The sequence below is a fragment of the Bacillus sp. RHFS10 genome (assembly GCF_016757475.1).
Classification (GTDB): Bacteria; Bacillota; Bacilli; order Bacillales; family Bacillaceae; genus Bacillus; species Bacillus subtilis_G.
In genome coordinates, this window is the sequence record NZ_JAESPO010000008.1 from 1 (window position 1) to 57671 (window position 57671).

Genomic DNA, 57671 nt, shown 5'->3' on the forward strand with positions numbered 1-57671 from the left:
TACCTAGCCAAGCAGGGCTAGGTATGTGGGAGCTCTTTTTCTGCTTTTGAAATCAGCTGAATATCTAAAGAAACATTACAAAACAAAAAAGCTTGTAGAAAAAACATCGTTTTCTCTACAAGCTGAACCTGCCTCAGAGCAGGTTCTTTTTCGATCTTTAGACTTCCACTGTCCAGTTGCACGGCCCTTTCACTTTGCCAAGCTGAATATCTGTTATCGTTTCATACAATTTTTTCGAGATGTCCCCGATTTGTCCGTCGCCTACAATCACCGTTTTCCCACGAATATTGAGTTCACCGACAGGCGTTACGACGGCTGCCGTGCCCGTGCCGAAGACCTCTGTCAATTCCCCGCGCGCAGAGGCCGCATAAATCTCATCAATCGAAATTCTCTCTTCACGAACCGGAATGCCCCAGCTGCGAATCAGTTCAATCGCAGACGAACGTGTAATCCCGCTTAAAATACTCCCGTTTAAAGCCGGTGTGACAGCTTCCCCGTTCATGACAAAAAAGATGTTCATGCTCCCTACTTCTTCCACATATTTCTTTTCAATGGCGTCCAGCCACAGCACCTGGTCATAGCCCCGCTCATTCGCTTTTCGCTGCGCTTCAAGGCTGGCGGCGTAGTTTCCCGACGTTTTTGCACATCCGACTCCGCCATTTACCGCCCGCACGTACTCATCTTCGACGTAGATTTTCACCGGCTTCAGCTGATCGCCATAGTATGAGCCGACAGGCGAAAGCACGATCATAAATGTATAGGTTTTGGATGCCTTCACCCCGAGACTCGGTTCTGTGGCGATGATAAAGGGCCGAATATACAGTGACGTCCCCTTTTCCTTTGGAACCCAATCTTTCTCCAGCTCAATTAATTGCGTCAATGCCTCAAGCACAAGCTCTTCGTCTAAAGGAGGCATACTCATGCGCTCACATGATCTGTTCAGCCGTTTGATATTTTGGTCCGGCCGGAACAGAAGCACTCTGCCATCTTCTGTTCTGTACGCTTTTAATCCTTCAAAAACAGCCTGGCCGTAATGAAAGACAGATGAAGAAGGATCAAGCGTAAGCGGCGCGTACGGCGTTATTCTAGGATGGCACCAGCCTATTCCCTCTTCATAATCCATCACAAACATATAATCTGTAAAATATTTCCCGAATTCCAAGAATGACGGGTCAGGCTTCGCCTTATGAAATGCAATTTTTTCTCGTTCGATAAGCTTATTCAATCTGATCAGCACACCTTTCACATCGTAGTTGTTTAAATATTCAGTCTTTTTAAAGCTGCAAAAACTTCAGCCGCTTCTTTGATTATACGCCGCTTTTAATCTATAAATTTCAGAATATTCTTTATGATCATCAGCTATTATACACCACATCCATTGTCAAATGAAGAAAAAATAAAAGAAAAACAGCCAGATTCATTCCGGCTGTCTGATTTTAGACTGCTAAATAAAGGACGGCAATATGGCAAATCAGCAAAATATACACCGCGATCACAAATTGCCAATTGATCTTCTGCGCCCATGCGAACACCAACATCATGACAGGCAGTATCACTGTCCCCGCCAACTTGTTCACTGTCAAATCCGGGCTGTTTGTACCATCATAATGAATCGGCATCTCCGCCGGAAGAAACGGATAAAACACCATTGAAAGGACGAAAGCAGCAATCACAGACCCCCACAGCGCTTTTCCATTCGTCAATAGAAACATAGAACCACCATTCCTTTCTTCATAACCATCAGGCGTTTTCTTTCATACGCATTGCTTTATGAATGATATGACTGTTCTACGGTGAATTTCGTTCGGTCTCCCCGCGTAATAATTTGCGCATATTCCACGACTTCTTCATTTTTATCATAGGTGAGGGATTCTGCTAAAAACGCCGGTGCTCCCACATTGGTTAATAAGTGGCCGCTGATCGTTTCATCGGTTAAAATCGGTTCGATCGATTCCGTGCCCCTGCTGATTTCAATATTGTATTTTGTCCTTAACAGTTCAAAAAGCGAGCCGGTGCACTCTTCCGGAGCCAGACCAGGTGCCGCTTTCCATGGAATATATGAGGTGTGGTACTGCAAAGGTTCCCCCTCGGCATATCTGACTCTGACAAGCTTATTGACAGGTTCATTCTCTTTCATTTTCAAAAGCTCGGCAATGGAGTGATCAGCAGGGATCACCACGAGTTCAAGCACTTTTGATTCAGAACGCAGGCCTCTCATTTGTTCTGCAAAGCTCGTAATCTGATGCGGAATCGGCGTTTGTATTTTTGCCGCCGATACAAATGTTCCTTTTCCTTGAATCCGTTTAATATATCCCTCAAGCTCAAGCTGCTGCAGAGCCAATCTCACAGTTGTTCTGCTGACATCATATTGTTCGCAAAACTCGCTCTCCGTCGGCAGCTGATCATTCGCCTTATATTTGCCCGACTTAATTAATTCAATGATTTTAAACTTGATAACAGAATATAAAGCTGTCATTTCATTCTCCCCATCCTGTATGCAAACCGTTCTTTTTGATTGAGACCATCATACCACTTAATCTCATAATGATGAAAGATTTGTATCTTTCTTTTATAACAAATTTTCAGAAATTTATATTGACACTTTAATGATTATGGTGCTAAATTCGTAATGACAACTATCATAAATTGATTGTAACAAATGTGGTGCTTGTCTATCTCTTTGGGGGGTGTCGCATGAAAATTATTGTCGCCGAGCATTATGAAGAACTCTGTAAGTTAAGCGCTAACATAATCAAGGAACATGTACAGGCAAAGAAAGATGCCGTTCTCGGCCTGGCAACAGGAAGCACGCCGGTCGGCTTGTACAAGCAGCTGATTTCAGACTATCAGTCAGGCGAAATTGATTTTTCAAAGGTTACTACATTTAATTTGGATGAATATGCAGGCCTCTCTCCATCTCATCCGCAAAGTTATAACAATTTTATGCATGAGCACCTTTTTCAGCATATCAATATGCAGCCTGACCATATCCATATCCCGCAAGGAGACAATCCGCAGCTTGAGGCTGAATGTATGATCTACGAGGATCTCATCCGTCAGTCGGGAGGCATTGATGTTCAAATTCTCGGCATCGGCGCCAACGGCCACATCGGTTTTAATGAACCGGGTTCTGATGTTGAGGGTCGAACACGAGTTGTTAAGCTGTCAGAAAGCACGATACAGGCAAATGCCAGATTCTTCGGCGGTGATCCTGTGCTGGTGCCGAGACTCGCAATTTCAATGGGCATTAAAACCATCATGAAATTCAGCAAACATATTGTGCTTTTAGCGAGCGGCGAGGAAAAAGCAGATGCCATTCAAAAGATGGCTGAAGGCCCTGTCACGACAGATGTACCGGCCTCCATTCTTCAAAAACACAATCATGTAACCGTTATCACAGATCAAAAAGCAGCCAGCAAATTAAAGAATACATCCTACTCATAAAACAATAAAAGGAGATTGTCATGTTTAAAAAGGCATTTCAAATTCTGCAGCAGCTTGGCCGTGCATTGATGACCCCGGTTGCCGTCCTGCCGGCAGCCGGTCTTTTGCTCCGTTTCGGTGACAAGGATTTACTGAATATCCCTATTATAAAGGATGCGGGCGGTGTTGTATTCGATAATCTGCCGCTGATTTTCGCCGTGGGGGTCGCGATCGGTTTAGCCGCCGGCGAAGGTGTAGCCGGACTTGCCGCTGTCATCGGATATTTAATTTTAACCGTTACCCTCGACAACATGGGGAAATTACTTGGCCTTCAGCCTCCGTATGAAGGAGCCGAGCACCTGATTGATATGGGCGTATTCGGAGGAATCATCATCGGGCTTCTTGCCGCCTATTTATATAAACGTTTTTCAACAATTGAACTGCATCCTGTCCTTGGATTTTTTTCAGGAAAACGGTTTGTCCCAATTATCACTTCCATCAGTTCATTGGTGATCGGCGTCATTTTCTCATTGGTATGGCCGCTGATCCAAAACGGGATTAACGCTGCCAGCAGTTTAATTGCCGATTCAACGGTCGGCCTGTTCTTTTATGCAACGATCTATCGTTTGCTGATTCCTTTTGGCCTGCATCATATTTTTTATACACCTTTCTATTTTATGATGGGAGAATACACAGACCCGTCAACAGGAAATACCATAACCGGCGATCTGACAAGGTTTTTCGCGGGAGATCCGACAGCCGGGCGCTTTATGATGGGAGATTTCCCTTACATGATTTTCTGTCTGCCGGCAGTTGCACTTGCCATTATCCATACCGCACGTCCGGAAAAGAAGAAAATGATCTCCGGCGTGATGATTTCTGCCGCGCTCACATCTATGCTGACAGGCATTACAGAGCCAGTTGAATTTTCTTTCTTGTTCGTTGCGCCCGTGCTCTATTTGATTAACTCTATTCTCGCCGGCGTCATCTTTGTCGTTTGTGATTTATTCCATGTCCGCCATGGCTATACGTTCTCAGGCGGCGGAATTGACTACGTCTTAAACTACGGACTGTCGACAAACGGCTGGGTTGTCATTCCTGTCGGGATCGTATTTGCTTTCATATATTATTATTTGTTCCGATTTGCGATTTTGAAATGGAATTTAAAAACGCCGGGCCGTGAAACAGATGAAGCCGATCAGAATGAGGCAAAAGCGCCTGTTGCAAAAGACCAGCTTGCCTTTCATGTGCTGCAAGCCTTAGGCGGACAGCAAAATATCGCCAACCTGGATGCGTGTATTACAAGGCTCCGTGTGACCGTTCATCAGCCAAACCAAGTCAGCAAGGATGAATTAAAACGGCTTGGCGCAGTAGGTGTGCTGGAAGTCAACAACAACTTCCAGGCGATATTCGGAACAAAATCCGACGCCTTAAAAGACGACATCAAAACGATCATGGCCGGAGGCGTGCCTGATACAGCCGCCGCGCTGGATGCGGAAACTGACATACAGCAGATTCCCGCTTCTGACGAATCCTTTATTTATCCGCTCAAAGGAGAAACAGTCTCTTTAACGGACGTGCCGGATCCAGTTTTTTCAGAAAAAATGATGGGCGAGGGGTTTGCGATTGATCCATCGGAAGGAAAAGTCATTGCCCCAGCAGACGGCGAAATCGTCTCCATTTTTCCGACAAAGCACGCCATCGGCTTTATGAGCGCCGGCGGCATTGAAATCCTGATTCATGTCGGCATTGATACTGTCAAATTAAACGGGGAAAGCTTCGAAGCACATGTCACGAGCGGACAAGCCGTCACACAAGGTGAACTGCTTCTCTCATTTGATCTCGATACCATCAAACAGCATGCCGCTTCAGCTGTAACACCGATCATTTTCACCAATGCATCTGAAGAAGATATGAAGCACATTCAAATAAAGTAAAAAATCCCTCCTGCTGGTGATGTTTTCGTTGGCACATGAAAACATCACCACCAAAATAAAAAAGGACAAAATCCCGAAACGAAATGTTTTAGGATTTTGTCAACATCTGAGAATACCTTGAATACAAGGTGTTCTTTCTACTATTCAGCAGCAGCGTGATCTTCTTTTTCAATCGCTGCCAGTCTTGCGATGACTTCTTCTTCTGTCATATTGTGCTCTTTGACATACAGGTTTCTTGAGTTCGTGCGGCATTCGTGGCTGCAGCTGCGCATATACTTATACTCATTTTCCGGTGTGCATATCATTTTTTTGTTGCAAGATGGATTTGCGCAGTTCACATAACGCTCACACGGTTCACCTGTAAAGCAGTCTTTTCCGACAACCACATGCTCGACACGGTTGACAGGCACGCTGATTCTTTCATCAAAGACGTAGCACTGGCCGTCCCAAAGCTTGCCTTGCACCTCAGGATCTTTTCCGTATGTCACGATTCCGCCGTCAAGCTGTGATACATCTTCAAAACCTTGCTTCATCAGCCATCCTGAGAATTTTTCACAGCGCACGCCGCCCGTGCAGTACGTTAAAATCTGTTTGCCTTCAAGCAGCTCTTTGTTTTCTTCAATCCACTCAGGCAATTCACGGAAGGCTTCGATGTCAGGACGGACAGCACCTCTGAAATGGCCAAGATCATACTCGTAATCGTTACGCGCGTCGAGCACAATTGTGTTTGGGTCCTGCATTTTCTCGTAAAATTCCGCAGGCTTCAAATGCTGTCCCGTTGTTTCATTCGGATCCACATCATCCTCAAGACGTAGCGTTACAAGCTCTTCCTTATGGCGGACGAAGATTTTTTTGAACGCATGGCCTTCTTCCTCATCAATTTTAAATACCATATCCGCAAAACGAGGATCAGCTTTCATTGTTTGCATATATTTTTCAGTCTGTTCAACCGTACCTGATACCGTACCGTTAATTCCTTCAGAAGAAACAAGAATACGGCCTAACAAACCAAGCTCCTTACAAAAAGCCAAATGCTGCTCTCTAAACGCCTCTGGATCTTCAATCGGTACATATTTATAGTAAAGTAACACTCTGTATTGTTTTTCCATGATTTAAACACCCTGTTCAATTATAGTTAGTTGCTATGCACACTCTTACTATATCATACAGGAAAATGCCGCAAAGATGAACATATCCGCACAGACTGATAAAAATATCCAAGCTCTTGCAAACCCACGCGGCACCAGGGTTTATTAATAACGAATAGTATTTTCCACTAACTTACTAATAAAAGTAGTTGTCTGAAAACTATTTTTGTAGTTCCTCTTCAAAAGATAAATTTATCGGCTCATCTAAAAGTTCTCCCGGCATTTCAAGATTTGTTGAAGGAATACTCTCATCTACCTCTTCAAAAACAACATGATCCATCCACATCTGACCCGGCCCAGATAATAGGACACCAAAGGAAATCACAGCACTCTTTTCAGGGACATCTAAAACAATAGCATAATGATTCCAATTGGTTGTCCCGGTAATAGGCCTGTTGCTCATATTGTCAAATTGGAGAACATCGTCAGCAGCACTGTCAACCCGCATCCAAAGTGAGGCAAAATGCTGCACTCCTTTTGTTTTGATAAAACTTGATAGCCGAAGCCTTTTTCCTAGATAGCGATCTGCCTTAAATTGCTGCATCATCGTCGCAAATTCACCGTTGCCCTGCACCATCGTTGATTTTAAATACCCTGAAGCTTTTCCCTGATGTACATTTTCCCGGTCAACCCCCATTTCGAATTGGAACGGATGGCTCCCGCTCAAAACCCAGCCCTTCATTTTTTTCTCCATGTAAGATTCCTCCTTTTTTGAAGTAAAACGCTTCATAAATGTTCGATATGCGCCAGGCGGCATGTGATACAGCTTTTTGAACGTCCTCGTAAATGCTTCTTGAGATTCAAACTGATAATACAAAGCAATATCAATAATGCGAAGATCTGTATAAAGCAAAGCTGCCGCTGCATTCGCAAGACGCCTTAACCGAATATAAGAAGCAACCGACATGCCGACTTCTTTTTGAAAAATCCGATGAAAATGGAATTTTGAAAAGCCTGAAACGTTTACAATATCCTCACTTGATATTTGCTCATGTAAATGTGATTCAATCCAATCGATTGTTTTCTGGACAGCTTTTTCATAATACATTGCACGTTTTAATCTCCTTTCTTTTTTAGAATAATGGATCTCGGCTTATATGTTTTGATGATTTTTGCGATATGTAAAAATCCCCTGTTATATCACAGGGGACACCGCTCACTTGATAATGACAGATGGCGTGATATGCTCCAGCCAAATGACACCGTCATATTGTTCCTTCAGGATCATCTGCTCTTCCATGAATCCCCAATAAAGTGCTGTCCGCGGGGTATACATCCACGAAGTGCCTTTCTTGTTTTTTGTATGGAGAAAATCAACAAACACAGCTGGATGGTCCGCAGCCTTCAGCAAAGCTTCGAGACTTCCAGTCGGCGGCGGGCTTGTGACCGGCGTAACGGTCTTATTGTCTGAGCTATCAAGACTGGCGCCTGAATATGCATAAATACCAATCGTATATGTTTGTTTTTTCAGCCGCTCCGGCAAATAATCACCCATATTAGGAGTGTTTGCCTGTGTCATATCCTTAATCATTTTCGTATTCTGTTTGCGGAGATGGTAATTGTGGCCCCAGACAATGATTTTCTTTTTTGGATAAAGGGTGTCGGCAATCCACTGAAATTGATCAGCCATCATTCGGTCTCTTAAAACGAAAGGTAAATCCTCTAATTTCTCCGGATAATCCTCTAGCTTTTGTTTCATTTCTTGAGGCATATACGTTTCCATTACGTCAATTCGCAGCTGGAGAGAATGCATAAACATCTCATAAGCTTTCGGCTCTTTCGGTAGTTGTGCTTTTAACTTCGATGCATGTGTTTCTGCGAATTGAATAAGCTCACCGTAGTTTTTCACCAGCACTTCCTTCTTTTGCGTAAATTCCTCAAAGGTGCTGCTGCCAGTCACCAATTCTGAAAAATCGTTTTCTGATTGGGAAAGCAGCTCAGCTTTTTCGGGGTTCACCGCCTTCACCCATTGATTCGCATTATCATTAAATGAAGCTTTAAGGCTTTGAATATCAAAACCGGTCAAGATAAGCGGATCGCCTTTCTCTTTTTGCTCTTTCATGTAATCAAACAGTTCAACGACATCTTCTGTGTGCCAAACGGCGTAAATGGAGTTTTTCATCGTGCTCTTAGAGGTGGATTGGCCCATATTGAGGTAGGATGTATTTGTATCCGAAAATCCGGACTCGAATGCCAAAACATCATATCCTAATTCTTCATGGAGGTATTTGATCATGCGGATCTTTGTTGCATTGATTTCGCCAGCGCCGTGTGTGGTTTCTCCTAACTGAACGATTCGTTTTCCCTTCAGCACCTTCTTCAAAAAGCGAAGGTCTTTGTTTGAAGCATCGGAAGCATCCAGTGGACGCGCATGTCGTTCAATCCAGCGCTCCCAATGTTTTTCTTCAGAAACAGCCCGGGCTGAGGCTGAAAAAGAAGAAAACACCAGACAGACGATCAGCAGCGGCAGAGCCATTTTCACTATCATTCGTTTCAATTCTATCTCTCCTTTTCTGCAAGGTTCTCTAGTAGTTACGAGATAGATATAGAAAAAGTTTCCTTTTTCCACAGCGAAAAAAGCCTCTCTTATTAAAAGAAGCTTTCACTGGATTCTCTCATCACCTGCTGAAAGTAAAACCGATACGTATTTCGTAAAAATGTTTCTACTGGAAGCTGCACATCCGCTCGGTATTTGCTGATGATAAACGGAAACCGCTCGATTCCTTTCTTGTGCAGGTCGCTCGCTAGTGCCTCATCCGTTGCCATTTCTTGCAGAATCGCTTCAACGATCGGCCAGCACGCCTCTCGCACTTGCCTCAGGACAGCTTCATCTCCGGTTTTCTGATAATCTGTGATCCAGCTGGCGATTTGTTTCTCCATGAGTCTCACTTCCTTCCAAAAAAAGAGGCGCTTCGTTTAGACGAGCCCCTCTTTTTACTCTTCGTAACCTATCAATTCTCCGACTTGGACTTCCTGGCCTTCTGTTAAATTGGCGGCCGGCTTGAACGCGTCTTTTTCAAAAATCAAAATGACGGTTGAGCCGAATGAAAAGTATCCCAGCTCCTCGCCAATCTCCAGCTCGTCCCGGGTACTTGTCTGCACGATAGAGTTAATATTCAACGCGCCGACAGGAATCATCAGGACACTTCGACTGCCGCCATTCAGCTCGTATACAAAGCGATAATTTTTCGACAGCACATCTTTTCCGTATTTTAACCCTAATTGATTTACCGGGTATGAACGATTTCCGAGCTCGGCCAGCTTTTGATACCTGCAGCTGATTGGGGAATGGAAACGGTGATAATGCCGCGGGCTTAGATACAGCACGACGAAGTAACCGCCGTTGTATTGATGGTCCGCGCGTTTACAGCCGGTCAGCTCAGCGAATGAATAATCTTTTCCCTTTACCGTAAAGGTTTGATTCGGGTTGATTTTTCCCACCGTCTGAACCACACCGTCAACAGGGCTGACCACCGCCTGCAACTCTTTTGAAACAGGGCGCCGCTCCAGATCAATATGTCGAATGAACAATTCGGACAGCGAACCATAATCAGCGGCCGTACCGTCAACATCATCCCAATTTAGCCGAAAATGTTTTGAGAAAAGCGGAATGACCGGTTTGCTGATTTTAGACTCGCAAAATCCTTTAATCAGATAGGATGACAGACGATGATTCGTCAGCTCTATCAATGAACGATACAGAATCTTTACAGCTGTGTTAAACATGAATAATCCCTATAACCCTTCCGATTGTAATAAAAATAAAGCACCATAAAAAGGCGCCGATTGCCGCAAACGCAATATACGTTTTCAGTTCCATTTTGCCTATTCCCGAAAAGTAGCACGTCATATGTCTGACGCCGGGTATGAAATAACCTAAAATAAGCGAATATGGACCGTATTTCTTCATCCATTTTTCAACTTTCATCATTCTCTTTTCTTTTAATCCGACCCACTTGCCGTACTTGTCGATAAATGGGCGGCCGGCTTTTCTGCCGATCATGTAGCTGATCAGCATACCTGACAAAGCCCCGACAAAACTGATGAATATCGAAAGCTCATAATTCAGCACGTCCGTATGCGTAAAGTAGCCGACGACAGTCATCATCACTTCATCCGGTATCGGCAATCCAACAATCCCTAATACGAGCATCAAAAAAATAGCGAGATAACCGTAATCCGCTATGAGCTGCTGAACTAATTCCATCTCCCGGACTCCAGGTTTTCTGCCGCGTGTTTTTTAAAATGAGGAAATTTAATTTTGCTCACCATTAAATATGAAAGTCCGCAAGTGCCGATCGCCAGCAGGATCGGATTATAGGTAAAGCTGAGAATCACAAGACACATGCCCGCAAATGGAATCGGCATTCCGATAAATGTCGGAAGCTTACTTTGTTCAATGTTAAATTTAGAGAGGCGAAGCATTCCGCAAATGCTGTACGTCAATGCGCATAAAATCCCGATAAATGGAAGAGAGTATAATGCGACACTGTAAGCAAGCATTGAAGGAGCCACACCAAACGTCACTAGGTCGGCAAACGAATCCAGTTCTTTTCCCATATCAGAAACGGCATTCAGCTTACGTGCAGCCATCCCGTCAAAAAAATCGAGAAGCATGCCGGTAAAAATGAAGAGCACTGCTGAATGAATGTTGTGATATAACAAGGAATGAATCGCCAGCAGTCCGCAAATAAAATTTCCTATCGTAATCATACAGGGGATATAATTCACAGTGTAACCAAACCTCCAATTGTAAAACCATCTATCATTATTCGACGTTATGGATCGAATAGCGTTACAGGAAAAATTTTCTCTATTAAGCATGATAACATAAAATGCCCTGCAAAAAGCAGCATTCAAATTCTATTATTATACAACATTTGTTACCTTTTGAACAATGAATGCCATTCTTTTCATGTTTCTGACAATTTTATTCTTCGCTCAAAAAGGACAAGACTCGTTGATTGACGTACTCTGGCTGCTCCAGAGATAACAAATGCCCGGCGTTCTTCACGATTTCAGCCTGAATTCCCGGCACCAATATTGAAGCCCGCTCTAAAGCCATTTGCTGATGGCACATGACCTCGTGCTCACCGAACATCAGCAGCATCGGGACCGCAATCGATTTCAATTCCCGGTCTGTGAACACGTACGGAAAGCCGTTTTCTGTCGGTTTCAGGCTTCTTTGTTCATCCTGCCATTCCACACCCGCCACAATTTGTCTTTGCAGCGCAGGATGCAGATCATAACGGCTAGCCGTGACCCACTTGATATATGCCTCAGCTCCTCTTGACCCTGTAAGGCCCGCAGCAAATTTATAGACATCTGGATAATATGATATAAATGCTTCAGCAGGACTCATCACAACCGCCCGCTCTACTCTTTCAGGCGATTGGAGCAAAAAATTCACGATATGGGAACCCCCCAGCGAGAGGCCTGCCAAGTGTGCGGTCTCAAGTTCAAGCGAATCTAAGACGTCTTTCAGCCATTCTGCGCAATCTGCTCTCGTATCCAGAGCAGCTGATGGTATACTTTTGTTTTTGTCTCCTATTATATCGACCGCATATGTACGATATTGACTGCTCCACGCCGCGATATTCGGATACCACATAAGAGAGCTGAAGAGCCCCCTGTGAAGCAAAACGAGCGAAGGTGCGTCCTTTGGCCCACTTGCCATGATATGCGTTTTTCCAAAACGAGTAGAAACATAGAATGCTTCCGACTCAATCGGCCACAAAGAAAGGCTTTGATCATATGCCTGGTAAAAGCGAAGACCGCTTTCAGCCGCGGCAGGCTGCATCGAATATTGTGTCATTTTCTTCTTTTTCCTCCGGGTTGATTGATATAAAAATCAAGGATAATGCCCCTTTTGTCTCGTAAGAAAAAATACCTATGTATGATTATCTCATATTATAAATTTCCAGTATATATATATAGTTTGGCTTTCTGTGATAAAAAAAGGCGGTTTCCTCGAAATCAAGGAAACCGCCTATTCTTTGAAAACTAATGGAATGACCTTATCTTTTTTATCCTCTGTTAATGAGATGTGATGGGTTACTGATTTTTCATCCTTCGTCAATGCGACTGAGTAGTTACCTTTTTTGCCGGTATCCCATTTGATGTCTCCATTTTTGTCTGTTTTGCCGAGTATCTCGCCAATCTCTATACTCGGCTCTTGATCTGAGACCGGTGCTGCGACAATCGTCACTTGCACTCCTTCAACCGGCACCCCCTCAGCATCCTCCACATGAAAAGTGACAGGAATCGTTGTTTCTTTCTGAGCAGATTGGGTCGGTGAACTGCACCCGCATAAAAACAAAATAAACATGAAAATGGCTAATTTGCTGTATTTATTGATTTGCCCAATATTGAATATTGTTGAATACATCGTTCGTCACCCTTGTTCCCAAGTTGTATGACGATCCCCCGTTCGTGTGAATCGCAATAGCTGTCTGTCCTGTATCACTGTAGTTTCGATAAACAGGTGAGCCGCTTTGGCAGCCGTACGTATCTGTTGTATAGGTCAGCTTATATGTTTCAGCGGATCGAATCGGCTTTGTATCAGACCACATTGTGCCAAATGTTTTGTCACACGGGAATCCTGTCACTGACGAGGAAAGTCCCGCGGGACTGCTGCTGTTTGTTGTCCGATAGCCGTACCAGCCAACCGTGTTTCCGGGAGAACCGTTTAATTTAATAGCTCCGTAATCATAATTGGTGTTATTGCTTTCCGTCCATCCTTTAACGGAGTAAAACATCGTGCCTGAATAAGTTCCATAAGGATATGACGAACCGTTGCGGCCCGGCGCGGCTGTAATCGTTGAAGCCCATCCATGATCCTGGCTGTACACACAATGTCCAGCCGTTACGACTGTATTGGCATTGACTAAAAACCCGGTGCATCCATATGTGCTTGAGGTGTTGGGATACTTGATTGAAAGTTGGACAGTTGCTCTGTAAGGAAAAGATGTAGTGCTGGAGATTCTGGTGCGTTCATCGGTTCCGATGATACTCGAAGGCTGTAAGGCTTGAATGTTTTTTTCCAGTCCCTTTTGGCCGTAAAGCGATTTACTTGTTTTCCCGGTTCCCTCATAAGGATCGGAAACCTGTTCTTCTTTTGACGTTTGGTTTTTCGTAGCATCGGCTTCTTTACCGTTATTCGATACAGACATTTGCGGGTTCTCTGCCGCTTTTGCCGGTGCGCCGAAAGATACCGCCGCTGCCAATGCCAAACATAAAACCGTTAAACCAGTGAACCATCTTTTTCTGAATGTTGAAACTAATTTCATTCTAGCCATCTCCCTCCCTTTGTGTCAACCACCCTTATACATGGAAGACTTTTACATTATAATCAAATTTCTGATTCTTATGATAAAACTTTTATGGAGGATGAAAAAAACAGGCCTTGTACATGACAAAGGCCCGCTTAAACTCTACTTTATAGATAGCTGATCCAACGCTTTCTTTGCGTTCTCTCTCGCTGTTTCGACTGTATCTGCCCCAGAAAGCGCAACCGCCATACGGCGTCCGGCTTTCGTTATCGGCTTGCCAAAGACGCGAACTTGTGTCTTCGGTACTGCCAGCGCGTTTTCCAGGCCTTCAACAGTGTAGTCCGCTGATTCTTCCGGTGCTTTGAGGGGCCGGCTGGCGCCAGGAGAAAGCTGGGTGATTTCTGTAATCGGAAAACCGAGAATCGCCCGGACATGCAGCGCGAATTCTGACAAATTTTGCGTCACCAGCGTGACAAGACCCGTATCATGTGGACGAGGAGATACCTCACTGAAATACACTTTATCTTTCGCAAGGAACAGCTCAACGCCAAACAGACCGTATCCGCCAAGCTCATCCGTAATGGCTTTCGCAATATGCTTCGCTTCTACCTTTTGCTGCTCTGTCATATGATGCGGCTGCCATGATTCGATATAGTCTCCGTCCTTTTGCACATGGCCGATTGGCTCGCAAAATGTCGTCCCGTTGACCGCACGTACGGTTAAGAGCGTAATTTCTGATTCGAATGGAATAAACTCCTCAACAATCACGCGCCCGTTTTTCACCCGTCCGCCTTCCATCGCCGTCTCCCAGCAGCTTGCTAAATCCGTTTCAGAGCGGCATACACTTTGGCCTTTTCCAGAAGAACTCATCAATGGTTTAACGACACAAGGGAAGCCGATCTGAGCTGCCGCTTGTACAAATTCGTCATATGTATTCGCAAATTCATAGCCAGCCGTCGCAAGTCCGAGCGTTTCCGCCGCAAGCCGCCTGATGCCTTCCCGATCCATCGTCAGCTTCGCCGCACGCGCATTAGGGATGACGTAAAATCCTTCCTCTTCAAGCTTCAGCAATTCATCCGTCGCGATCGCCTCAACCTCAGGCACAATCAAATCCGGCTTTTCTTTCTCAATGATAGTTCTGATCTGCTCGCGATCCAGCATATCAACGACATAGCTGTTATGCGCGACCTGCATCGCCGGAGCATGCTCATAACTGTCAACCGCCACCGTCTGTACCCCAAGACGTTGGGCTTCAATCACTACCTCTTTACCTAACTCACCTGAACCTAACAACAAAACCTTCTTCGATTGGTACATCTCTGCCCCTCCTATCTGTTTCCCAACCATTATAACTGAAATATTCGAAAAATAAATTTTTATTAAAAAAGATAAAATAAGAAGATCTTATTTTGCCTCATTAGAAAATATCCACAAGTATTGTGAAAATAAAGCTATTATCGAGGAATAAAAATCTTTAAATTCTTATACGAAAGCAGACCAATCACGGTCTGCTTTCTCTATTCCAAACAGCAACATCATACAAGAAATCCCCAAAAATCATGCTACACTTAATCCAAGACCATCACACCGACAGGAGGCATCCCATGCAAAACGAAACACGCACACTGCAGCTTGACCCGCACCTTCATATAGAAGCCTACCGCTTTAAGGGAATTATGCAAAAATTCCCGAACCACTTTCACGATTATTATGTGATTGGCTTCATTGAAAAAGGACAGCGGTATCTGGCCTGTCAAGGTCAAGAATACGTCATCAATCCAGGTGATCTTCTCCTCTTTAACCCCCGTGACACGCATAGCTGTGAGCAGATTGACGGGCGGACGCTTGATTATCGGTGTATCAATGTGATGCCGGATGTCATGGAGAAGGCGGTGGAAGAAATTACTGGCACAGGACATCTCCCGTATTTCTCCCAGCATGTGTTATTCCGCCACGAGCTGACAGCCAGCCTGCAGGAATTGCATATGTTGATATCCAGAGAAAAGCAGGCTTTGCGCAAGGAGGAGCTGTTTCTTCACCTGCTGGAAGAGCTGATCCGCCGTTATTCTGACGTCACGTTCCTCAGCAGCATTCCCGAACCGTCCGACGAGGTCAAAATGGTTTGTGAATTTTTAGAAGAGCATTATACCGAGAACGTCATGCTCAATGATTTGAGTGAATTAACAGGCTGGAGCAAATATCATTTATTGCGTTCATTTACAAAACAAAAAGGAATTACGCCTAATAGTTACCTGGAGACAATCCGGATTAACCAAGCGAAAAAACTCCTTGAACAAGGGGTCAGACCGATTGATGCGGCTTTTCAGACAGGATTCAGCGATCAAAGCCATATGACGAAGTTTTTCAAACGGCAGGTGGGCCTGACGCCGAAGCAATACATGAAGATTTTTGAAAAGGAGCTGCAAAGATGAGCACACAAAGAGAAACGACCGGGCATATCGCAGCCATTGCGACCATTCTGGTTTGGGGAACGACCTTTATTTCAACAAAGGTTCTGCTGACTGACTTTACGCCAATGGACATATTATTTTACCGGTTTTTGATGGGCTTTATTACTCTTATTCTCGTACGTCCCAAAATGATACCGTTCAAAAACTGGCGGCAGGAGCTGTTATTTGCCGGGGCAGGTTTATTTGGCGTAACACTTTACTTTTTATTAGAAAATATAGCCCTTACGTATACATACGCTTCAAATGTCGGCATGATCGTGTCCATTATCCCGATGATCACGGCTGTACTGGCTCACTTTCTGCTTGAAGGCGAAAAACTGCGGCTGACTTTTTTCATTGGTTTTGGGGCGGCACTGATCGGGCTTTTATTGATTACGTTCAATGGCAATGTCGTACTGCGGCTGAATCCGTTCGGTGACATCATGGCAGTCGGAGCCGCTATCGTGTTTGGAGGCTATTCGATATTCATGAAAAAATTAAGCGCTTACGATTTTCATATCATCGAGCTGACACAGAGAGTGTTTTTGTACGGTTTGTTGTTTATGGTTCCCGCTTTATTTTTGTTCGATTTTCATTTTGACCTGAGCCGATTTTCATCTGCTTCAAATGTACTCAACATGCTCTTCCTCGGCATCGGCGCTTCCGCCCTGTGCTTTGCCACATGGAATTACTCAGTCGGCGTGCTCGGCGCCGTCAAATCCAGCGCGTATATTTACATGGTCCCAGTCATCACAATCGCCGCCTCGATCCTGATCCTGCACGAAAACATGACCTGGATCGCTCTCGCAGGAGGTGCGCTTACACTTTTAGGCCTCTACATTTCAGAGCTGAAACCGAAAGCGAAGCTGGTGGAGAACGGATGTCATATGGATGCTTAACGGCATCCATTTTTTATTCTACCGAACTATCTGCTATTTTACTGGCTATTTTTGCTTATTATACTAGTTAACATCAAATTGTTTCACCTTGAAATAAGAAAATAAAATGCGCAATTTCTATACTTAGGAGATGTATGTATTGAATAAAGACCTACACACATATAAAGAAACCGAAACAGCAGCGAAGTTTATTTTAGAACATGCAAAAGATGATAAAGAACTTTTGATTTTCCTAAACAAACATGACTCCATCATGCTGAATCAATTAAAAATATTCTTTAGCGAACCGCAGCTCACATTCAAACACACTATCAAAATCGTTTGTTTCGTGACATTCGTAACGTTATATATTTATTTTTTCAGCACTCGTTTTAATGAATTAATAGAATTAACTGTACAAATGTTTTTTGCCTTGATTGGCCTTTTTTGGGTTTTTGTTGTTTTCCCATTTTCAAGAAAAGTTCAAATCTCTGACCGCTTCAAACAAAAAGTCGAAAACACCCGCATTGTCGGAATGATTGACTTCGTATTAGAACAGAAATACAAAAAAAAGCATCTCTGAATAAAAGAAGAGATGCTTTTCTCTTACAGCTTCTCCACCACAGCCGCACTGTCACGCGTGACCGCCCCGGGCTCTCTCAGCAACACGTTCATCACACTGGCCAGCACGAGCATCCCGATCGACAAATAAAAAGCCAGTGTATATTCACCCGTTACCGTATAGATGACACCAGGTATATACGCGCCGAGTGCCGAGCCGATTTGATGGGCGAGCGACAGCCAGCCGATCATGAGGCCGATCGAGTAGTTTTGAAAGTACTGGGTGGCGAGCATTTGAGTCGGCGCTACGGTAGCGAAGTCCACTAATCCAAACAGAATCGCAAAGCCTAGAAGCAAGTAGGGTTCGTGGCTGTAAATCAGAATCACGATCGAAAGCGCGCGTACCGCATATAAAAAGCACAGGATTTTTCGGCTGCTCCACCGGTCCGCTACAATTCCGGACAGTAAGATGCCAGCGATATTAAAGCCGGCAAGCAGACTGACAGCGGCACTGGTGACTGTCGTTGAAAAGCCGTGATCGTGAGAAAAGGGAATCAAATGAGTATCCATCAGCCCCACGGTCGTAAATCCGCAGATCAAAAACGGCAACATCAAAAACCAGAATTGCCTCATCCGAAACATCCCGGTCACTGAAAGAGCAGTTGTTTTGGGCGCTGTTTCTTTTTCCGCAGCCGCAAGCCCGCCTATCGGCTCTGCATTCTTTTCTGAAGGATTGTTTCGCAGCATCAGCATTGCAGCCGGAAAGACAATCACGATTAACAGCAGCCCTAACACCACAACCGTCAACTTCCAGCTAAACCAATGGATCAGCATGAGTGAGCCGGGAACGAGAAGCATTTGCCCAGCGCCAAAGCCTGCTTCCATGATCCCAAAAGCTAGTCCGCGCTTTTTGCTGAACCAATTGACGACCAACACACTTGCTGCCACATTCGATGCCCCGCCAACTCCAAGCGAGACACCTAATCCATAAAGCAAAAACAGCTGCCAAGGCGAAGTGACAAAGTATGTTAAGAAAATACTGACTCCTGTCAGCAGCGCACTCCATGACAAAACAGCCCGAGCACCCCATTTATCCACAAGCCGCCCGATCACAGGCTGAGATATGCCATAGACAATAAAGCTTATCGTAGAAATCAGCGAGATGGTGCCTCTATCCATTGAAAATTGCCGTTCCCACGGCTCCACAAACGCACCAAACGACAAGCGCACCCCCTGAACGGCCAATAAGATCAAAAAGGTGACGGAAACGATGATCCAAGCATAATGCAGCCTTTTCATGATAGCTCCAAATCCCACCGTTCTTCTGTCAGACGCTGCCCCCATAATGGCGCTTCTTCTTTCACTTCACTTATCCTGAATCCAAATTTTTCGTAGAGCGGACGGGCCTCAGCCATGGTGCTCACCGTCCAAAGGAAAATGCGTTCAAACCTCATTTCCCTGCAGTATGCAACCAGATGCTCAAGCAATTGAGTGCCGAGCCGTCTGCCCCGAAAATCGTCATCAACCAGGAACCATCTGAGCTGCACAGTCTTTTCCTCATGTTTGACCAAACCCACACAGCCGGCAAATTTCCCGCCGCTTTCCGCGATCCATATGTTTTCGATTTCCGCATCAAATGTCTCATGAAGATAAGCTAAAAACGTGTCGTCCCAGCCATGCGCCTCCGCATAAAATTGTCTATGTTTTTCAATGAGGATTTGAAGATCATCCGAAAGAAAATAATCTCTAATCGATATGTCTGACGTTCTGGAAGTTAGTGACTGTGAAAGGATCGCTTCAATTTCCGCCATCGCCTCCGCAAGCTTGTGCTGGTCCTTTTGGTCAATTTCCTTCAGCATCAGTTCTACTTGTTCGTTCGCTTTCTCCTCCAGCTTTTTATAAATCGTTTTTCCTGATTCCGTGACATAAATATAATGGTGGCGCGCATCAGCTTTGCTCTTCTGTTTATAGATCAAATCTTCTTTTTCAAACAGTTTCAACATCCTGCTGACATATCCCCGGTCAAGCCCAAGCTTATCCTGAAGGGCTTTTGCCGTACAGTTAGGCGTATTATAAATTTCAAATAAAATCCGTGTTTCTGTTAAGGAAAACGGGCTGTCGTAAATGTGCTCATTAAGGAAGCCAAGAACATTTGTGTAGAATCGATTGAACTTTCTGAATTTTAAACCGACAGATGATCCACTGGTTTTCAAATCTATCCCCACTTTCTTATATCGTTGATTAAGGCAATTATAATCATAGTTAGTTGCCATAGTCAACGATATATTGAAAAGTGGAGCATTTTCATTTTCCTGATGCTTTCCTTTTCCTGATCACAATCATTGTGATATAGGATATAGCCAGTGAAACCAAGGTATAGACAACAACCCATCCCAAAAATGATAGATTAAAAACGGTAAAGGTGAGCACTAGCGAAATCATCAAACTAAACACCGGCATCAAATACGCATTTTGACAAACACAAGTCCCGACAACCGATAACACGATAATCCCTAACGGCAAAATACCGAATGCGATATCTAATTCATCCACCTGCAACAGCCTCCCTCCAGATTTTTATGCTGCTTGTAAAAAAACATACCCGCAATTAGTAAAAGGATAATTTTCACTCCCTAGATCCACATTTGAAAATTACCCGTTTACATTCACTCCGGACTATGATAATTTAAGAAAGCGCTATCATGATAAGTTAATAGCTTGGATGGAGATGAGGAGAGCCAGGAATCCAACCCCTTTTAAACAAGGGGTGTTTTCTGGCTCTTTTTGTTTTTCGGAAAGGAGGCACGCCACACATCCAGCACAAACAGCAAAGGGGATGATTTTGATGTTTCACATGTTTAAACCGGCTCCTCACATTGAGAGACTCGATGATTCAAAGACGGATGCGGCTTATAAAAGGCTTAGGCTCCAAGTATTCATTGGTATTTTTATCGGCTACGCAGGCTACTACCTGCTGCGGAAAAACTTCGCCTTTGCCATTCCTTATCTGCAGGAACAGGGATTTTCAAAAACGGAACTGGGATTGGTGCTGGCCGCTGTGTCCATTGCGTACGGCTTCAGTAAATTCATCATGGGCATGGTGTCTGACCGCTGCAATCCGAGATATTTTCTCGCGACAGGCCTATTTTTATCAGCAATCGTTAATATTCTTTTCGTTTCAATGCCTTGGGTGACTTCGAGCGTCACCATCATGTTCATTTTTATGTTTATCAACGGATGGTTTCAGGGAATGGGCTGGCCGCCATGCGGCAGGACAATGGCCCACTGGTTTTCCATTAGTGAACGCGGGACAAAAATGTCGATCTGGAATGTCGCCCATAACATAGGCGGCGGTATTCTTGCTCCGCTTGTCACTCTTGGCATTGCGATGTTCGCGACTTGGAAAAGCGTGTTTTTCTTCCCAGCCATCATCGCCATTATCATTTCATTTTTGATTGTTTTATTGGTTCGCGATACGCCTCAATCTTGCGGACTCCCACCAATTGAAGAGTATCGTAATGACTATCCCAAACACGCTTTTAAAAATCAGGAAAAAGAATTAACAACAAAAGAAATTCTTTTTCAATACGTGCTGAACAACAAATTTCTTTGGTACATCGCGTTTGCGAATGTATTTGTCTATTTTGTGCGGTACGGCGTTGTTGACTGGGCGCCTACTTACCTAACGGAAGCCAAAGGCTTTTCTCCTGAGGACTCGCGCTGGTCGTATTTTCTTTACGAATACGCCGGCATACCGGGAACGATCCTGTGCGGCTGGATCAGCGACCGATTTTTCAGAAGCCGACGGGCACCGGCAGGGGTTTTGTTTATGGCGGGCGTTTTCATTGCCGTATTGGTGTACTGGCTGAATCCCGCCGGTCATCCGCTCGTAGACAACATCGCCCTGATCAGCATTGGCTTCTTAATCTACGGACCTGTTATGCTGATCGGCCTGCAAGCGATTGATCTTGCGCCGAAAAAAGCAGCCGGAACTGCGGCTGGTTTGACCGGATTTTTCGGATACATCGGCGGATCCGCTTTCGCCAACGCCATTATGGGCTTTGTCGTTGATCGATATGATTGGAACGGCGGCTTTATCATGCTGGTCTCTTCCTGCATTCTTGCCATCGTCTTCTTAGCTTTGACGTGGAATACAGGAAAACGGGCGGAGCACGTTTAAGAAAGAAAAACAAAAGATTAATCGTTTTCCAACACGCTGTTTACATCTGTTTTTTAATATGAAAAGCAGATGTACGGCTTATCTATAAGGAGGAGAAATCATGCGGAAAAATAGAATACTAGCCTTGGTTCTTCTGTCGCTGGGCTTACTCTCATTTATGGTAACACCAGTGTCGGCAGCGTCAAAAGGAAACCTGCTGTCACCTGACCGTATCCTGACGGTCGCGCACAGAGGGGCTTCCGGATATGTGCCTGAACACACGATCCTGTCTTACGAAACCGCTCAGAAAATGAAAACAGATTATATTGAACTGGATCTGCAAATGACAAAAGACGGCAAATTGATTGTCATGCACGATGAAAAACTGGACCGCACCACAAACGGAACAGGCTGGGTGAAAGACCATACACTCGCAGACATTAAGAAACTTGACGCCGGTTCTTGGTTTAATGAAGCCTATCCGAAAAAAGCAAAGCCGCAGTACGCCGGCCTTAAAGTTCCTACATTAGACGAAGTATTAGACCGTTTCGGAAAACACGCGAACTACTACATCGAAACAAAATCGCCTGACACCTACCCAGGTATGGAAGAAAAACTGATCGCTTCTTTGCAGAAGCATAAATTACTGGGCAAACGTTCTAAGCCCGGCCAAGTGATCATTCAATCGTTCAGCAAAGAAAGCCTGGTAAAAGTCAAGCAATTACAGCCAAACCTGCCAACTGTTCAATTGCTGGAAGCCAAACAAATGGCGTCAATGACAGATGCTGACCTAGAAGAAATCAAAACATACGCTGTCGGTGCGGGTCCGGATTATAAAGCCTTGAATCAAGAAAACGTCCGCATGATCCGCAGCCACGGTCTCCTGCTTCATCCTTACACAGTCAATACGGAAGCAGATATGCGCCGCCTGCTTGACTGGGGAGTGACAGGAGTGTTCACAAATTACCCTGATGTCTTTCAGCATGTGAAAAAAGACTACAAAAAAAGCTTAGAATCCTAGGATTCTAAGCTTTTTCTCATTGATTTTCACCAATAACAGCTTCTGCAACATTGACCGCATGATCGCCGATACGCTCCAGGTTGCTGATCATATCGACAAAGACAATGCCCGCTTGTCCAGTGCACAGCCCTTCATTCAGACGGATAATATGCTTTTTGCGAAGCTTCCGTTCCATTTTATCAATTTCATCTTCTTTTTCAATGACTTGATCAGCGATCTTCACATCATTCTGGTGCAGAGCATCCATAGACGCCTTCACAGTAGAAATCGTCAAATCCATCATTTTCGTTAAATCCGCCATGGCAGATTCAGTAAGAACCACACGATGCGCCTGCTGATATTCAATCAGTTCAATCACATTTTCGAAGTGATCTCCGATTCTTTCAATGTCTCTGACTGTATCCATCAGCATATGATGCTCCTCAGACTCGTGCTCTGAGAGAGAGCTTGAAGAAAGCTCAATCAAATAATCAGTAATTTTTCGATCAAGATTGTTAACCGCATCCTCTAACTGGTAAGCATTTGCCGCGTATTTCGGCTGTTTTGTGACCAAGAACTGTTTTGTAACCTCCAGCCCCTGCACCGCAAAGTTCCCCATTTGCAGAACTTCTTCTTTTGCTTGCCCGAGAGCAATAGATGGAGATTGCTCAATAAAAATCGGATCAAGATGCGACTTGTATTCCACCATTGAGTCCTTGCCTGGAATCAGTTTTGTTACGATCAAAGCCAATATCCCGACAAAAGGAAGCTGTATGAGTGTATTGGACGTATTAAAGATTCCGTGCGCAAAGGCAATCGTCATTTTGGGATCAAGCCCCATTGAAGCCTGCAACCATAAGATCAAAGAAGTAAACGGCTTGAGCAAAATCAGGAAAATCGCTGTCCCGATAAGGTTAAACAGCACATGAGTAGCCGCAGCACGTCTCGCGGCAACAGATGCACCTAGAGACGCGAGAATCGCTGTGATCGTCGTTCCGATGTTATCCCCGAATAACACCGGAAGTGCGCCGTTAATATCAATCAGACCATCTGAAAATAAACCTTGCAGGATACCGATCGTGGCGCTGGAACTTTGCACGAGTACCGTAAACAATGTCCCAATGACAACACCTAAAACCGGATTGGTGCTCATACTAACCGTTAAATCATGAAACGCTTCAAGTGAACGGAGCGGTTTCATGCCGCCGCTCATTAGCTCCAATCCATAAAACAGAGCCCCGAATCCAAACACAATCTGGCCAGCATTTTGTATATTTTTATGTTTAAAGAAAAACAGTAAAAATCCGCCGAGAGCAATAATCGGCAAGGCATAGGCCCCTATGTCGATTCCGATAATAAACGCGGTAACCGTCGTTCCAATATTGGCCCCCATAATGACCCCAATGGCCTGGCGAAGCGTCATAAAGCCCGCACTGACGAGCCCTACGGTAATAACCGTGGTTCCGGAACTGCTCTGAATCAAAACCGTCACAATGATCCCCGCCAATACGCCCATCAGCGGATTGCTTGTAAAACGGTCTAAAATATTTCTTAATCTATCTCCAGCCGATTTCTGAAGTCCCTCTCCCATGAACTTAATCCCAATCAGGAAAATACCGAGACCTCCGAGAAATTCGAACAGTAATGTTTGTAAATCAATCGCCAACATGTTCACCTCTGTTTAGACATTATTCAGCAAACTCACTTCGATTATGTTTCAAGTTCAATTGGTTGTAAATAAAACAACCGCTGAATTTACAATAACTTAACAATCAGCCTTATGGTCCTATTTAACGTTTACATTCGTGTAATATTTCGCCGATGAACATGACCAATCGACTACAAAATTCTTACATCATCACAAGGTTTTATCATGGCAATTATTCTTTCCCTTTCCAGCTTTCCGTATACAGAAACGACATCCGCTTTACAGTTCTCCTGAGCAAGGTTTAGCAATAATGAGAACGGGAATGATACAGGAAACACTACTCTTCAATTATAGAAAGGAGTATCACCATGAAACAAAAGCTGTTACTTTCAGGTCTCGCTGTTTCAACTGTCGGCATCACTTCTTATCTATTAAAGGACCCGTCAAATCGCCAAAAAGCAAAAGAATTCATTCACAGCATGAAAATGAAAATGACAAAACAGCCTGAAATGGAGAAGTTCCCAGTCGATAAAGCCGGCCACCCGCACCCGCAAGATATCGAGGATAACAAAATGGTATCCGAAGGCTCCATGTATCCCGTCCAATATTACGATGAAAAAAAGAAGTAATCTAAAAGCTCTCTTCGATAAAGGAAGAGAGCTTTTAAATTTACCCTTTTCGTCTGACCCCGCTCATCACAAATCCACTTTCAGGCAATGACGGCATCCTGGCAAGACTGTAATGCAGCGATTGTACCGGAACGTCGTATTCTACCTTATTCACGAGAAAATCCAAGCTTGCTTTCATGACTTCAATTGTTATCCCTTCCCCCGGACAGCGATGCCCTTTCTCCGCGTCACCTCCGCCTTGAGGAATCAAATCAAACGGATTTTCCTGACGATCCTCAAATCGTTCAGGCCGAAATACATCAGGATGATCCCATAAGCGGGGATCGTGATTCGTTCCATATACATCAAGCAATACAGATGTCCCCTTCTTAAACTCACAGTTATTCCATACAAAATCCTTTTTAACAAGCGCTCCTAAAAACGGTGCGAACGGATAATATCTGCGGACCTCCTGCACAAACATTTCTCTTTCCCGGCTGCTTCCAGAACCCAGCCATTTCTTATACGCAGAATGCTCGTGAAGCGCCAAAGCTGAAAACACAAGAAAATAAGAAATAGCGATGATAGGCCGCAGTACATTCATCAGCTCAATGGCTGCCATCCGGGAATCCAGCTGGCTTCCATCTTCTTGTGTGTGAAACGCCATTTCATGCAGCGCTGTTCCGGCAGATGTTTTCAGCAAGCCGGCACGAACATCTTCAATCATTCTTTCAATCCACTCTTCAGCACGCGGCCTTGCTCTTCGTCCCTTCCAATGACGCGGCCCCACCGCACCGAACGCGTCGACCATATCAATGAAATCATCAGCTCTCTCTTTGACTTCTGTTTCTTTCAGCGGAACACCTGCCCAATAGCACGCTACCCGGCATAAGATTTCTTTTGCTTCTTCAAATAACACAACCTGATCTGCCTTCTCCCATCTCGTGACTGCCGCTTCCCATTCCTCTGTCATCAGCTCAGTCAAACGCTTTTGATTCGGCGGTGTCATTAATGACAGAAAAAGCAGCTTCCGATGAAGATGAGCTTCACCATCCATTGTCTGGATTGCATGAACGCCAAACAGGGATTTCTGCACACGTTTCGGGAGAGCACCCTGCCGCTGAAATCGCTCCGTATCGTAAAATACCTTCGCGGCCTCCGCGCCGCTCATACAAATAAATGTTTTTCCAAGCAAACGCGCCTGAAACAAATCCGATTGGTAATGCTCTTTTCTATTCTTTACAAACAAATATCCTTCCCGCACCAAAGCCAGACTGTTATCGAGGCTTTTGTCATGTGGAATCTGCTCATTCATCCCGCAACCCTACCTTCTTTTTTACCCTCTTTTTTCACGTTATCTCACGATGATAAACCCAATGACAGTATTTGCTTCTAAGCATTTTTTCTTTATTTATAACGAAGAAAAGCAAAAAGTTGTACTTGCTTTGCGCATTGCAGGAATCGGCAGCTTTTCCATCCACACAGCTTTCTCTGAATGTCGATGACGAATTTAATGATACGGATGGAACCTTCATCCTGCACGATATGCAAAAGGATCAGACATTTGTCTGCAACAGAGAACGGTCAAACAAAAGACCAAAACTCCGCAGTCCACCTTTAAAGTCATGAACCCTTAATCAATTTGCAGGTAAAAACTGTTCGGGATGAATACGATGTCAAACGGCGGGACGGGGTCAATCGTGAATTTGAATCATGGAACCGAGACCATACGCTTGGCTCGGCCATGCGCGAATCCGCAGTCTGATATTATCAGGATTAGCGAGAGACATCGGCGAGGAAAGAATGAAAACATGGCTTCATACATTGTCTTACGACAACGCAATTTGGGCTGCAAAGCTCTTTGACAATTTCTCCGCTAGAACAAGAAGCCTTTTTGGAGAAGCTTTTAAAAAGTGGCGCTTCCATTTGATCAATCAGTGATGAAAACAGTTATGCGCATGATGATTCAAGAAGAAGGCGATCATTACACGTTCTACGGGAAAACCTGCACCCGCCTGACAGATATGGGGTTAGGCTGTTTTATCGGATTCATCAACATAGAGCATGGCTCATGTATTTTTGCACCAATGTTTGATTCCGGCACAAAAGCTAAAAACATCACAGTGAAGCATGGCCTGATCACATCATAAATGAAAGAGCCCTGCAAATAGGCAAGGCTCTAAATCTCATGCTCAAAACAATAATGATTCACAAGCTCTTCAATCAAATCATGATCGGGAAATTCCCCGTTAAATTCAAATTCAATTTCTTCCACAAATTCGCCGTGATGATACACATGGATGGCTCCATTTTGACGGACGACGCTAAACTCCGGCTGAAATGTATATCCGCTTCGTTCAATTGCTCCCATTTCTTACCCCGCCTTTCAAAGCAGTAATTCATACACCTCGTTTAATTCCTTGGCCCGTTTTTGATCCTGTTCATTCTGGGCATACTTAATTTCTTTTTCTAACACATGATTCAAAAAAGACATTTCATTGTCATCTAAGTCTTTTACAAATTCCTCTTCATTCACATACCGCTTCGCCAGCATCTTCTTGCAAATCCGCTGGCAGACTTCATTTTCAAGATGGTTCGAAAGTGATTCACGCAAATAACCGAGTGTAACATCCATTTTATGAACACCTTTCCTTCCGCTATCTTTATCCTATAGCTTGCTAAAATAGGAAAAATCCATACGCCAAAAATAAAAAAAGAGACATCCGTGAATGTCTCTTTTCCATGTTATTCAACCGCTTGATCGCTTTTTGTCACATTCGCCTGCGTACGTTTGCCAATCCCAAACCCATAATAACTAATGACCACAAGCGCTAAGAAAATCACGCCTACAACCAGAGAAATACGAGTATCATCGTTAAACCACATGCCGACCAGAACCATCAGCAAGAAAGCAATCGTCACATAGTTTGTGAAAGGTGCAAACGGCATTTTGAATGGATGTTTATCTAAAGCAGCGCCCTTCGCTTTTCTGAATCCGATGTGGCTGATCAAGATGACAAACCAAGGAATCATACCAGGCAGCACGCTTGCGCTGTACACATACACAAAAACCTTCGGCGGCGCGATATAGTTCAGCACAACACCGACAGCCAAACCGATCATTACAGCAATTGTGCCGTAGAGCGGCACCCCATTGCGTGAAATCTTCGTAAAGAATTTCGGTGCTTGTCCATTTACCCCAAGTGTATAGAGCATGCGTCCTGCACTGAAAATACCGCTGTTACAGCCCGACATTGCCGCTGTAATCACGACAAAGTTAATAATGCCGGCCGCTGCCGTAACTCCGATTTTCGCGAACGTAGACACGAACGGACTTCCAAGTGAATTGAGCTCATCCCAAGGATACACTGTCACGATCACAAAGATAGCGCCAATATAGAAAATCAAAATACGCCAGATAATACTTTGAATCGCACTTCTTAGCGTGTTTTTCGGGTCTTTCGCTTCACCGGCTGTAATCCCGATCAGCTCAACCCCTTGATAGGCCGCAATAACGAGAGACAGCGCAAAGAAGAAGCCAGAGAAGCCGTTAGTAAAGAATCCTCCGTGAGACCACAGGTTCGACAATCCGATCGCATCTCCGCCGTTGCCAAATCCGAAGAAAATGATCCCGATTCCGGCAATAATCATCAAGATAATCGTCACGATTTTAATCATCGCAAACCAAAACTCAAACTCACCAAACGACTTAACAGAAATTAAGTTCGCCGCCCCGAGAATCACCATTGCCACGATACCAGGTATCCAAGCAGGCAAATCCGGGAACCAATATTTCATATACGAACCGACAGCGATAATTTCTGACATGCCGACGATAACCCACTGGAACCAGTTGCTCCAGGCTGTCATATAACCTGCCAGCGGATGAATATAGTTATGGCCGAATGTCGCGAAAGAACCCGTGCTCGGCTCGACATACAGCATTTCACCCATCGCACGCATGATAAAAAAGATAAAAATTCCGCATATTGCATAAGCCAAAAGGACAGACGGACCAGTCCATGAAATCGTGCTGGCAGAACCCATAAACAAGCCAACACCAATCGTACCTCCCAAGGCGATCATCTGAATATGACGCGCGCCCAAGCCCCTCTTTAATTCTTGATTTGCCACTCCTCTTCCTCCTCTTAACAAAATACTCGACATCTTTCTCAACAATCAATTATAACAATCTGAAAATTCAAACTTAATATTGTTATATAATCTCCAAAATTACTTATTTCATCATAATAAATTTCTCTGGAAAATACAATTGTTTTTTTCAGGTAAACACCTTTAGTCAGAGTTTTTCATCTACACTTCATTTAAAATCTTTTATATAAATATAATTAAATTGTTTGAATGTTATTATCCCTAAAATTCTCATAAAAAATAAGCTGTTCACAATGAACAGCTTTCTAATAAGTCACGCCAGTTAGACGTTTTAATGTTTCAAGCCACTCGGTATCTCCGGTGCCGTAGCTCTTGCTTTGCCCCACATCTCTAAGAGATCCATTGCTGTAATCAATTGATAGAATGAAATCCGGAATGGCATCATACCCGGCTTCCGCCATTTTACTGAGCTCCGAACGATAGTGAGATATAGCATAGGAAGCCGTTTGTTTTTGTACAGGATCTTTTTCAAGCTCTTCTTTATATACGTCTAATAAGTCACGTCCATCAGGTGTTACGTACCGCCCGTCGATCACTTCTAAATCCCTCAACTGATAGCCTGTGACGTCGTACATCTCACGAGCAGCTTGATACTTTTGATATGCCTCTTCGGAATATTGTGTCGAGTCAATACTTTGGCTTTTCATGATATGTAAAAATAGCTCTTTGCTGTTGTCTCCAGCTTGCAGCGCTTGCTCAATTTGCTTTATGAGTGCCTCATCTTTCGTCCCGCTCACCTGTACCTTATAGTCAATCGGCGTAATCGTAAACGTCAGCTCTGTCCCCTCCGGAATGTGAATATCGTTTCGATTCAACAGCACTAGCAGCTGCTGGTTGACCTGGCTCCGCTGATACACCTTTTCATTCTCAGCTTCCACTTCCCCATGAAACGTGACATTGCGAAACACAGCATCCTGCAGGTTATAGTTTTGCGCCTTCCCTTTGAATAGCCACTCTGTTTCATTATCGTAAGCAGCCTGTCTTTCCGCAGCTGACAGATCACTTCTGAAATAAGGCGACTTTGAATTTTGATATTTATCCTTAATATAGCCTAATGGATCAGACTTTGTTTTGTTAATCGCATTTATCCTGCTGTATTTTTCATCCAGTATTTTGATTCTGATATCACTCTCAGATTCATAGGGGTTATTGGATTGAATCACTGTTTCTTCCCCTGTGTCCCTCACTGTTCGATCATTTGCTGATTGATACACTTTGCTGAACGTTCCGCTGTTTCCAGCCACACTGGTTTTAGAATAATTGAACTGATTGATTCCCTTATTGGAAGATCGTGACTCAAGCCTGCTGTATGCCTTTTCCAGCACCGCCGCTGTATTTTCAGACGTATTCTCGCGCTTGGCAGCCGGATCCTGTTTCAATATGTTCTGTACCATCAGCTGTGTGCGGATAAATTGCCGATTCAGACGCATTGGATTCCCCCCTGAACAATTCTCTCTTAGTCTTTTTTATCGGCAATACCAATGTATATATTAACCTCAAAAAACATTTATTTACACCCGAAGCGTTATTATGTATGATGGAAATAAAAGGAGGTTGTTTACATGACGAAAAAATGGCTCATTCCATTCGCTATTATGCTGTCTGTCTTCTTCACCTTTACGCATTCGGCATCAGCCGCCGGAGTCACTGCTATTACAGGAAACAATTCATTTGATACCGCAGCGCCAATCGGTTATTGGAAATATAAGAATATCGATACAACGATACTGGAAGCCGGAAAAGATGAAGCCTATTTTACCTTTACAGCTTATAAGGGAGAAAAAGTATACGTAAGAAGTACATACCAGAACGCGTACACAGGGATGAAAATCGAAATTTACGATAAGAACAGAGTTCCTGTTTCGCAAGGCACAGAAGTCATTAACCCCAATACTTTCTCTTCTTTTATTTATGCCAATGCTGACGCCCAAAACACCACGGATACCTTCTATGTCAAAGTGTCACGCGGCACTTATACCGGGAACATGTATTTTACACTTTCAATTGAAAATCGGATCAAATCCGGCAGCGGAACGTTCTCATTCAGCGGTGTTGCCGATAATAAAGGAAATACAGCCCTTAGCCCCTCAGGTTCTGACTCCAGCGTGATCAAGGTTGATTTAACAAACCAATCCGGAATACCGCGCGATGCCATTGTAACTAGAGTACAAACAACCGCCACTCAAACACCAAGCCAGGGAAATACACGCCATATGATCATGACGAGCGAAAACAACGAATGGCGCCGTGCCCTTGTGAATAGCTCAACATCAGGGTCTTATGATATCTCTTTGTCAGATCAACTCAGTGTCGCAAAAGTATGGAGTTTTAAATACAATACATTAGCGACTGCTAGATCGACGATGAGTAATGTCAAAGCAAAAATAGATTATGAATACGATGTCACAAAACAGTTTTAATTCATACAGAGCTGGTTCAAGTTCCATGGGCCGGCTCTTTTTTATGCTAAGCTCCCCTTTACTTAGCCCAAAATGCCATTGTTTTGATAAACTAAAATCAGTACAACCAAGGGAAGTGCAGACATGGCATTAAAACAGCTGAAAAAACTGTTATTTGACCGCCCTCTAAAGGACGGCGTTATCCTGAACAACCGATACAAAATTGAAGAATGCCTCGGCATGGGCGGCTATGGCTTGGTTTATTTGTGCACGGATCTCCATACGCAAACACCTTATGTCTTAAAACAGCTGCGGCCGACAAAAGCGAAAAAGGAAAAAGAAAGAGTCCGCTTCCAGCAGGAAATGAAGCTGATCAAAAGCATTCACCACCCGCAAATCCCAGCCTTCATAGAAGATTTCATCATAGACGGACAGGCTTATTATGCCATGCAGTTCATTGAAGGAGATAATATAGAAGAATTATTATTTTTTCGAAAACAGCCATTTACAGAGCTTATGGCGTTACTGCTGATTTCGCAGTTGCTTGAGATTGTAGAATACCTGCATGATCACCTGATTTTTCACAGCGACATCAGAACGCCTAATATCATCATCAATAATGGCAGGCTCTGCCTCATCGATTTCGGCCTTGCAAAGCAATTGACTACTGAAGAAACGGAGGAAATAAAAGTGAGGAAACAGGATGACTTTTTTGATCTCGGAGAAACACTGTTATTCCTGCTGTACTCTCAATATAAAGGAAAAAAGAAGAAAAACGCCACTTGGCTGGAGGAATTAACGCTGACAAAAGAAGTAACCCTGCTGCTGAAAAAATTATTGGGCATTGATGAAGAGTATCAGCACACCGCTTCCATCCGTGAAGACCTAAACCGTGCCATTCAATCGGCCACACAAAAAAACCCTTGTCCCAAAAGCGGAACAAGAACTTTTTTGGATTAACTGCTGCTGTAGCTCCGGCGTTTGTAACGATGACTGCCGCCATAGCGGTCGTAGTGTCTTCTTTTACCTGAGCTGCTGCTGTAGTGCCTGCGCCGGCTGCTGCTGTAATGCCGATGTCTGCGATATCGGCCGCTAGAACTGCTTGAGAGGTGCTTGATTGTTTTAATGATTTTTTTAAACATATGCTGATCACCTCATTTCTTTCTGCCTATTATATAGAGTTTATAGGAGAAAGAAAACATCAGCGGGGGTCACTCTTTCGAAAACAAGAACCCCGTTCCATTCTCATTTGTCTGCAGCTCATAAGTAATCGACAGCAGCCTGCATATATCATCAATAATCTTTAACCCAAGCCCCTCACTGTTCTGATTACGATCAAATCCAATGCCGTCATCACAAATAGAAACAGTCCCATGTTCAATCGTGACTTCTATTTTTTCAGCTTTTGAATGCTTTAACGTGTTTTGAAAAATATTATCAAACAGCCTTTGCAACCATAACCCGTTGCTCATCCATAGTACATCTTGATCTGCCGGCTTATAGTGCAGCCCAATCCCATTCATACTATACAAATAATCCCATTTTTTCACCGCTGTTTCTAACAGCTCATTTATACGGACTTCTTCATTTACGATATAAGAACTTTCCAACGTCTCAGCGGAATATAGATTGAATTCATTGGTTAATTCCGCGATATAGTGGATTTGCTGATACAATGATTCAAATACGGCCTGATCATCACATTGGCCCTCCAAATAAAATAACTGCAGCCTGAGAGCGGTTAAAGGTGTATTCATGTCATGACGCAGTTTTTGCAAAAGTTCCTTTTTCACTTCTTCCTGCTGCCTCAGTTCCAGTTCACGGTATGTCGTCCGTTCAATTAACAAATTAACCGACTTAATCAGTTCCCCGATTTCATCAGCGCGTTTCACTTCTATTTTATCAGGCACCTTTTGATCACTCGCCAGGTGCCGAATGGTTTGATTCAATAGATTGATTTTATGCAGCAGAGAATGAATCGACTTTGAAAATAAAAAAGCTAACAATAAGAGTGATAATAAAAATACAATGAGCATTGCCGGATACGCAAAAGACCTGTGAAAAGGCATACCATGATTCATCGGTTTAAACATGCTGTCATAAATGACCGACATCAAAATGCTAACCGCCAGCAATAGCACCGGAACACTAATGACGGCGGTACATAGTAACAACTGATATTTTGTCTTGAGCTTCATTTCTTCACAACGGTATTCAGCCGATACCCTTCTCCATATATATTTTCAATAATCTCACCCGCTTGATCATTGATTTTAGCTCTGATTTTTTTAATGTGCACATTGACGATATTCGGGTTTCTGTCTTCGAGCTGCCACAGATATTCAAAGAAATGTTCCTTTGTCAGGGTGCTGTCCCTATTTTCATATAAATAAAAGAAAATTTTCCGCTCAATTGCCGTAAACAGCACCTCATCATGCAAAGTTTCATTGAACACTTTTTTCGTTTCTGCATCAATATATAAATGTTTGATTTGCGTAAAAGTGCCATAATGATGCTCAAGCATATTCTGCATTCTTAACAGCAGCTCCCTCGGATCAAAAGGCTTCACCATATAATCCTCGCCGACCTGCAAACCTTGAAGCTTGCTGTCCATATCATTGCGGGCCGAGAGAAAAATGACCGGAATGCGCAGCCCCAGCTTTTTGATTTTGGCAGACATTTGATATCCGTCTTCACCCGGCAGCATCACATCCATAATGACCAAATCCACCTTCTGAATCACCGAAAGTACATCCGCTCCATCGGTTTTCCACATCACATGATAGCCCTCACGCTGCAAAATCTTTTGCAGCAAACCACCAATCATCACATCGTCTTCAACGATTAAAATATGATAACCCTTCATCCTAGCGAACCTTTCTCATAAACTCCATGGAGAGTTTATATATTTGATCTGGCTGATATAAATAAATACTGTGTGTTCCCCTCAGTTCCTTTATATCGGCTGTATTGAATTGAGCCGCAAACGCTTCATAATCTTTTCGGTTTTGTATGGCATACTTTGAATTTCTATTTTGGTCAGAAACCGCATCTAAGATGAAGATGGGAGTTTCTTTAGGTACTGGCAGATTCACAGATTTGCTGCCGTTTTGGTAAGACTCTAAAAGCTCATGCTCCATATCGGCATTAAAAAATTGTTTGTAAGAAATCGCTTTATAGCTTTCTTTTTCTTCATCCGTTAAAAATGACTGTCGAACCACTTCAGGATTATATACAGCGGAAGGCATAAACCGATGAAAACCAATCGACGTTAACAGATGGAAGCCTCTCACTTTCAGTCTGTCAACCCCGCTCAATTTATACGTGACATACTGCTGGGGCAATCCAATATCCATCGCAATTATCGCCTTTATTTCCTTAGGATATTTCTGTGCCCAATACATCGCTTCAATCCCCGATATGGAATGAGGCATTAGAATATATGGAGGCTTATTTCCGCTTTTCATAAGCGCTTCCCTCGTCTGTTCCAGTATCGTATCAATGTCTCTATCATCGTGAGACACATCACTGTATCCATAACCAGCCCGATCTACAACAGCAATTTTATTTTCCTTTGAAAATTTGCTATACAGCCCCTTCATCTCATAAACAGGCGCAGCAATCCCCGAACCGGACATAAACACAAACGTATCCTTCCCACTCCCCTCTTCATAGACATTCATCTTTTTACCATCCACATCGACTACTGTGCCTTTGCCTTTCATCAGTGCTGCTTCCTTATTTAATTGATAATGGTGATAAATAAATACCGAGACGGATACAAGCAAAATCAAAGCAGCCAAGCCGCCAAAAACGATCTTTAGGACTTTCCATAATGTTTTCATATGATGCTCCTTTCACGTGATACGGAAAGGATACGATATGAAAATAAATTTCTGATTAATATTGAAAAGATTTTATTTTGACATTTGACTTTGCCCTTACGGAAAGGTGTACATTGGGAGCATGGCAGAACATGAATTTACCCACTAATAGCAAATAGTTCATCATAAAAAAACCTTCCTGCTTATAGGAAGGATCGTTTGATCGTAATATTCAACTGTTTGTCGTCATACTTACAAGATGGAAAACTTCACAAGCCATTAATCCTTTTTACCATCTTACCCCAACCAACATCCCCCATTGTTTTAGCTACGATCTGCCCGTATTGACTTAATAGACAAAAGCTAGGAATACCTTGTACGTGACAACTTGTGACAATCTCATAGTTTTGGTCTAATACAATCGGAATATCTATTCCCCTATCAAGAGCATACGTCGAGACAACCTCCATAGATTTCTCTTCTTCTATGTAAGGGACATGTACTCCGATTACTTTCACATTCATATCCTTTATATCTTGAAGGACTTTATCTGTTAATTGGTGACAGTTTGGACAGCTCATTGACCAAAAATAAAGAAGATGATATGTGCCACTTGGACATGTCAAATCAATCTGTGATTGATTCAACCAGGGTAAATGAATTGGCCATTCTTTCATTATTTGTTCAGCTTTCATCCTTTCAATCCTCCTTGTCTTTCAGCTGAAAAGCAATCAGCTTTCCTAATGCCTCTTCAGCTGCAAACGGAGCAACCATTCCTGAAGGGTGTTCATGCTCGCGTTTTAGACATTCATACATCTTCGGTTCAATGTAAGAAGGATCGATCCATGCGATACACCAAGATGCCCAAAAGCACGATTGTCCTTCACTTTCTTGAGCAATTTTGATGACAAAGGGCAGACTGGGCTTCCCGATTCTCATGAGTGAAATGGCCGCTGCCATTCTTGTATCTTCGGCATGACTTTTTAATAAACATGATAGCTCCTTCGCTGCTTCACTCGCGTCTTCCCCAAACTCACCTAAAACAGCCGCAGCAATATTACGTAAAGATCCTTCCTCTTTTAAGGCCTCAACCAAAACAGGTATCGCATCTTTTCCTGATTTCTTTAGCTCCCCTATCGCTTGAACAATTGTGATCTCATTTGTTTTCGCTAAATTCTGAACAGACAGCGACAATTCATCACCATTTGATTTCATAATAGAGCCCCTCTCCTCGTTTAAAACAATAATTCTACACATCCACTATCTGAAACGATTAAGCATGCACCAACAAAGGCTCCCTACACAGACAACCACCACTAATGTATACCAGCCAGCAGTCAATAAATGAATAACATACAAACAAATGCCGCTAAGCCCTAATGCCATAAAAAATGACTTGTAGTATTGAGGCAATGAAAGCTTAAAATCGTTTCGACTTGTATTGTTAAAAGTAAACAGTCTTATTGTCATGAACCATATATATATCCCTAAGCCATATATATACCAATAAACTAAATTCTCAACTGCCATGAAAGCAATAGAAATACAGTAAAGAATAAACAACCAGACTGTATTCATTAGCTCTAGAATAATGATTTTTCCCCAAAGGGCTCCAGGGAATAAATAAAGGGCGCCTGATTGCGAATGCCTGACTATTCCTGAATAATAGGAACTCAACATGACTGCCGAGACGACGAGAAAGAAAAGAAGATAAAACCATTCTGGATATATAAAAATGACGACATAAAAGACGCAGCCCAGCGTGAAGGTATGGATGCTATGAAAAAATAAATGTTTTTTCATAAGCAACAGTTCCAACCACAGAAATGACCAAATACCATTTAGACCTTGCAGTCCCCACCAAGTCTTCCTTGGTTTCTGCATAATTTGCCCTGAACCAAATTGACGTTCTTGAAACTCCTCCCAGAATTCAGCCTCCTTTACCAACGATTCCTTCATTTCTACCAGACTGCTCGTAAAAGAAATTGTTATAAAAGAAACTGCAATGATTCCAATAAATACAGCCACATACAACGGCGACAATGCCTCAAACACTACACCTACGCCACTAATAAAACGACCAATACCCTCCCACAGCCCAGATGAATGTTGTAGAAAGTAGAGTTGAAAAAGACACATGGAATAAATACCCAGCATTAGAAGAAAGACTGAAATGTATACTCTTTTCATTTTCTTCACTGTTCTAGCACATGAGACAGACATCAACCACACTTCAGCGATAAAAAAGAGCCCTACAAAAATTATAGATCTGCCTATTAAATTGATATGCTTACCGGACAGAAGTACAATCAATACATCACCGAATATGGCCGAGATGATCCAAAGCAACGCCTTCCAAGTGACGCTGAAAATTAAAACACTATACACAACTTTTGAAAATGAAGCAGGAGTGCAATACAGCCACATGATATCGGCCATCTGACTTGGCAATCGATTGGAGAAAAGTCCAAATGCCGTATAAAGGATAAAAACACCTGTAAGCACCCAACCAGTAAGATTCATATCCCATATCGCAGATCTTGAAACGAAACTTACTTGAAATCCGATGGCCCCAACAAAAAGGAGCATGATCAAAAAAGGCATCTTTTTTTCCTGACCTTGATTTACAAAACGCCTTTTTGACTGAAGCCATAAAAAAGACATGATATTATTCATCTGACCATTCCCCTAGAAGACGAATCACTTCTTTTCTCCATTCCGATTGTTCCTCTTTGAATTGAGGAACAGACAAACTCTTCATAAGTTCACCATCTCGAATTAATAACACCCTGTCTGCTGTTTCTAATACAAATTCAAGACTATGAGTTGACACAAATGCTGCACAGCCTTGATCTGTCTTGGCTTTTAACCAGTTTGAGAGCCACTGTTTTGATGGAATATCGAGACCTACAGTCGGCTCATCCAATATATAAAGCAAAGCATCTTGAACTATTGCCCCTGCTAAGACAACCCGCTGCTTCTGGCCTCTTGACAGCTGACCACACAATTCATTTGCTTTCTCCTCCAAGTGTACTTCCTTCAATGCATAATAAACCCGTTCTTTTAAACCCTTTTTACCTTGATGAAATCCTCTTGCCCTGAACTGAATATGTTCAGCAGCTGTTAATGTCGGATACAGGTAAGGCTGATCCGGAATGAGCGCTACTTTTTTTTGAACAGTTACATGGCCCGGAGGAGAACCATCAATGAGAATGTTGCCTTTATCTGGCTTGTAAAGCCCCGTCAAACATCGAATTGTCGTTGTTTTTCCAGCTCCATTTGGCCCTAATAGCGCCACAATTTCTCCTCGCTTTATTGAGAAAGACAAATGTTCAATCCCATCACCATTTCGATAGCACTTTCTTAAATCTTGTACTTGCATCAATTGCATCAAATCTTCTCCTAATCATTAGAATGAAGTATACTTTGGTTTTTCGTGATGCATATGTTTCTGAAGTTTAAATTGCCACAGCGGCATACAGACGAGCACTAAATTATGAATGAAATGAGCTGCTAATACACATATAAAACCAAATTTGATAAATAGAACTCCCAAAAAGCAACCGAATATAAATAGATGTAGCCAACGTATCCACCTTGGATCATATCCAGTTACTTGGTGCATAATCGCCCATAAAAAGGACGATACAATAATGGAAATAATGATATTTCCACTCAACCACCAAATGACTGAAATCATTAGCAACCGATAGATGACCTCCTCTCCGACTGAACTTTGTATGCTCATATTCAATCCTTGTCTAAAAGTAAAACCTGATAGAAAGACGGTTCGGTTAGAAAGCTCAGGAGATATACTTAAATAATGCTTTTTCTCTAATATGTTAAACAGTAGAGAAGTCACTCCCAAACTAATGAGCCCCGCTCCTATTCCGTAGAAAATCTGAATCATTGGTTGTTCAAACGTTTTCCATCCTAATTCACCAGCAAGCGCATTTCCTGCCATTGAACATATAAATACTACAAACCCTGTTAATAATCCTGTAAGAAGTGTAGACAAAACACCTAACAAGCTGACCGTTTTGACACTCATCCTTGCATCATAAGCATTCACAATTGTCAATTGGATGTCTTCTTTTAGTGTCAACGACTGGCATATTATAATCAACAAACCTAGAACAAGGCTAGTGATTATACTTGTTTGCACATCCATAAATACAAGTATGAGAATGGCAACTACCATCGCTATAGCTGAACCCAACATACCAGATACTCCGAATGTCGACTCCACTTGTTCATCTCGAATGACTTTACTCATTTGATCAGTTAGTATTTCTTGTTCAGTCCCAATATAAGAAATTCGCCCACCCTGTAATTCAACTGTCACCTTTAGTCGAATATCTCCAGCTTCCGCTATGTACCAATAAGTACTGACCTCGCTAAAATCTTCTTCTTTTTTACCAGTACCAGTCATATTTACTCTAGACCAAAGTCCATCAGGCGAAACCATTAACCTCTGCTTGAGTGCCTCTGGAGAAACTTGTTCAAACTTCCCTGAGAGGGACTTTTTGGGAACGTCCGCATAAAAAAAAGTGATTTCTCGATTGGCATTGACACCAACTACAAATGATTGATTTTGGTGAACGAAACGGACTCTCCATGATTCGACCAACCCGACATCATATAAAACCTTTCTATTTTTCTTAAGTATGCCTAAGTGATGAAGTTTATTCACTGTATCATGGTCATACCAATATACCGAATAAAAATCCCAGTTTTCCACATCCATCCCAACAAACTCTTTTATAAATTGTATACTTATTTCCTTTGCCTCATCTTTGCTTAAGAGCAGTGAAGCAATTGTTGGAGGCTTAAATTTAATAAATAACAGCAATCCAACAACTGCCAAAATAACCCAAAATACCACCGATAGACTATTCATTCCTCATCCCTACCTTGACTTCTTTTTGAAAAGGCAAGTCCGGTTCTGAAAGCTCAATTTTCCCAATACATTTGCAATTTTTAGCATCACATTTTAATTGAAACAAACGATCAGGTGAACCAATGTCTGCCATGCTATCTTCTAAGATATGTCCTAGTGGCAAATCCTCTAATTGGCAGGGAGTTACATATCCATCTGCTCTAATGTACCAGGCAAGATATCCAGGCGTACAAAAATCTGTTGTGAAAGAACTCTCTTCATGCTCCCAGTCAATGATGTTCAGGCAGTCTCCCCATCGGACACGGGCTTCCCTAAGCTGATTTTTAACCAGCTCTTCAAAATCAACAGCCAAAGCCCTAAAACCTTCTGTCGCTCGTCCGACAGATAACGTTTTTCCTGCACGAAAGATAAAAGCACCCGCATTGGCACATCGCTCCACCACATCAGATACTTCACCGGCATTAGACTCATTGATAGTCATAGCAACAATCACTGGAATGTTTGCTTCTGATAATTTTTTGATGGTATTCATACTTTCTTTAAAACCGCCTTTTCTGCCTCTTAATCGGTCATGAGTATCATCCATACCATCAATACTAATCTGTACAGAAACATTCCCTAAGTGACTGAGTAATTCAACTTCATCATCTCGCCAATTCAATCCATTACTAAATACATTTACATTGGTAAATAGCGAACTTGCAGCAACGACTAATTCTTTAAACCCTTTAATTAGCTTCGCTTCACCTCCGGTCAGTGTAATATCAGAAACTCCATGGGCTGCTAGCTTTTGCATAACCAAAATCCATTGTTCACTATATAGTTCCTGCGGATATGGTTTTCCTGAGCTGGCATAACAAAAAGAACAGCTTAAATTACATGCATTTGTCAACTGCAGAGTACAACTAATAGGTAAATATGAATCTAACGAACCTGAAACATGTAAAGGCTGATCTAACAGCCCTTGCGTCCAAGCCTCTGTAAAGGGATGGGCACTAAGCTCATCTTTTAATTGTTCAGCACTCATCTCTTCTTTCTGTACAATTTCCCAAATACGTGCCGTTTTGTGGAGGTTTTTGTTTTTTGATAAAAGAAACGCCAACTGTGCTCCACGTCCACTGAGTCTAAAATAAAACATACTTTTTCTATCAACCATTACTGCACCATGAGGCTGTAAATGAACCGCTAACTCTGGTAAATCGATATCCTTAACCCGATCATTTGACATATAAAATCCCCCTCAAGAGAAAATAAGGAGTATAAGCATATATGCTCAACTCCCTATTCTCAAATGTTAAATTGCTCTCATAGCAGGATGCGGAAGTGCACAAACACGTGTCATAGCAATACTCTTCGAGGCCCAGCAGCCCATACAGCCGGCAGCCTTTACAATCGAAGTACCCCCTGGCTTTATAAGACCTTTTTTACTCACAGATTCCCATTCTTTTTGGTTTCTTTTCATAAGTAAAACCTCCTCTCAATTCAATTTTGCATAGAGTCTATAGACATAGCTTCCATGCGATACGATAATACCAGATTGCAATTGTCGAAGTAAGGGGAATTTTGTATATTATCCTAAAAATTACATTAAATAGATATAAGTGGATCATCTTAATCTCAAACAATCTCTGCGAGGAAATTAAATCAAGAGATTATTCCAAATAAATTTTAGTGATTATATAAAGCAATGACTTTAGTTAAATGAATTCTCCTCTAATTTAAATAAAATATTCATACTAAAACCCCTTTGGCTAAGATAACCAAAGGGGTTAAACATTTTTCTCCACAGTAACACTCTTCGCAAGGTTACGCGGCTTATCAACATCACAGCCGTGATGCAGTGTAGCATAGTAAACGTCAGCTACAAGGAACAACAAAAACCAACACGAGCAAGCGCTGCGTTTACTTCCGGCAGTACGAATCTATTATCCGCACCGTCTAGTCCATTCAGTGAGATGATGCAAGTGTTGTTCCGCGAGTGGCAACTTCCTTAACGTTTCCTCGGATGTATAGGTTTACATGCTCTTTGTGTTGCCAGTGCGAATACTGGTATACCTTGTTCGATCAAGGCAATCGTGCTGTGCTTCAGCTCTCCGCCGGCAAAACTTTAAAATATCTCTTTCAGCTTCAGTGCGCCTTCGACACATACAGAACGATGTCGGCCCTTGGAAGGCTTATGGACGAACGGACTTTGAACAACTTGTAAAAAACACCCGCTTGTATTTACAAGCGGATGTTAGATCTTTCGAAATGAACCAAACAAAGCAGTAGATTATTGATTGATATCTTTTAGCGCCTGTTTCGGTTGTGAATTAAAAATCAGCAATGATGCCATAATTGCAATCATAACCCCTGATGCACCAATCCAGGTAATCGAGGCCAATGATACGTTTTCTACAAAAACTCCCCCTATCCCTGCGCCGACTGCCATGGCGAGTTGCATCATGGACTGATTCATGCTGAGCAAAACACCTGACATTTCCGGTTCTATTGTAGCCAGATGAAATTGCTGTGTCGGACCGGTGGACCATGCGGCAAACGACCATAATATGAGAATCACCAACACTCCGATATAGGAATGAGTGACAAATGACAGCAGAATCAGTGCGACGATATGCAATGTCATTCCGCCAACAAGTGTAAAAGACACTCCCCATTTGTCGGTGCTTAATCCCCCAAATTTCGATCCAACTAAACTGGCAACTCCAAATATAAGCAAAACACCGCTAAGCAACTTGCCGCTTATTCCTGAAATGTTCAAGAGATACGGTGACAGATAGGTATAAGCAACAGAGTATCCCCCGAGCCAGAAGAAAGTGATTGATAATCCTATCGCCACTTTCCGTTTTTTGAAAAGAGAAAGCTGTTGAAGCAAAGGTACAGGCTTATCCCCTTCAGTATGCGGAAGAGTAAAGAATATAACGGCCATTGCGATCAATCCCAACAAAGCAATTGCACCGAATACAGACTTCCAGCCTAATGCTACTGCTATCATTCTTCCAAGCGGAACACCTATGATTAAAGAGGCGGTAAATCCCATAACAACAGTAGCGATGGCACTACCTTGCTTCCCTTCCGATGCAATCTTAGCGGCAATCGTTAATGCGGTGACAACAACCACACCTGCTCCCATCGCCATAATGATCCGAGCAGCAATAAACCATCCATAACCAGGCAGTACAAAAGCCAGGACATTGCCAAACACAAACAAACCGAGGGCATACATCATCAACCTGCGTCTATCCATACTTGCTGTCAATGCCATAAGTACGGGTGTGGAAAGAGCATATACAAGTGAAAAGATCGTAATAAGCTGGCCCGCGGCAGCCAAAGTGATCCCGAGAGTATGAGCAATTTGATCCAAAATTCCCGAAATGATGTACTCTGAGGTTCCAACTAAAAAGCTGACAATGGCTAAAATATAAATTTTCCAAGTATTAGACATAGCATTCACTCCTTAATCATTAATAAACATATCACGAAATATCGATATGTTATTATAAAAAATAAACACATCGTAATATGTCGATATGTATAGTGTAAAAATAAACATCCTTTGATGTTTATTTTTATATCTCTGTTTTAAGAAAGTCAGCAAGTTTCCCAATGGCTTCTTCATCTCTTTTGTAATACGTGTACTTTCCGATTCGTTCCGCCTTAATCAGGCCGGCTCTTAAAAGGATGGTAAGATATTGAGAAGCCGTCGATTGCGTCATTTTCAATTTGTCTGTTATTTGACTGACACATACCCCGATTGTGTTCATATCAATCCCTTCATGGGGTGCAAAATGACGATCAGGCTCCTTCAGCCATTGTAAAATTTGCAGCCTTGATTCATTTGATAAGGCTTTGAATACTTCAATTGGTTCCATACCAATTATTATATCGTTATATTCCGATATGTCAATTCGTTTTTTGGCGACTGACTTCTTTTTAGACATTAAAAATTTGAAAACTTATTTCAGTTCCGAAGCATGTTTTCATGACTTCCAGTTAAAATGAGTTTAATATCGATCAAGTGATCAATCCACTAGCATCAAATTCATTATTTAGATTGATGTAAAAAAACATCCGCTCGTAACAAAAGCGGATGTTAGATCTTTCGAAATGAAACCATTGAGTCTTCAGGAATAACTAGACAGTGTGCTATAAATTGATATCTCTTTGCGTCCGCTTAGATTATGAATGAAAAATCATTAATGATGGCATAACTGTAAGTCAAAAGAAGCGGCAGCTGATTATGTTCAATTTATCATAACTTCCATCGTGTTTAAAAAAGTAAAATATGACAACCTTGAATGCTTCAGCCCTCCACTTAGGCATGAATAGATTGTTTAATAAAACATTTTAATTCTTTACATCAAAGATTCTTCTCAAGATCATTAAATAATTTAAACACCATCACTCGTTCACCTGTCCGAGAGCTTAAATCAGTATGAAAACTTGTCACTTCTTCTCCGGTTATCGTCAGGATAATATCCTTAAGTTCTTCTATACCTGATTCAACTAACTCCGAGCGAGTTTGTTTGATAGATAACATACCCTCTTTTGATCCACAAACTGCATATTCAGCTGGTGTTAAAATTCCTTTTAAATTAACAATGATCATGTCCCGCAAGATATCGGTCTTAACAGATACAGACCCACGCCCAAGATAATCCTTTTCCCATTGCGTAATTGACTTACTGATCTCTGATTCAAAAGAACCTTTCGATTTTTTCATTTATAAAACATCTCCTGAGCAAAAAAATTGGCATATTCGTTATTTCGTCTGATTAATATTCTCTTACAACATGTCCTGCATATACATCTTCAATATCCAAATCAGTTTTACCGTTTCTTATGACGACGATCATTTTGGATAACATATTTTCTTCAATAATAGAGTGTACATGCAAAAATCGAACGCTTCCTAAGTGGGTTTCCTCAACTTCTTCATAAGATTTCAAATGATAAAAATCAATTGCTTTTCTCATTACTTTTTTCATACATTCTATATTTTCACGATCAAACGGACTCATTTCCTCTATTGTTTTCGTTACAAAATCAGTTAAATTCGCGGCCATAACTTTCTCCTTAAAACTGCTTTTTTCAGTGCTTAGAGGTTAATTCCTTCCGTTTCATCATGACAAGCAATGATCAGGTGAGGCTTGACCTGTTTTAGCAGCAGGAGCATCCACAATTGAAGATGTTCCATCCTTTGGATTAACGATTAAACCTCTAACTTTAACATCTGACGGCACTAGTGGATGATGGCGAATGATTTCAACGCTTTTTTCAATAGCGACAATACTATTTTCATTTCCATCTAGCCATTCATCGACCGTACCACCAAAAAATTCAGGCTTGCAATTTTGAAAAAGATAATCCAATGTTTGTATTTTATCTTTCATTGTTTCAAGTTGAGTTCGTACATTGCCTGGGGAAGTCCTCTTATCTTTTGTGCCTACAACAAAAACCTCCTCAACATCTTCCTGATAAATTGCAATGATAACAGACCTCATGATTTCTCCATAGGGATGTGAGATAGCGGCACCATAGCTTTGTATCGTCAGCATATTTTCCGCTGGAGTGTTAGTCACTTCTTGTAAAATAGGCTCCAAGCCGTTTTCAATGTCCGTCAAAAATAATACTTTTTTATTTACATTCATACAGCACACCTCTTCTTTATGTTTATCATTTTTGTATTGAGTAACGAATCCATATGAATAGTTACCAGTTTTCCCAGCGTCCATCTGGATCAACACTAGCCAGTCGAATCCATCCATTTTGAACTTTTTCTCGAAATACTGAATCATTATTTAATAACCGTTCTACATAATCTCTAGGAGCTTGGATGACAACCAGCAAACGAAGAGGAGAATGATAAACCTCTTGATCTGATTGCATGACGGATTGCCAAGGCAGTCCGGCTAACAAGTCACTTGCATTCCCCTGCATAACTCCGAGACCTGCAGTAACGGTTTGAGTTGCCTTATTTCCGCTGCCATAATAATGAGGTGCGACCGTTGATGCGTAATATTGTAAATTAATCCATTGGGCCACAGTTCCAGGCCCTGCAATAATATTTGCTAGGAGTTCACCGCTTTCATCCTGATTCCATTCATAATTATGAAGGAAGGCTCTTCCTTCCAAATCACAATCCTTAGTTAGTTCACGTTGGCCGATGATAAAAGCGGCATTACGAGCTAGTCCCCATTCCGGACGTATCTCACTCCAATCTTCCGCAAATCGGTGTGCCTCAGCCTTCGGATTTTTAAGTTCCTTTTGGAAATTCGGTAATTGGGCTAGACGTTCTGCATTTGCATTATGGCTCACTTTCGGCATAACAGCTTCGATACGATCAAATGCTTCTTGTGCAGCTTCGGAAAGTTCAGGAACATAAATCCAATGTAATTCATCCACTGTTGTTTTATGCTCAGCGGCTGCGAAAACGGTATCCTCAGGGATTTTAATTCCTTCAGTTAAAAGAACTTCTCTTACCTCTGAAAGATTACATAAAGCAGCTAAAACTCTTGCATTGAATCCGCCGGCAGCTCCACCGCAAGCACCACAGTCAAGAGCTGCTGCATAAGGATTATTGGCGCTTTGACTGCCATGCCCGCAAATCACGACTAATGGTGCGAAATTCTCAGTTAACCCCATCATTTTTAGAGCTTGGCGAGCAAAGTTCACTCTTTCTTCTTCAGAAAAACCAACAGGTATCTCTGCCTCTGTGTCATAAACATGATGAAGCGAGAGTTTTGTATCAGGTTTGCGTAACCAAGTCTCACGGAGATTACGAATGAAACGATCTGCTTTTCTTGGTACAAAGCTACGCGCTACCATTTGCAGACTTAGCCAAGGTCCACTTAGCTCAGGCAGAAGTAAGCTCGTAAGCACATTCTGTTTCATCGTTTTAAATGTATGGCTTACGGAATAAACTGCCTTTTTGCGTTGGTTGTATTTTTCAAGTACATCATCATCTACGAACTCTTTTATTTTATGTTGCGGTTTTAGTATGACCGGCAAGGAGGCATGACTGTGTTTACTGCCAAGTTCACAAGTTGCAATCGGCACCCCGAAGAAACCGGCAATACCAATCGTTTCAAACGGGCCTTCTTTTTCTAGTTGACGGCGAAAAGGTTCTGATCGGACATCGATGCAGAATGCTAATTGAGCTAACGCCGATGTTTTACCGTTGGTTTCGTGTTGTTTCGAGATGATCTTCTGACTTAATCGATCTGTGTGTGTTTGTTCCCAAGCTTCTAACCAAAGTTTCCTGCGAAGGTTCTCATCAAAGCTGTAGGCAAATGATAAATATTCGTTTTGTTCATCGGCCGACATCTGTGACCATTCCTCTATTGCAAGGTCCCCCCAATGGATCCAAGCTGCTAAAAGGGGCGTAATCGACATTTTTTTCTCAGGTCGTTGATTAGCCAAAGGTAAATAAGGCTTTACAAAGGCACGCTCCATCAATATTCGAACTGCTAAATATTCTGTTAGAAGTGCATGTTCATGGCTCGATTGTTGGGAGCGCCAAAGCATCATCCCTGCCCATCCAGGTAAGGAAAGTAAATGACCTTCAAGATAGCTCTGGATTTCTGATTCGGGGATTTCTAGTGCGAATAATACTTCTTGTAAAGCCAAGTGTGCTTCTTGCGGCCAGCCTTTTAATCTTTCACGCTGCTTTTTACTAAGTGCTGGATCATATTGAATCAGATGCTGCCAAGAACGATAAAAACCTTCATCACGATTGGGCATTGTCCAACCTGCTTGAGAGTCATCAAGATATAATTTACACCACTTAATGACATGATGATCTAGTATATTGATTAACCTTTCACCATCTTGATTCTCTATATATGAACTTATTGGCTGCATAAAAATATTCTCGATACGATCCAATCCACTACATTCATTCACCAATTTCTCCAGCTTATGCGATGATAAAAGGTCGGAAGGCAGTGGATCTAATTTTAATCCAGCACGACAAAATCGTTCTGCCGCGTCCCGCGGGATAGTAAAGGAATGTGAATCCAACCAACTCTGCAGCCCCATTTCCACAAAATCTTCATCAATCTCACCTTTATTCTTTGCTGAATGGATCAAAGACGCACTAGGGTATATATCAACATCACGGGTATTTTTCAACCAGCTTGCAACCTGATCAAAAGGTTGGTTTTCGAGACCCATCCACGGATTGCGTGCAGCAAAGGTAGAAATAGGCCAAAGCGGCGCAATCACTCGGCTGGCAGATTCAATTAAAACGTGAATATCACTTTCTTGAACATCAAGATCTACATCTTTGTTTTTTACATTTTCTTTCGTTAATACAGATGTAATGCCCATCATTGATGACCTCCTTATGATAAATATTGTTTAAGGTAGTCTGGATGTCTCTCTACTGTCTTTGGTTTTGCTTCACCTAATCGCACTAACCAAAGATAGAGTACTGCGAAGAAAACGGAAGAACGATGACGAGCAACCCACGTACCTAAAGCACTGCCAAATAGTAAGAGACATACGACAATGATCACAGCTGACATTGGAGGCTGAACACTTTGAAAAGCGATTGTATGCAAACACTCATAGAAGAGGCTATGAATGATAAAATATACGAGAGCTGCTCCTCCTAAAAATGTTATGCCAACAATTCGGCCAAGTCTTCCCTCTCCAAAAGCTACGAGCTGAGTCCAAGAAACGGACAATGACCACCCTAAGATTAGCGCACTAATGAATTGATACCCCTCATCAGGAGCCGTGAGCCAAAAAGAAACCCCTATAACTAAGGATAAAATCCGACCACCCATGATCCATAAATAGGATGTTCCTATATTAACGCCAGCCGATACTTCATGAGACCGTACCGCTGAACCAGCTTGTAAAAACAACGTAGCTTTGAATAAACCATGTAAAATAAGATGAATAATGGCTGCTACATACGCACCTAATGCACACTGAATGAGCATAAACCCCATTTGTCCAATCGTGGAGCCTACTAACTGGCGTTTATAGTCAACCTGGACTAAACTAATGCCAGTTCCAATCAATACAGAGATCCCAGCAAGCATAAGTAAAATAATCGAAGCTATACCACCATTAAATAGAGGTGAAAACCGGGCTAGTATAATCCCGCCTGCATTGACTAAACCTGCGTGCATAATCGCAGAAACAGGAGTTGGAGCAACAATAGACTCAATTAACCATCTTTGGAATGGCCATTGAGCTGCGGGAATGATCACTGCTAATACAATCAATAGATTAATCCCTGTTCTCTCCCATCCCCCCAGTTGAGCTAAACTTTCATTTGTTAAAACCAATGATAACTGCCATTGGCCTGTGACTTGAAAAAGCCAAATCATCGCGAAAAACAAAGAAAACCAACTTAACAAAAATAAGCGGCCAGAAACCTTGGCTGCTTCACTAGCCACTTGCCATGCACTGTTTAACCTGATAAGTAAGGTTAAACCGACAAGAGTTGCTCCCCAAAAAACAACTATCAGGCGGAGATCACCACTTAACCATGCAATTGAAGCAGCACCTGTAGTGAAAGTAAAAAGCGCAAAATATTTTCGATAAGATCGATCCCCCATTAAGTAACGTACAGAAAAACGCTGAATGATTAGGCCAATTGCTAAAACAAAGAAAGCCATTAACCAAGCTAAGGAATCTAAGTACCAAGGGCCCACATTTCCATTCACACTGCCATTGGCAAGAATGACTAAGGATACCAACGGTGGTAAAGCCAAAATACCAATATGAATGCGAATAAAGCTCAAGGGTACGCGTGGATGTAAAAACAATAGTCCGCTTATCCCAGATGCAATAAGCATCATAAAAAATAATGTTAATAATGATGACGAAACTAACATTCTAACTTCTCCCTTTTTAAATGTCATTATTGTTCAAAAGACCTTTAAGTCAGATCATATTTTTCTATCATTTATTACAATTTTTATTCATCTCTATTTTTTTCCAATAAAAAAACCGACAACTTCAAAATTTCAATGATAATTTTAGATCATTGAATCTTGAAAATTGTCGGCTTCACTTCAACTAACTTCAGTGAAGTTTTTTGAAGAGCTACCTTATTATTGGTCATTTAGCTTTAAGCTATATTTTAACTTCCTTCTAAAGGAATCATCGTTAAAACTTTCATTTAGTCCCTTGATTATAAAATAAATCGATTTATGTTACTTTTCCTTTTTAATATTAGAATACTTTTTCATCCAGTCAAGATTTAAATTAAATATCAAAAGAATGCTAAAGGCCTAATGATTTAGAATGGCGAAAATAAACATCTGCACCGATTATTACGTTACGTATAAGATATGCTAAATTTTAAACATTGTCAAGATGTTGGAATACGGAGAATGAAGTATGAAATCTTGCTTTCCCTTTAAATATACATCCTGAATCTTTATCCAAGGCTTATGATATCTATCACTTTAATTTTTTTAAATACAAGAAAAATTTTATAATCATTTTCTTGTTTAGTAAATAACTGAGTTCAATTAGCAACTATAAATGAATACTGGTTCCTACTTTATTTTCAACAGCCCTAACGACCAAAAATTTACCGTGTTTAAATCGGTTGAACTAGCTGCTGTGGATATTGTTATCGCTAGAATTCCCCAATTTCTCCGTAGATGTCACTTTCCCTGAAAATACCTTCTTTATATTTTCATATTCTTTGGCAATCTTAAATATTTGTAAAACTAAACATAGCCATCTTTAAAACAAAAAACCCCTTTGGCTAAAACTGTAGCTGTGAAATAAAGGTTGATCAAAAATAACACATGAACCTTCAGTGTACGGCAAATTTAAAGAATCCATTTAGAAAAAAAGATAGATCAAAATGGATTCTACAGTTTTGAATACAGATGGAATCTTTATAAAAGAGTTTGATCATTTTAGGTTGCGATTTTTTGAACATTAGCACCCGATTGTTGAATAAATCTAAAGGTTTTTTGACTTGTTTTCCTTTCTTTTGAAGCGATAAAGAAGTATGTTTTCACATTTTTCATAAATTTTTATGGTAGTTTGAGTAACATTTAGTTTAGGGAATGTTAAATATATAAAAGTTGAAACTGCTAGGCTTATTAATACTCCTGCTAAAACATCAAAAGGATAATGAACCCCAACCCATATACGGGAGACTCCCACAAGAACAGCTAACAATACCCATAAAATTGACCAGCCTCTTTTAAAGAGCCAGAATGAAATACAATATGAGAAGAATAAAATTGTATGGTCACTTGGAAAAGAATTGTCTTTTTCTTTATGTATCAGTTTATTAACCTCTCCCAATTCAACAAAAGGTTGATAATTCGAGTGAAATACCCCTGCAACCTTCCCTATCGTAAAGGCACAAATGAAAGCGATAGATGCACAAAGAATCATAATTCTATTATCCGTATCTCTTGTAAACCAAATAAAAAGAACACTTAGTGCAAGTAAAAAAACCATATATTCAGCAATAAAACTAAATACAGGATTCAAAAAGGGATGTTCTTTTCCTAAGTCATTAACTAGTCTAAACAGTGATATATTAACTTCTGAAATATCCAAACCCAACACCATCCAATCTCTTTTTAGAACATAGTAAAAGAAAATTAGATGACCTGCCATCGAATCAAATTACATTATTTGAGATTAAAGTTACATTTTTGTAAGAGTGGTGTCACATCATTTATGTAAAAAGGGGACCCAAAATCAATTGGAATCCCCTTATAACTTTTAGTTACCTGCCTCTTTAGTTAAAATAGAAAAATACCCTTAGACAAAAATTATCTAAGGGAAAAAGCGTCGTAACATTTTTATAAACGTCGTAACTTTATTTTAAACATCACATCTTTTTACAAAAATCGCGACTTTATTTCAAAGCCACAAAACAACCAAAGGGGTTAAACATTTTACTCCACAGTAACACTCTTCGCAAGGTTACGAGGCTTATCAACATCACAGCCGCGATGCAGTGCAGCATAGTAAGCGATCAGCTGCAATGGAACAACAGAAACCAATGGAGCAAGCGCTGGGTTTACTTCCGGCAGTACGAATCTGTCATCCGCATCGTCTAGGCCTTTCAGTGAGATGATGCATGTGTTTGCTCCGCGAGCGGCAACTTCTTTGACGTTTCCGCGGATGCTTAGGTTTACGTGCTCTTGTGTCGCCAGTGCGAATACTGGTGTACCTTGTTCGATCAAAGCAATCGTGCCGTGCTTCAGCTCTCCGCCGGCAAAACCTTCAGCCTGGATGTAAGAAATCTCTTTCAGCTTCAGTGCGCCTTCGACACATACGAAGTAGTCAAGGCCGCGTCCGATGAAGAAAGCGTTTCTGGATACAGTCAAGTATTCACGTGCGATCATTTCCATTTCGTCTTTCTGGTCGCAAAGGGCTTCCATTGCGTTTGCAGCGATACCAAGTTCTTTGACGAGGTCAAATCCGATATCAATGCCGTTTTTGTCTGCAGCTACAGATGCAAGAACCGCAAGAACTGCGATTTGTGCAGTGTATGCTTTCGTTGACGCAACAGCGATTTCAGGGCCTGCATGAAGCAGCAATGTGTAATCAGCTTCACGAGAAAGCGTTGATCCCGGTACGTTTGTGATTGTCAGAGCTTTATGTCCGAGCGCTTTGACTTGAACAAGTACCGCGCGGCTGTCTGCTGTTTCTCCGCTTTGAGAAAGGAAAATGAAGAGCGGTTTCTTAGACAGGAGCGGCATGTTGTAAGAGAATTCACTCGCTACATGCACTTCAACCGGCACACTTGCCCACATTTCAATATATTGTTTACCGACAAGTCCTGCATGGTAGCTTGTTCCGCAGCCAATGATATAGATGCGGTCCGCTTCCGCTACAGCGGCAGCGATATCGCCAGGCACAGACAGCTTGCCGTGTTCATCTTGATACGTTTGGATGATTTTGCGCATGACAACAGGCTGCTCATCAGTTTCTTTCAACATGTAGTGAGGGTATGTGCCTTTTTCGATATCACTGGCATCCAGCTCAGCGATATAAGAAGCACGGGAAATCACGTCACCATCAAGGTTTTTGATGACAACTTGATCATCAGTGACGATGACCATTTCTTTATCCATCAGCTCTACGTATTCATTGGTCACTTGAAGCATTGCCATCGCATCAGATGCTACGACGTTGAATGTATCTCCAAGACCGACTAATAGAGGGCTTTTGTTTTTCGCTACAAAAATCGTTTCTCTGTTTTCGTTGTCGAATAAAGCAATTGCATAAGAGCCTTTTAACAGTGTAAGTGTTTTGCGGAACGCTTCTTCTGTTTCAAGTCCTCCGTTGACAAATTGCTCGATTACTTGAACAACTACCTCTGTATCGGTGTCACTTTTGAGCTCTACATCTTGCAAATACTCTTGTTTCAGCTGAACATAGTTCTCGATCACACCGTTATGAACAAGTGTAAAGCGGCCCAGTGCGCTTTGATGCGGGTGAGCGTTCAGATAGCTTGGTTCGCCGTGTGTTGCCCAGCGAGTATGGCCAATTCCGGCCTTCGCCTCTGCATTGGCATCCACAACTTCACGAAGATCAGCAATGCGTCCTTTTTCTTTGAACACATGAATCCCCTGTTCGTTGGCAACAGCGATACCCGCAGAGTCATATCCGCGGTACTCAAGCTTTTCTAACCCTTTCAGTAAAATTTCCTTCGCATCAAGCTGACCGATATAACCTACGATTCCACACATAATTTCTTCCTCCTAAGATTGTAAAAGGAGACGAAGAAAGTCGAATTTCAAGGGGACTTTCAATCGTCCCCTCCTACATGTTTTTGGAAGATCATGTGATTTCTCTTTGTGCAAGGAGTCGCCTCCTTGGTTTGAAGAAATCCTTACGGCTGTGATCTGCATAATCAGCCGGGAGGCATCCGCCGAAAATTCGATAACCTCCATCCTCGTCAACTAAGCCTTTTTTCGGGCGCTTAGTCCGGGCGCTATAATTATAGGTGAAGCAATAATCCCATCTTTTCTTCCTCAGAGAAAATAAGAACAAGACAAGCTTGATTTTACAGCATGTGCCATGCACGGTCAATTGTTTTTTAAACAACTTTGCCGCATGTCTCACCATTATCATATGTAAACCTCGCTTGTCTTGTTCGCTCTCTGATGATAGGCTTCGTTACTCCAATCCCATTTCTGACCGCACAACTTCAGCAATGCGATTTACGTATTCATCGCACAGCTCTTTCGTTTTCGCTTCAGCCATAACACGGACGAGCGGTTCAGTGCCTGAAGGGCGCACCAAAATCCGGCCGTCGCCGTTCATTTCTTTTTCAACTTCAGAAATAACAGCTTTTACTTTTTCATTTTCTTCGACTTTATATTTATCAGTTACTCTCACATTGACTAACAGCTGCGGGAACTTCTGCATTTCAGCTGCAAGCTCTGACAGCGGCTTCCCTGTCGCTTTCAATGTGTTCATCAGCATAATAGCAGACAACAATCCGTCCCCTGTCGTGTTGTAATCAAGGAAAATAAGATGTCCTGACTGCTCACCTCCGACATTGTAGCCGTCATGTTTCATCGCTTCTACTACGTAACGGTCGCCGACAGCTGTCTGAACGCTGTTGATGCCTTCTTTTTCGAGCGCCTTATAGAAGCCGAGATTGCTCATCACGGTTGAAACGACTGTATCATCCTTTAAGCGGCCCTCTGATTTCAGGTATTTTGAGCATATGTACATGATTTGGTCGCCGTCAACGATATTTCCTTTTTCATCGACCGCAATCAGGCGGTCGCCGTCACCGTCGAACGCAAGGCCGAGATCGGCGTTTTTCTCTTTGACAAACGCGCTGAGCGCTTCTGGATGTGTCGATCCAACGCCGTCATTAATGTTTAACCCGTTCGGGGAAGTGCCCATTGTTGAAACATCTGCATCTAAATCAGCAAACAGGTGTGTCGCCAAGGACGATGTTGCGCCATGAGCACAGTCGAGCGCCACATGAATGCCTGTGAAATCTTCATCAGCTGTCTGTTTTAAAAATTGCAGATATTTTTGGCCGCCTTCAAAATAATCATTTACAAGCCCGAGATCGGCTCCGACCGGTCTTGGCAGCTTATCCTCCGGTTCGTCCATCAGTCGTTCAATTTCAGCCTCCTGTTCGTCGGAAAGCTTAAATCCGTCTCCCCCGAAAAACTTGATGCCGTTATCCTGCACTGGGTTGTGAGAGGCAGAAATCATGACGCCTGCCTCTGCATCCATCGCTTTTGTTAAATAAGATACACCAGGTGTAGAAATGACACCCAGACGCATGACTTCTGCGCCAATGGATAAAAGTCCGGCGACAAGGGCTCCCTCCAGCATATGGCCGGAGATCCGTGTATCGCGGCCTATCAGCACTTTTGGACGTTGTTTGTCTTTTGTCAGCACATATCCGCCGAAACGTCCGACTTTAAAGGCCAGCTCAGGTGTAAGCTCACTATTGGCGACACCTCTTACACCATCTGTTCCAAAATACTTGCCCATTTTATAATCGCTCCTTTTTTATTCTGATGATGATTGTGAACCAGAAGTAGATTCGTCCTCATCCTGATCTTGGTTTTGATCTTTATGTTCGTCTTGTTTTTGATCATTGCTGTTTTTCGTTGTATCTTGCTGGTTGTTCTTTTGATCATTCGTTTGTTGACCTGTGTCATCCTGGTTCCCTGATGTATTGCTGCTGTTGTCATTAGTTGATGTATTGCTTTTTTTAGACGTCAGCTTGATTTTGGCGTTTTTCTGTCCCAAGGACCAGGTTACATTTTGAGGCCCGTTTACTTCAAGCTTCACGCTATGCTCCCCGTCATCTAAATCTGAAACATTCACATACAATTCAATATCTGATTTTTCCAGTTTTTTTATATTGCTGGGAGAGCCTTTAGCCGTCACGTCTATCGCTTGCGAATCAGGATCTAGAAATTCAATGTTTTGCGAGCTGCTCAGCCCTACAGTCTTAATAGAGACATTCTCAAACTTCTGATCCGCTTCACTATCTACTTCTATATGCAAAGTCACCTTTGACGGCGAGATTTTTTTGACGCCGTCAGGAAGCGGAATATCTGCCTCGATATCGGAATCCTTGTTAATTTTGCTTAAATCTAAGCTGACGCCGTCTATAAATTCAAGAGAATCCAACACATCCTGCGAGCCGTAAACCGTTACCTCACTGGGGCTGGATTCAATATTCGCTATACTGACACCGTCAGGAAGGCTTCCTGTCCGTTCAATTTTAAAGGGTACTTTTTTACTTGGGCTTGTCACCGGAACGGTAATCTTGATGACCGAGGGCTCCACGTCCACAGGAAGCGCGTTTCCGTCCTTATCATAGACAGTCACTTTTGCCTCTTTTTCAATCGTTTCATCTGCGTTTTCCAGGTTCACTGAAGCTTTCACAAGAGAAATATGATCAATCACATCTTTAGATCCGGTAATCTGCACATTTTTCGGACTGACAATCGGCTGCTCCGGAGAATAGCCTTTTTTCATCTTGCTTTTATTGTAGTACTCCACTTCTACGGGAAAGCTTTTGGTCATCCGTTCTTGAATCGTAACTGTCGTAACAGACGGATTGATTGAGATTGTCAGCCCATCCGACACGTTTTTGGCCTTTAGCTCAACCTTATGTGTGCCGGTTTTTAAATTTTCCATGTCGGCATATATTTCAAAATTCTTGGTCTGTCTAGCCTTTTTCACGGCACTTGTCGAGCCTTTTATCGTGACATTAACCGTTTGCGGAACACCCGTCACGACGTAGTTTTCATCATCGTAATACGCTTTGACCGGAATGTCGGTCAGTGTTGCCTCATCAATTGTTGATGTCGGAAAGAAAGATTCACCCGGTTTTTTCGGAGTCGGTGCTTGATTGCTGTTGACCGCCACATAAAGCAAGAGCGCGAAAAGCAGAGCAATAATTTTCACAGCCCAGCGATTGTTTAAGAATTTATCCATTTTTCTTGCCCCTCCAATACCAGCGGTTAGAAGAAGTGTCTTTGGTGTTTTTCTTAAACTCGGCTTCAAGCATTTCTTTCAGCGCTTCTTCGGTCAGCTCTCTGTGAAGGTCGCCGTTCTTTGCCACACTGACGCCGCCGGTCTCTTCAGACACAATAATCGTCAAACTGTCTGTCACTTCACTGATACCGACAGCCGCTCTGTGCCGCGTACCCAGTTCTTTTGAAATAAACGGGCTTTCCGAAAGCGGCAGATAGCAGGCGGCAGCGGCAATTTCATTATTCTTCATAATCACAGCACCGTCATGAAGCGGGGTGTTCGGGATAAAAATATTGATCAGCAGCTCAGAGCTGA

Annotated in this window: 56 protein-coding genes and 2 pseudogenes (1 of these 58 running past the window's edge); 11 read left to right on the plus strand and 47 right to left on the minus strand. The window is 42.4% G+C overall.

Going from position 1 to position 57671, the window contains the following annotated elements; translation table 11 throughout:
- Nucleotides 1–157: 157 nt before the first annotated feature.
- The 3 genes from JMN17_RS19525 to gamR all read right to left on the minus strand — a co-directional run bounded on the left by JMN17_RS19525 (nt 158) and on the right by gamR (nt 2476).
- A complete protein-coding gene (locus tag JMN17_RS19525) occupies nt 158–1225 on the minus strand; it encodes a branched-chain amino acid aminotransferase (RefSeq protein ID WP_087991805.1) in 1068 nt (355 codons plus the stop codon).
- 211 nt (nt 1226–1436) lie between these two features.
- Complete coding sequence (locus JMN17_RS19530) at nt 1437–1712, minus strand: DUF1648 domain-containing protein (protein WP_087991804.1); 276 nt, start codon at nt 1710–1712, stop codon at nt 1437–1439.
- A gap of 56 nt (nt 1713–1768) precedes the next feature.
- Nucleotides 1769–2476, minus strand: coding sequence for a transcriptional regulator GamR (gene gamR, locus JMN17_RS19535; protein ID WP_202329058.1), 708 nt, complete (start codon nt 2474–2476; stop codon nt 1769–1771).
- A gap of 218 nt (nt 2477–2694) precedes the next feature.
- On the opposite strand from gamR, the gene nagB reads away from it, so the two are divergent.
- Together nagB and ptsG are read left to right on the plus strand one after the other, a co-directional pair.
- Nucleotides 2695–3444 (plus strand): glucosamine-6-phosphate deaminase, encoded by a 750-nt coding sequence (nagB, locus tag JMN17_RS19540; protein WP_087991802.1) that lies wholly within the window; start codon nt 2695–2697, stop codon nt 3442–3444.
- 20 nt (nt 3445–3464) lie between these two features.
- The gene (ptsG, locus tag JMN17_RS19545) at nt 3465–5360 is read left to right on the plus strand and encodes a glucose-specific PTS transporter subunit IIBC (protein WP_087991801.1); all 1896 of its coding nucleotides are present in this window, start codon (nt 3465–3467) and stop codon (nt 5358–5360) included.
- Nucleotides 5361–5500: 140 nt separating this feature from the next.
- Here the strand turns inward: ptsG and trhO are convergent, their stop codons facing one another.
- From trhO to purT, 11 genes are all read right to left on the minus strand, one after another.
- Nucleotides 5501–6469 carry an oxygen-dependent tRNA uridine(34) hydroxylase TrhO gene (gene trhO, locus JMN17_RS19550; protein WP_087991800.1) on the minus strand — a complete coding sequence of 323 codons (969 nt, stop codon included), beginning with the start codon at nt 6467–6469 and terminating at the stop codon, nt 5501–5503.
- Nucleotides 6470–6668: 199 nt separating this feature from the next.
- Nucleotides 6669–7556 (minus strand): helix-turn-helix transcriptional regulator, encoded by an 888-nt coding sequence (locus tag JMN17_RS19555; RefSeq protein WP_202329060.1) that lies wholly within the window; start codon nt 7554–7556, stop codon nt 6669–6671.
- A 108-nt stretch (nt 7557–7664) separates the two neighbouring features.
- The gene (locus JMN17_RS19560; RefSeq protein WP_087991798.1) at nt 7665–9005 is read right to left on the minus strand and encodes an erythromycin esterase family protein; all 1341 of its coding nucleotides are present in this window, start codon (nt 9003–9005) and stop codon (nt 7665–7667) included.
- 92 nt (nt 9006–9097) lie between these two features.
- The gene (locus tag JMN17_RS19565; protein WP_087991797.1) at nt 9098–9388 is read right to left on the minus strand and encodes a hypothetical protein; all 291 of its coding nucleotides are present in this window, start codon (nt 9386–9388) and stop codon (nt 9098–9100) included.
- A 54-nt stretch (nt 9389–9442) separates the two neighbouring features.
- Nucleotides 9443–10234 (minus strand): phosphatidylserine decarboxylase, encoded by a 792-nt coding sequence (locus tag JMN17_RS19570; protein WP_087991796.1) that lies wholly within the window; start codon nt 10232–10234, stop codon nt 9443–9445.
- Complete coding sequence (locus JMN17_RS19575) at nt 10227–10715, minus strand: DedA family protein (RefSeq protein ID WP_087991795.1); 489 nt, start codon at nt 10713–10715, stop codon at nt 10227–10229. Before JMN17_RS19575 ends, JMN17_RS19570 begins: the two co-directional genes overlap by 8 nt.
- The gene (pssA, locus tag JMN17_RS19580; protein ID WP_087991794.1) at nt 10706–11239 is read right to left on the minus strand and encodes a CDP-diacylglycerol--serine O-phosphatidyltransferase; all 534 of its coding nucleotides are present in this window, start codon (nt 11237–11239) and stop codon (nt 10706–10708) included. The genes JMN17_RS19575 and pssA overlap by 10 nt, the downstream gene beginning before the upstream one ends.
- Before the next feature lie 199 nt (nt 11240–11438).
- A complete protein-coding gene (locus JMN17_RS19585; protein WP_087991793.1) occupies nt 11439–12323 on the minus strand; it encodes an alpha/beta fold hydrolase in 885 nt (294 codons plus the stop codon).
- A 174-nt stretch (nt 12324–12497) separates the two neighbouring features.
- A complete protein-coding gene (locus JMN17_RS19590; RefSeq protein WP_202329062.1) occupies nt 12498–12896 on the minus strand; it encodes a DUF2606 family protein in 399 nt (132 codons plus the stop codon).
- Nucleotides 12859–13797, minus strand: coding sequence for a trypsin-like serine peptidase (locus tag JMN17_RS19595; protein WP_087991791.1), 939 nt, complete (start codon nt 13795–13797; stop codon nt 12859–12861). The genes JMN17_RS19590 and JMN17_RS19595 overlap by 38 nt, the downstream gene beginning before the upstream one ends.
- Nucleotides 13798–13941: 144 nt before the next feature.
- Nucleotides 13942–15096, minus strand: a complete 1155-nt coding sequence (purT, locus tag JMN17_RS19600; RefSeq protein WP_087991790.1) for a phosphoribosylglycinamide formyltransferase 2 — start codon at nt 15094–15096, stop codon at nt 13942–13944.
- 287 nt (nt 15097–15383) lie between these two features.
- Between purT and JMN17_RS19605 the strand changes: the two genes are divergently transcribed.
- The 3 genes from JMN17_RS19605 (at nt 15384) to JMN17_RS19615 (ending at nt 17690) form a co-directional block, all read left to right on the plus strand.
- Complete coding sequence (locus JMN17_RS19605) at nt 15384–16211, plus strand: AraC family ligand binding domain-containing protein (protein ID WP_087991789.1); 828 nt, start codon at nt 15384–15386, stop codon at nt 16209–16211.
- Entirely contained in the window at nt 16208–17128 is a 921-nt protein-coding gene (locus JMN17_RS19610) for a DMT family transporter (RefSeq protein WP_202329064.1), read from the plus strand. Before JMN17_RS19605 ends, JMN17_RS19610 begins: the two co-directional genes overlap by 4 nt.
- 139 nt (nt 17129–17267) lie before the next feature.
- Complete coding sequence (locus JMN17_RS19615; protein ID WP_242519928.1) at nt 17268–17690, plus strand: hypothetical protein; 423 nt, start codon at nt 17268–17270, stop codon at nt 17688–17690.
- A 23-nt stretch (nt 17691–17713) separates the two neighbouring features.
- Here the strand turns inward: JMN17_RS19615 and JMN17_RS19620 are convergent, their stop codons facing one another.
- The 3 genes from JMN17_RS19620 to JMN17_RS19630 all read right to left on the minus strand — a co-directional run bounded on the left by JMN17_RS19620 (nt 17714) and on the right by JMN17_RS19630 (nt 20221).
- Nucleotides 17714–18967, minus strand: a complete 1254-nt coding sequence (locus tag JMN17_RS19620) for an MFS transporter (protein ID WP_087991787.1) — start codon at nt 18965–18967, stop codon at nt 17714–17716.
- Nucleotides 18964–19881: a bifunctional helix-turn-helix transcriptional regulator/GNAT family N-acetyltransferase gene (locus JMN17_RS19625; protein ID WP_202329071.1), complete on the minus strand. Its 918-nt coding sequence runs from the start codon at nt 19879–19881 to the stop codon at nt 18964–18966. Before JMN17_RS19625 ends, JMN17_RS19620 begins: the two co-directional genes overlap by 4 nt.
- 91 nt (nt 19882–19972) lie before the next feature.
- Nucleotides 19973–20221, minus strand: coding sequence for a YbeF family protein (locus tag JMN17_RS19630; protein WP_087991809.1), 249 nt, complete (start codon nt 20219–20221; stop codon nt 19973–19975).
- Nucleotides 20222–20513: 292 nt separating this feature from the next.
- On the opposite strand from JMN17_RS19630, the gene glpT reads away from it, so the two are divergent.
- Together glpT and JMN17_RS19640 are read left to right on the plus strand one after the other, a co-directional pair.
- Entirely contained in the window at nt 20514–21848 is a 1335-nt protein-coding gene (gene glpT / locus JMN17_RS19635; protein WP_087991785.1) for a glycerol-3-phosphate transporter, read from the plus strand.
- Nucleotides 21849–21948: 100 nt separating this feature from the next.
- On the plus strand, nt 21949–22848 hold the full coding sequence (locus JMN17_RS19640; RefSeq protein WP_087991784.1) for a glycerophosphodiester phosphodiesterase: 900 nt from the start codon (nt 21949–21951) through the stop codon (nt 22846–22848).
- 16 nt (nt 22849–22864) lie between these two features.
- Here JMN17_RS19640 and JMN17_RS19645 read toward each other — a convergent pair whose 3' ends face one another.
- Nucleotides 22865–24493, minus strand: a complete 1629-nt coding sequence (locus tag JMN17_RS19645; RefSeq protein WP_176365284.1) for a Na/Pi cotransporter family protein — start codon at nt 24491–24493, stop codon at nt 22865–22867.
- 350 nt (nt 24494–24843) lie between these two features.
- Between JMN17_RS19645 and JMN17_RS19650 the strand changes: the two genes are divergently transcribed.
- Nucleotides 24844–25104 (plus strand): hypothetical protein, encoded by a 261-nt coding sequence (locus JMN17_RS19650; protein WP_087991782.1) that lies wholly within the window; start codon nt 24844–24846, stop codon nt 25102–25104.
- A 40-nt stretch (nt 25105–25144) separates the two neighbouring features.
- Here JMN17_RS19650 and JMN17_RS19655 read toward each other — a convergent pair whose 3' ends face one another.
- The gene (locus tag JMN17_RS19655) at nt 25145–26398 is read right to left on the minus strand and encodes a cytochrome P450 (protein ID WP_087991781.1); all 1254 of its coding nucleotides are present in this window, start codon (nt 26396–26398) and stop codon (nt 25145–25147) included.
- 61 nt (nt 26399–26459) lie between these two features.
- On the opposite strand from JMN17_RS19655, the pseudogene JMN17_RS19660 reads away from it, so the two are divergent.
- Nucleotides 26460–27233 (plus strand): annotated as a pseudogene (locus tag JMN17_RS19660) (penicillin-binding transpeptidase domain-containing protein).
- Nucleotides 27234–27262: 29 nt separating this feature from the next.
- Here JMN17_RS19660 and JMN17_RS19665 read toward each other — a convergent pair.
- From JMN17_RS19665 to JMN17_RS19680, 4 genes are all read right to left on the minus strand, one after another.
- A complete protein-coding gene (locus tag JMN17_RS19665) occupies nt 27263–27454 on the minus strand; it encodes a DUF5370 family protein (RefSeq protein WP_202329073.1) in 192 nt (63 codons plus the stop codon).
- Nucleotides 27455–27469: 15 nt separating this feature from the next.
- Nucleotides 27470–27718, minus strand: a complete 249-nt coding sequence (csgA, locus tag JMN17_RS19670) for a sigma-G-dependent sporulation-specific acid-soluble spore protein CsgA (protein WP_003241413.1) — start codon at nt 27716–27718, stop codon at nt 27470–27472.
- A 110-nt stretch (nt 27719–27828) separates the two neighbouring features.
- Entirely contained in the window at nt 27829–29217 is a 1389-nt protein-coding gene (locus tag JMN17_RS19675; protein ID WP_087991779.1) for an amino acid permease, read from the minus strand.
- A gap of 284 nt (nt 29218–29501) precedes the next feature.
- Nucleotides 29502–30686 carry a DUF4885 domain-containing protein gene (locus tag JMN17_RS19680; RefSeq protein WP_087991778.1) on the minus strand — a complete coding sequence of 395 codons (1185 nt, stop codon included), beginning with the start codon at nt 30684–30686 and terminating at the stop codon, nt 29502–29504.
- Between the two features lie 132 nt (nt 30687–30818).
- Between JMN17_RS19680 and JMN17_RS19685 the strand changes: the two genes are divergently transcribed.
- Together JMN17_RS19685 and JMN17_RS19690 are read left to right on the plus strand one after the other, a co-directional pair.
- Nucleotides 30819–31676, plus strand: a complete 858-nt coding sequence (locus tag JMN17_RS19685) for a hypothetical protein (RefSeq protein WP_202329075.1) — start codon at nt 30819–30821, stop codon at nt 31674–31676.
- A gap of 123 nt (nt 31677–31799) precedes the next feature.
- Nucleotides 31800–32615, plus strand: a complete 816-nt coding sequence (locus tag JMN17_RS19690; RefSeq protein WP_202329083.1) for a serine/threonine protein kinase — start codon at nt 31800–31802, stop codon at nt 32613–32615.
- On the opposite strand, the gene JMN17_RS19695 is transcribed toward JMN17_RS19690, so the two are convergent.
- The 24 genes and pseudogenes from JMN17_RS19695 to cdaA all read right to left on the minus strand — a co-directional run.
- Nucleotides 32612–32797, minus strand: coding sequence for a hypothetical protein (locus JMN17_RS19695; RefSeq protein ID WP_176365283.1), 186 nt, complete (start codon nt 32795–32797; stop codon nt 32612–32614). The two genes, JMN17_RS19690 and JMN17_RS19695, sit on opposite strands and share 4 nt — an antisense overlap.
- A 69-nt stretch (nt 32798–32866) precedes the next feature.
- Entirely contained in the window at nt 32867–33853 is a 987-nt protein-coding gene (locus JMN17_RS19700) for a sensor histidine kinase (protein WP_202329085.1), read from the minus strand.
- Complete coding sequence (ybdJ, locus tag JMN17_RS19705) at nt 33850–34521, minus strand: two-component system response regulator YbdJ (RefSeq protein WP_087991776.1); 672 nt, start codon at nt 34519–34521, stop codon at nt 33850–33852. The genes JMN17_RS19700 and ybdJ overlap by 4 nt, the downstream gene beginning before the upstream one ends.
- A gap of 1 nt (nt 34522) precedes the next feature.
- Entirely contained in the window at nt 34523–35500 is a 978-nt protein-coding gene (locus JMN17_RS19710; RefSeq protein ID WP_087991775.1) for an alpha/beta fold hydrolase, read from the minus strand.
- A 248-nt stretch (nt 35501–35748) separates the two neighbouring features.
- Nucleotides 35749–36174 carry a TlpA family protein disulfide reductase gene (locus JMN17_RS19715; protein ID WP_087991774.1) on the minus strand — a complete coding sequence of 142 codons (426 nt, stop codon included), beginning with the start codon at nt 36172–36174 and terminating at the stop codon, nt 35749–35751.
- 4 nt (nt 36175–36178) lie between these two features.
- Complete coding sequence (skfG, locus tag JMN17_RS19720; RefSeq protein WP_087991773.1) at nt 36179–36694, minus strand: sporulation killing factor biosynthesis/export protein SkfG; 516 nt, start codon at nt 36692–36694, stop codon at nt 36179–36181.
- Between the two features lie 45 nt (nt 36695–36739).
- Nucleotides 36740–38155, minus strand: a complete 1416-nt coding sequence (gene skfF / locus JMN17_RS19725; RefSeq protein WP_087991772.1) for a sporulation killing factor system integral membrane protein — start codon at nt 38153–38155, stop codon at nt 36740–36742.
- On the minus strand, nt 38148–38870 hold the full coding sequence (locus JMN17_RS19730; protein WP_087991771.1) for an ABC transporter ATP-binding protein: 723 nt from the start codon (nt 38868–38870) through the stop codon (nt 38148–38150). The genes skfF and JMN17_RS19730 overlap by 8 nt, the downstream gene beginning before the upstream one ends.
- A gap of 18 nt (nt 38871–38888) precedes the next feature.
- Nucleotides 38889–40379: a CPBP family intramembrane glutamic endopeptidase gene (locus tag JMN17_RS19735; protein ID WP_087991770.1), complete on the minus strand. Its 1491-nt coding sequence runs from the start codon at nt 40377–40379 to the stop codon at nt 38889–38891.
- Complete coding sequence (skfB, locus tag JMN17_RS19740; RefSeq protein WP_087991769.1) at nt 40372–41607, minus strand: sporulation killing factor system radical SAM maturase; 1236 nt, start codon at nt 41605–41607, stop codon at nt 40372–40374. The genes JMN17_RS19735 and skfB overlap by 8 nt, the downstream gene beginning before the upstream one ends.
- A 66-nt stretch (nt 41608–41673) precedes the next feature.
- Nucleotides 41674–41841, minus strand: a complete 168-nt coding sequence (gene skfA / locus JMN17_RS19745; RefSeq protein ID WP_019257315.1) for a sporulation killing factor — start codon at nt 41839–41841, stop codon at nt 41674–41676.
- 307 nt (nt 41842–42148) lie between these two features.
- Nucleotides 42149–42534 (minus strand): annotated as a pseudogene (locus JMN17_RS19750) (glutamine--fructose-6-phosphate transaminase (isomerizing)); the annotation flags it as partial.
- Between the two features lie 117 nt (nt 42535–42651).
- Entirely contained in the window at nt 42652–43824 is a 1173-nt protein-coding gene (locus tag JMN17_RS19755) for an MFS transporter (protein WP_087991768.1), read from the minus strand.
- A gap of 124 nt (nt 43825–43948) precedes the next feature.
- Nucleotides 43949–44251, minus strand: a complete 303-nt coding sequence (locus JMN17_RS19760) for an ArsR/SmtB family transcription factor (protein WP_003234907.1) — start codon at nt 44249–44251, stop codon at nt 43949–43951.
- Nucleotides 44252–44739: 488 nt separating this feature from the next.
- Complete coding sequence (locus tag JMN17_RS19765; protein WP_202329087.1) at nt 44740–45102, minus strand: DUF2294 domain-containing protein; 363 nt, start codon at nt 45100–45102, stop codon at nt 44740–44742.
- A gap of 52 nt (nt 45103–45154) precedes the next feature.
- Nucleotides 45155–45445 (minus strand): DUF6407 family protein, encoded by a 291-nt coding sequence (locus tag JMN17_RS19770; protein WP_087991766.1) that lies wholly within the window; start codon nt 45443–45445, stop codon nt 45155–45157.
- 57 nt (nt 45446–45502) lie between these two features.
- On the minus strand, nt 45503–46030 hold the full coding sequence (locus tag JMN17_RS19775; protein ID WP_202329089.1) for a carbonic anhydrase: 528 nt from the start codon (nt 46028–46030) through the stop codon (nt 45503–45505).
- Between the two features lie 61 nt (nt 46031–46091).
- Complete coding sequence (locus tag JMN17_RS19780; protein WP_087991806.1) at nt 46092–48710, minus strand: DUF2309 domain-containing protein; 2619 nt, start codon at nt 48708–48710, stop codon at nt 46092–46094.
- 14 nt (nt 48711–48724) lie between these two features.
- Complete coding sequence (locus tag JMN17_RS19785) at nt 48725–50233, minus strand: NADH dehydrogenase subunit 5 (protein WP_202329091.1); 1509 nt, start codon at nt 50231–50233, stop codon at nt 48725–48727.
- A 1087-nt stretch (nt 50234–51320) separates the two neighbouring features.
- On the minus strand, nt 51321–51944 hold the full coding sequence (locus tag JMN17_RS19790) for an undecaprenyl-diphosphatase (RefSeq protein WP_087992011.1): 624 nt from the start codon (nt 51942–51944) through the stop codon (nt 51321–51323).
- 332 nt (nt 51945–52276) lie between these two features.
- Complete coding sequence (gene glmS, locus JMN17_RS19795; protein WP_202329093.1) at nt 52277–54079, minus strand: glutamine--fructose-6-phosphate transaminase (isomerizing); 1803 nt, start codon at nt 54077–54079, stop codon at nt 52277–52279.
- 430 nt (nt 54080–54509) lie between these two features.
- Entirely contained in the window at nt 54510–55856 is a 1347-nt protein-coding gene (gene glmM / locus JMN17_RS19800) for a phosphoglucosamine mutase (protein ID WP_202329095.1), read from the minus strand.
- Nucleotides 55857–55874: 18 nt separating this feature from the next.
- A complete protein-coding gene (gene cdaR, locus JMN17_RS19805) occupies nt 55875–57317 on the minus strand; it encodes a CdaA regulatory protein CdaR (protein ID WP_087992007.1) in 1443 nt (480 codons plus the stop codon).
- Nucleotides 57310–57671 carry the 3' portion of a diadenylate cyclase CdaA gene (cdaA, locus tag JMN17_RS19810; RefSeq protein WP_087992006.1) on the minus strand. The gene runs 460 nt beyond the window's last position, so only the last 362 of its 822 coding nucleotides appear in the window; its start codon lies beyond the right edge, outside the window; the stop codon is at nt 57310–57312. Before cdaA ends, cdaR begins: the two co-directional genes overlap by 8 nt.

Coding starts and splice junctions, on each gene's coding strand:
- ptsG (WP_087991801.1), top strand. CDS start 3,465: ATGTTTAAAAAGGCATTTCAAATTCTGCAGCAGCTTGGCCGTGCATTG.
- JMN17_RS19760 (WP_003234907.1), bottom strand. CDS start 44,251: ATGGAACCAATTGAAGTATTCAAAGCCTTATCAAATGAATCAAGGCTG.
- glmM (WP_202329095.1), bottom strand. CDS start 55,856: ATGGGCAAGTATTTTGGAACAGATGGTGTAAGAGGTGTCGCCAATAGT.
- JMN17_RS19695 (WP_176365283.1), bottom strand. CDS start 32,797: ATGTTTAAAAAAATCATTAAAACAATCAAGCACCTCTCAAGCAGTTCT.
- skfA (WP_019257315.1), bottom strand. CDS start 41,841: ATGAAAAGAAACCAAAAAGAATGGGAATCTGTGAGTAAAAAAGGTCTT.
- purT (WP_087991790.1), bottom strand. CDS start 15,096: ATGTACCAATCGAAGAAGGTTTTGTTGTTAGGTTCAGGTGAGTTAGGT.
- JMN17_RS19680 (WP_087991778.1), bottom strand. CDS start 30,686: ATGCGTCTGAATCGGCAATTTATCCGCACACAGCTGATGGTACAGAAC.
- ybdJ (WP_087991776.1), bottom strand. CDS start 34,521: ATGAAGGGTTATCATATTTTAATCGTTGAAGACGATGTGATGATTGGT.
- gamR (WP_202329058.1), bottom strand. CDS start 2,476: ATGACAGCTTTATATTCTGTTATCAAGTTTAAAATCATTGAATTAATT.
- JMN17_RS19605 (WP_087991789.1), top strand. CDS start 15,384: ATGCAAAACGAAACACGCACACTGCAGCTTGACCCGCACCTTCATATA.
- JMN17_RS19565 (WP_087991797.1), bottom strand. CDS start 9,388: ATGGAGAAACAAATCGCCAGCTGGATCACAGATTATCAGAAAACCGGA.
- JMN17_RS19765 (WP_202329087.1), bottom strand. CDS start 45,102: ATGAAAAAATCGAAAGGTTCTTTTGAATCAGAGATCAGTAAGTCAATT.
- JMN17_RS19730 (WP_087991771.1), bottom strand. CDS start 38,870: ATGCAATTGATGCAAGTACAAGATTTAAGAAAGTGCTATCGAAATGGT.
- JMN17_RS19585 (WP_087991793.1), bottom strand. CDS start 12,323: ATGACACAATATTCGATGCAGCCTGCCGCGGCTGAAAGCGGTCTTCGC.
- JMN17_RS19780 (WP_087991806.1), bottom strand. CDS start 48,710: ATGGGCATTACATCTGTATTAACGAAAGAAAATGTAAAAAACAAAGAT.
- JMN17_RS19770 (WP_087991766.1), bottom strand. CDS start 45,445: ATGGCCGCGAATTTAACTGATTTTGTAACGAAAACAATAGAGGAAATG.
- cdaR (WP_087992007.1), bottom strand. CDS start 57,317: ATGGATAAATTCTTAAACAATCGCTGGGCTGTGAAAATTATTGCTCTG.
- JMN17_RS19595 (WP_087991791.1), bottom strand. CDS start 13,797: ATGAAATTAGTTTCAACATTCAGAAAAAGATGGTTCACTGGTTTAACG.
- csgA (WP_003241413.1), bottom strand. CDS start 27,718: ATGGATGTTACACTCGGTTATTTGCGTGAATCACTTTCGAACCATCTT.
- JMN17_RS19555 (WP_202329060.1), bottom strand. CDS start 7,556: ATGTATTATGAAAAAGCTGTCCAGAAAACAATCGATTGGATTGAATCA.
- JMN17_RS19710 (WP_087991775.1), bottom strand. CDS start 35,500: ATGAAAACATTATGGAAAGTCCTAAAGATCGTTTTTGGCGGCTTGGCT.
- glpT (WP_087991785.1), top strand. CDS start 20,514: ATGTTTCACATGTTTAAACCGGCTCCTCACATTGAGAGACTCGATGAT.
- JMN17_RS19665 (WP_202329073.1), bottom strand. CDS start 27,454: ATGGGAGCAATTGAACGAAGCGGATATACATTTCAGCCGGAGTTTAGC.
- JMN17_RS19620 (WP_087991787.1), bottom strand. CDS start 18,967: ATGAAAAGGCTGCATTATGCTTGGATCATCGTTTCCGTCACCTTTTTG.
- trhO (WP_087991800.1), bottom strand. CDS start 6,469: ATGGAAAAACAATACAGAGTGTTACTTTACTATAAATATGTACCGATT.
- nagB (WP_087991802.1), top strand. CDS start 2,695: ATGAAAATTATTGTCGCCGAGCATTATGAAGAACTCTGTAAGTTAAGC.
- skfG (WP_087991773.1), bottom strand. CDS start 36,694: ATGAAATCAAATGGTGATGAATTGTCGCTGTCTGTTCAGAATTTAGCG.
- JMN17_RS19575 (WP_087991795.1), bottom strand. CDS start 10,715: ATGGAATTAGTTCAGCAGCTCATAGCGGATTACGGTTATCTCGCTATT.
- JMN17_RS19755 (WP_087991768.1), bottom strand. CDS start 43,824: ATGTCTAATACTTGGAAAATTTATATTTTAGCCATTGTCAGCTTTTTA.
- JMN17_RS19685 (WP_202329075.1), top strand. CDS start 30,819: ATGACGAAAAAATGGCTCATTCCATTCGCTATTATGCTGTCTGTCTTC.
- JMN17_RS19610 (WP_202329064.1), top strand. CDS start 16,208: ATGAGCACACAAAGAGAAACGACCGGGCATATCGCAGCCATTGCGACC.
- JMN17_RS19715 (WP_087991774.1), bottom strand. CDS start 36,174: ATGAAAGCTGAACAAATAATGAAAGAATGGCCAATTCATTTACCCTGG.
- JMN17_RS19640 (WP_087991784.1), top strand. CDS start 21,949: ATGCGGAAAAATAGAATACTAGCCTTGGTTCTTCTGTCGCTGGGCTTA.
- JMN17_RS19700 (WP_202329085.1), bottom strand. CDS start 33,853: ATGAAGCTCAAGACAAAATATCAGTTGTTACTATGTACCGCCGTCATT.
- JMN17_RS19690 (WP_202329083.1), top strand. CDS start 31,800: ATGGCATTAAAACAGCTGAAAAAACTGTTATTTGACCGCCCTCTAAAG.
- JMN17_RS19650 (WP_087991782.1), top strand. CDS start 24,844: ATGAAACAAAAGCTGTTACTTTCAGGTCTCGCTGTTTCAACTGTCGGC.
- JMN17_RS19735 (WP_087991770.1), bottom strand. CDS start 40,379: ATGAATAGTCTATCGGTGGTATTTTGGGTTATTTTGGCAGTTGTTGGA.
- JMN17_RS19590 (WP_202329062.1), bottom strand. CDS start 12,896: ATGTATTCAACAATATTCAATATTGGGCAAATCAATAAATACAGCAAA.
- JMN17_RS19790 (WP_087992011.1), bottom strand. CDS start 51,944: ATGGTGTTGGGTTTGGATATTTCAGAAGTTAATATATCACTGTTTAGA.
- JMN17_RS19785 (WP_202329091.1), bottom strand. CDS start 50,233: ATGTTAGTTTCGTCATCATTATTAACATTATTTTTTATGATGCTTATT.
- skfF (WP_087991772.1), bottom strand. CDS start 38,155: ATGAATAATATCATGTCTTTTTTATGGCTTCAGTCAAAAAGGCGTTTT.
- skfB (WP_087991769.1), bottom strand. CDS start 41,607: ATGTCAAATGATCGGGTTAAGGATATCGATTTACCAGAGTTAGCGGTT.
- JMN17_RS19655 (WP_087991781.1), bottom strand. CDS start 26,398: ATGAATGAGCAGATTCCACATGACAAAAGCCTCGATAACAGTCTGGCT.
- JMN17_RS19530 (WP_087991804.1), bottom strand. CDS start 1,712: ATGTTTCTATTGACGAATGGAAAAGCGCTGTGGGGGTCTGTGATTGCT.
- JMN17_RS19775 (WP_202329089.1), bottom strand. CDS start 46,030: ATGAATGTAAATAAAAAAGTATTATTTTTGACGGACATTGAAAACGGC.
- JMN17_RS19570 (WP_087991796.1), bottom strand. CDS start 10,234: ATGTTTAACACAGCTGTAAAGATTCTGTATCGTTCATTGATAGAGCTG.
- glmS (WP_202329093.1), bottom strand. CDS start 54,079: ATGTGTGGAATCGTAGGTTATATCGGTCAGCTTGATGCGAAGGAAATT.